The organism is Derxia lacustris (genome assembly GCF_002105195.1).
Classification (GTDB): domain Bacteria; phylum Pseudomonadota; class Gammaproteobacteria; order Burkholderiales; family Burkholderiaceae_E; genus Derxia; species Derxia lacustris.
The window spans coordinates 1-42,380 of the sequence record NZ_MUHU01000053.1 but is presented as its reverse complement, the minus strand read 5'-3'; the positions used below and the strand labels follow the sequence as shown (position 1 = coordinate 42,380).

Genomic DNA, 42,380 nt, shown 5'->3' with positions numbered 1-42,380 from the left:
GCTCTTCCATCCGCGCGCGCGGATCGGCAGCCTGGAGCAGCGGCCGGCCCTTGTCGCCCCGAGTGCGATGCCAGAGCACCGTGGGGCTGCTGTGCAGATAGACCAGCAGGCCGGTCGCGCGCAGATGCTCGCGATTGGTCTCGCGCAGCACGGCGCCGCCGCCCGTCGCCAGCACCATCGGCTCCTCGCTCGCGGCCAGATCGGCCAGCACCGACGACTCGCGATCCCGGAAGCCGGGCTCGCCTTCCAGCTCGAAGATCACCGGAATGCGCACGCCGCAGCGGATCTCGATTTCGTGATCGCTGTCGACGAACGGCCGGCCGAGGCGGCGTGCCACGAGCCGGCCGATGGTGGATTTGCCGGTGCCCGGCATGCCGATCAGTACGAGATGTCGCGCTTGCATAAGAACGAAAAGGGCGTGCATTGCACGCCCTTGCGATGTGTCGGCCGCCGCGCGGAGCGGCGGCCGGAATGGTCAGACCGGCGGCAAGACTAGGGCACGTAATTGAACTTCACCCGAATCTGGTAGTTGCCGGTATCGCGGGTGTAGCCCGAAGTGACGGTGCCGTCGAGCGAAGGCCGAAACAGGATACGCGCCGGAACGCTCGAACCCCTGGGCGACTTGACATTGATGGTCGCCCAGCCCTCGCCGGTACAGGCGTTGGCCACGCCACGCACCTTGAACACGCTGGAGGTGTTCACGATCGCCGGATCGACGACGCTCGCCGCCAGACCCGACGGGCCGGCAAGAATCGAGGTCTTGGGCGCATTCAGACCGTCGATCGCGACGCTGGGCGCGCGCAGCCCCAACGACGCCACCGTGCTGCCGAGCGTGACATCGGCCGCCACGTTCTTCGAGGTGCTGCTCACGCTGATCGTGGTGCCCGAGGCCATCGGATTGCCATAGCCGTCATCGAGCCAGCCGGTGACCAGGGTTTCGTCGATGGTGTTGCCGGTACAGGCGGCATCCTCGGCCAGCGACACGTAGAACGAGCCGTCGGAATCCTTGACGATGCGCTTGCCGTCCGGGATGAGGATGAAGGTCGGGTTCGAATAGCTGCTGAAGTAGACGATGCCCGAACGACGCAAATCCACACCGCCCTTGGTCCACACGCCGTCACCGGTCACATAGTTGCCGGTGCCCTGTGCCGCGATACCCACGTCGCTCGACGACTCGAAGGCGCCGCTCTTGTTGCTGTCGAGGAAGGCATCGGGCAGGTCGTTGGCATCGCTGCCGCTCGTCGTGAAGCCATCGCCCGAGTCGTAGATGTTGTTCTGGTTGTTGTCCTTGTAATCCTCGGAACCCTTGGCGTAGGCCAGCACCACCACGCGACCGTCGGAGGGCCGCCGTTCCTGCGTGACCAGCGTGCAGGAGCAGTTTCCGTTGACGGTGGTGCAGGAACCTGCACTGGATGTACAGATGGCACCGCCCGAGGCAATCATGCTGACGACCGTCCCATCCGGCACCGGATTGCTGAACCAGTCCGACAGGTGCGCCGTGACGACTGCGGTCTCGCCCGAGTATTCGCGGCCATCGATGTTTGCCTTGTCGATCGCGAGGTCGAAGTGGCTCTGGAACGGACGACCCGACGAGATCGTGAGCTTGCTCGATTCGGTCGCCAGCAACGTGGTGGTGCCCACCGGGTAGTAGGCCGTCGCCAGCACCTTCACTGACGTGGATGTGGTGCCCGAATTCACCTGAATCTGCACGGTGCCGTCGGTGCCGGTGCTCTTGAGATAGCGCACCTTGTTGGCCGACTGGCAGGGCGAGCTACTGTCGCCCTGCACCGCCGGGAGATGCTTGTTGCTGTCGTCGACGAAGTAGTAGCTGTCGATGTTGAGGCCGCCGGTATAGGCCGCCACATCGAAGCAGACCGGAACATTCGGCACCGGCTTGCCAGCCAGATCGACCAGCTTGAAGGTGAGCGTCGCGTACTGCTGGCGGCCGAAGGCACCGTTGTCCTGAATGATGATCGCAGCATCGGTCGGCGATACCGCCGTGAACATCAGGCTGCCGCTCGACGGACTCTTCACCGCCAGCGTGCCGCTCACGGTGGAGCTGCCGAGCGTCGCGGTGATGGTCGTGTTCTTGTCGCCACTCACCGCACAGCCCGCATCGGTGAAGGTGGCACTTGCCGTGCCGTCATTCTGCGAGACCACCGATGTCGTGATGCTGGCCGACGTGCCGCATCCCTGGGCAAAGGTGACTGTCGCGCCGCCCCGATAGACGCTGCCGCTCTGCAACACCTTGACCGTGGCCGTGGCAGTGCCATACGCACTCAACGTGGTCGGCGACAGAGTCATGGTCGGATCGAGCGTGAGTGACGTCGCCTCCACGCCATTGACCTGCACGCCAGCCGACGCGGTGTAGGTGCCAGCGGTCGTAGTGCTGTTGCCGGCCGTGACAGCCGAGGCAGTGATGAGCATCGCGCCCGAGGCATCGCCCGCCGCCGTGATCGCAATCTTGGCCTGGCCGTTGCTGTCGGTCAGTGTCGCGCCGGTCGACGGATCGAAGGTCACCAGCCCGGCGGTGCCGGCGGTGAAGGTGACCAGCTGATTGACCAGCGGCGTCTTGCCGGACAGGAAGGTCGCCACTGCATAGAGCGGCGTCGATCCGCTGACATTCGGCTGGGCTCCGCTCGCAAGCGCGGCGCCCGTGCTGTCGACAAAGCTGATGGACACGGTCGGCGCCACCGTCGTCGTGGTCGAACCCGACGTGGAACCGGAGCCGCTGCTCGTGGATGAGGTGGATGCACCCGCAGCGCCCCCGCCGCAGGCTGCCAACGAAAGCGAAGCCGCGATCACCAGACTTGCCGCAGCAAATCGCCTGATCGGAGCGGCAAGAAGAACTGTTTTATGAAGATTCATCGTGAATGACTCAGCGCGTCGCATTGGCCAACGAGTTGGAAATGATTCGGGGCGTCAGGAAGATCAGCAGCTCGCTCTTGGAGTTGACCTGCGACTTGTTCCGGAACAGCGCGCCGAGGAAGGGAATATCGCCGAGCAGCGGGATCTTGGTGATCGTGTTCTGCTCCTGCATGCGGTAGATGCCACCGATCACCACCGTGCCGCCGTTCTCGACCAGCACCTGGGTCTTGACGTTCTTGGTGTTGATCGCCGGCCCCGAACTGGTGTCGGTACCGCGGCTGTCCTTGTTGACGTTGACGCTGAGGATGACGCTGCCCTCGGGCGTGATCTGCGGCGTGACGCGCAGGCTGAGCACCGCCTTGCGGAACGACACGCTGGTCGCGCCGCTGCTGGTCGACTGCTGATAGGGGATTTCCTCGCCATCCTCGATCGTGGCTTCGACCTGGTTGGCGGTGATGACGCGCGGACTGGAGATGATCCGGCCCTTGCCATCGGATTCGAGCGCGCTGAGCTCGAGCGAGATGAACTTGGACAGCGCCGAATTGAACAGCGTGACGCCAAGAGCACCGGCCGAATAGCCGTTCAGCGCAGCTGCCGGCAGGCTCACGAAGTCGCTGCTGGCGATCGTGAAGTCGCCTGCGGTCACGCTCGTCGTGCTGTTGCTGCTCGACGACGAGTTGCCGCCGTTGATGTTGACGCTGCCGCCGGTCACGCTGCCGTAGAGGCCGGTGCCGTTGACCTTGGTCGGCACGCCCGACGTGCCGCTGAGCCGCGCGCCCAGGTTCTGCGAGAAGCCGTCGGTGGCTTCCACGATGCGCGCCTCGATCAGCACCTGACGGGTCGGGATGTCGATCTGGCGGATCAGCCGGCGCACCTCTTCAAGCCGCGACGGAATGTCCTGCACGAAGATCTGGTTGCTCAGCGCATCGGCCGCCGCGCTGCCGCGCTTGGACAGCAGCCGGGTCTGGGTGGCCGCCGCGGCACCGGTCAAGGGCGGCGCGATGATCTTCACCACATCGGCAGCCTTGTGATAGTTGAGCTGGAAGGTCTCGGTCCGCACCGCTTCCAGATCCGCCACCGCCTGCTTGGCTTCGAGTTCGAGCTTTTCCTTCGCGGCGAGCTCCTCGCGCGGCGCAACCCAGATCACGTTGCCGCTGCGCCGCAGGTCGAGCCCCTTGGCCTGCATCACGATGTCGAGCGCCTGATCCCAGGGCACGTCGCGCAGGCGCAGCGTCAGGTTCCCGTTGACGCTCTCGCTCGTGATGATGTTGATGTTGGTGAAATCGGCGATCACCTGGAGCACCGAGCGCACCTCGATGTTCTGGAAATTGAGCGACAGCTTGTCGCCCTGGTACTGCGGCCGCGACGTGGCCAGCGTGCCGCGCCGCGCATCCTCCAGCACCGGCTTCACCTCGATCACGAACTGCGTGTCGCTCTGGTAGGCGTTGTGCTCCCAGTTGCCCTTGGGCTCGATCACCATCCGCACGCTGTTGCCCTGCACCGTGGTGTTGACGAACTGCACCGGCGTGCCGAAGTCGGTCACGTCGAGGCGGCGGCGCAGTTCGGCCGGCATGGCGGTCTGCAGGAAGTCGACGATGATCTGCTGGCCCTGCTGGCGGATGTCGACCCCGGTCGACGTGTCGGCCAGATCGACCACCACCCTGCCCTCGCCGTCCCGACCACGCCGGAAATCGATGTTGCGGATCGAGTGGCGGCTGGCGGCCGTCGCCGGCTCGGCAAAGCGCACGGCGGCGGAGTTGCTCGCGCCACCGCCATCGAGCGTGACGACGATGGCATTGCCGTCGAGCGCGGTCGAATAGGGCACGCTGGCCTTGAGATTGAGCACGACGCGCGTGCGATCGCCCACCGTGACCAGGCTCACCGAGCGCAGATCGCCCTGGCTCACCTCGATGCTGTTCTTGCCGGTGCCGTTCACGACGCCCGGCAGGTCGAAGGCGATGCGTGCCGGATTGGCTACCGCGAAAGTGGCCGGCGGATTGCGCACCGGCGCACTCAGCTGCACCCGCAGCACGATCGACGATCCGCGCTGATTGGCGGCCACCGACTCGATCGCCGCCTCCTGCGCCCGCGCCGCGCCGCAGGCCATGACCAGCCCGATCAGGGCCATGAGCAGGGCGAATACCCGGCCCATGCGCCGCCCTGCCGACAGGGACGGATTGAACAAAGCTGCTGCCAAACTCATCGCTGGTTCTCCTGCAATTGCAGAGTGCTTATTCTTTCGACCCACTCGCCCGAGGCGTCCTGGACGATCTCCTTGATCGTCACTTCGGTCTCGGTGATGCGGGTGATGACCCCGAAATTCTGTCCGACGTAATTGCCCGTGTGCGCCTGGAAAATGCCGCCATCGGCGCGCAGCAGGGCCACGCGCACGGCGTCCTTCTGCAAGGTGCCGACCATCTTCAGCGTATCGAGCGGGAAGGCTTCGAGCGCCTCGCGCCGCCGGTCGAGATCGGGCTTGATGCCGGTGCTGGAGCGCGCTGCAAGCTTTTGCAACGCCGCCTCGATCTTCACCGGATTGAAGGGATCGTCGTCGTCGGCCTTGGCATAGACGAAGGGCTCGAACTTCTTCGGCGCCGGGATCGGCTGGACCTGCGGCCGCATGTCGCGACGAACCTCGGACATCCACGCCTTCAGCTCGTCCTGATCGGCGCCGACGCAACCGCCCAGTCCGAGCGCGAGCAGGCAGATCGATGCGAGTGCGCGCCTCATGACCGCGCCCCCTTCTTCTTGGTGGCGAGCGCCTCGCGGCGTGCCTGCTCGATCTCGTCGGCGTCGAGATAGCGGAAGGTCCGCGCCACGCCGTCGAAGGTGAGCTTGCCGGTCTGGTCGGTCTTCACCTCGATGTTCCCGAGCGTGACGATGCGCGGCAGGTTGGCGATGTCGGACACGAAGGCACCCATGTCGTGGAAACGGCCGCTGACGCGCACATTGATCGGCAGTTCGGCATAGAAGGCCTGACGCACCGAAGCGCCCGGCTTGAACAGCTCAAACTGCAAGCCGCGGCCAAGCCCGGCCTGGTTGATGTCGGACAGCAGCGCATCCATCTCGGCCTTGCTCGGCAGCTGCTTTTCAAGCGCGGTCACGTACTGCGCAACCTGCTCCTTCTGCTTGCGCAGCGCGTCGAGATTGATGGCCTGCTGAAGCTTGCCGCGATAGTCCTGCTTGAGCTTCTCCTCGTTGGCGCGCCCTGCGTCGAGGTCGGCGATGAGATCGCTCCAGTACAGGAAATAGCCGCCCACGAGCATCAGCACGAGGATGAGGAACAGCGCGGCGAGGCGCGGCGCGACCGGCCAGGTGCCGACATCGCGCATGTTCAGACCGACGAACTGGTCGCCGATACGCTTGAGATCTGGACTCTTCACCTGGGCCTCTTCAATTCGCGGCCGGTACGGCGGCCGGGCGCTTGCCCGGTGCCGGAGCGGGCTGATCCGCGGTCGGGCGCTTCAGCATCATGTCGAGCGAGAAGTCGAACAGCCGGGCGCCGCGCTTGGACTGCTGCTGCGACACCTTGATCTCGATGAGATTGGGCTTCTCGATGTAGGGCGAGTTGTTGGCCAGATTGCGCAGCAGCTCGGACACGCGCTCGTTCGACTGGGCCAGCCCGGTGAGCGTCACGCGCATGCCGTCCTGCTTGAAGGCACGCAGATAAATGCCTTCCGGCACCTGATTGACCAGCTCGGTGAACAGATAGACCGGGATGTTGCGATCGGTCTGGAGATTCTCGACCGCCTGCTGACGTTCGCGCAGCGCATCGATCTCCTGCTTGAGCGTGGCGACCTCGCCGATCTGCTTGTCGAGCGCCGCGTTCTCCTGCTTGATGAAGTCGTTGCGCGACTCCTGCGCCGCCACATAGCCGGAGATGATCGCGCCGACCAGCAGCACGATCGCCGCGCCGGCCCCGGCGAAAAGCCCGGCCAGCACATAGAAATCTCGCCGCCGCTGCGCGCGCTTGAGCTCGCGATGCGGCAGCAGGTTGATGGTGATGGCAGTCATCCCGTGAATCTCCGCATGGCGAGGCCGGCGCAAGTGAGCAGCGAGGGCGCGTCGGTGCGCAGCTCGCGGTCCTTGATGGTGTCGCCGAACTCCATGCCCTTGAAGGGATTGACGATGCTGGTGGGCGTCTGCGAGCGGTTGGCCACCACATCGGCCAGACCTTCGATGACCGCGCAGCCGCCGCCCAGCATGATGTGGTCGACCCGACCGTAAGGCGTGGACGTGAAGAAGAACTGGAGCGCGCGCGTCACCTCGATCGCCACGCTCTCGATGAAGGGCTGGAGGATGTCGCGCGCATAGTTTTCGGCGAGATCGAGCGTGCGCTTCTTGGCCTCGGCCTCGTCGAAGGTAAGGCCGTAGGCACGCGCGATGTCCTGCGTGAGCTGATTGCCGCCAAAGGCCTGCTCGCGCTCATAGATGCTCATGCCGTTGAGCAGCACGGTGATCGTCGTGGTGTTGGCACCCAGGTTGAACACCGCGACGATCAGGTTCTCGCCGCCGTTGGGCATCAGCTTGCGCACCCGCTCGACCACGCTGCGCGACGCATACGACTCGATGTCCATCACCACCGGCTTGAGGCCGGCGGCCTCGGCCGCCGCGACGCGGTCCTCGACCTTTTCCTTGCGCGACGCGGCGATCAGCACCTCGACATCGTCGGGCGAGCTGGCAGCCGGACCGAGCACCTGGAAATCGAGACTGACCTCGTCGAGCGCGAACGGGATGTACTGGCTCGCCTCGGACTCGACCTGCAATTCGAGCGCCTCGTCCGACTGGCCGGCCGGCAGAAAGATGCGCTTGGTGATGACCGCCGCGCTCGGCAGTGCCATGGCGACGTTCTTGATGCGGGTACCGCTCTTCTTCCACGCGCGGCGCACCGCCTCGGTGACGGCGTCCATGTTGTCGATGTTGCCGTCGACCACCGCGCCCTTGGGCAGCGGTTCGATCGCGTAACGGTCGAGGCGGACGGCGTTCTTGCCGGCTTCGGAAAGTTCGACCAGCTTGACGCTGGTGGTGCTGATATCGAGACCGATCAGCGGCGGATTCTTGGGCGACAAAAGCGACCCGAGGTCAAAGGCCACGAGCCCCCCTCCACGTCAGAAAACCAGTTGGAGCCCATTGCTGGCGCGCTCGACCCGGAGTCACAACCCCCGCCCTGGCGCCGGGGCCGCGTATGCAGTTCCGGGAAAAGTCATTGCGAATGACGCACTTAGAACGCATTGCGCATAAATTTCGTTCGATGCTAGCAACAAGGGAAAACAAAAGTAAAGGCATTAAGCAGGGCCTTCTGACCTCAGCCCGAGCTTTCGTCAGCCCGTTCCGGACCGCCCCATATAATCCCAGCTCGCATTGACGCTGCAATTGCGCAATGCCGATTCCAACGGCCTTCGCGGCCCCTCCCGGCAGCAGATCCTCACGTGACCCCAACCCCTTCTCCCGATGGCAGCGGCACGCCGAAACCCGGCCGCCGGCCATGGTGGGCGCGCGCACTCGCGTGGACCCTGGGCCTGACAGCCGCCGGCGCGCTCGTCGGTGCGCTCTGCCTGGCCCTGTCGCTTGCGCTTGCCTATCCGAAGATCCCATCGATCGAATCCCTGAGTGACTACCGGCCCAAGATGCCCCTGCGCATCTACACCGCCGACAACGTGCTCATCGGCGAATTCGGCGAGGAACGCCGCAGCGTGCTGCGCATCCAGGACTTCCCGCCGCAGATGAAGCAGGCCCTGCTCGCGGCCGAGGACGACCGCTTCTACGACCATCCCGGCATCGACATCACCGGCATTGCCCGCGCCTTCCTCAGCAACATCACCTCGGGTGGCACGCGCTTGCAAGGCGCTTCCACCATCACCCAACAGGTCGCGCGCAACTTCTTCCTCACGAACGAACGGCAATACACGCGCAAGGTTTACGAGGTGCTGCTGGCCTTCAAGATCGAGGCGTCGCTGTCGAAGGATCAGATCCTCGAGCTGTACATGAACCAGATCTATCTGGGACAGCGCTCGTTCGGCTTTGCCCAGGCGTCGCAGGCCTACTTCGGAAAGAACATAAGGGACATCACGGTGGCTGAAGCCGCGATGTTGGCGGGTATTCCGAAGGCTCCTTCGGCCTACAACCCGGTGGTCAATCTGCGACGTGCCACGGCGCGGCAAAAATATGTGCTCGATCGCATGCGGTCGCTGGGCTACATCAACGACCAGCAGCATGAGCAGGCACTGGCGCAGCGGCTCGACATCCATCCGAGCGCGGCGACTTACGCGGTGCATGGCGAGTACGTGGCCGAGATGGCACGTCAGGCCGCCTACGATCTGTGGAAGGACGATGCCTATGTGCGCGGCATCAATGTCTACACGACGATCACCTCCGCCGACCAGAACGCCGCCTATGCGGCAGTGCGCTCGGGCGTGCTCGACTACGACCGCCGCCACGGCTATCGCGGGCCCGAGGCCTTCGTCGATCTGCCCGACAAGATCACCGACGAATTCATCGACGACGTGATCGAGAAGCATCCCGATGCGGACGACCTGCTCACCGCCGTCGTGCTCGATGCCGCGCCCAAGCGGGTGCGCGTGGCCCGGCCCGGGCTGGAGCCGATCGACATCGGCGAGACCGGGCTCAAGTTCGTCGCCGCGTCGCTGTCCGACAAGGCCCAGCCCAATCGCCGTATTCGGCGCGGCGCGGTGGTGCGCGTGACGCGCGGCTCGAACGGCTGGGAAATCGTGCAGCAGCCCGAGATCGAATCGGCCTTCGTCGCGATGAACCCAATGGATGGCTCGGTGAAGGCGCTGGTGGGCGGCTTCGATTTCTGGCGCAACAAGTTCAATCACGTCACGCAGGCCTGGCGCCAGCCGGGGTCGGGCTTCAAGCCCTTCATCTACTCGGCGGCGCTGGAACGCGGCTTCAGTCCGGCCACGGTCATCAACGATGCGCCACTGGTGTTCGACGCCGGCCAGACCGGCAGCCAGCCCTGGGAGCCCAAGAATTACGACGGCACCTACGAAGGCCCGATGTCGATGCGCCGCGCGCTGACCAAATCCAAGAATCTGGTCTCAATCCGCATCCTCAAGACCATCGGACCGCGCTATGCGCAGGACTTCATCTCGCGCTTCGGCTTCGAGGCCGACAAGCACCCGCCCTATCTGACGATGGCGCTCGGTGCCGGCTCGGTCACGCCGTGGCAGATGGCCGGCGGCTACAGCGTGTTCGCCAACGGCGGCTTCCGCACCCGGCCGTTCGTGGTGGCGAAGATGACCGACGTGAACGGTCGCGTGCTGGCCGAGGCCAAGCCGCTGCTGGCCGGCGACGAGGCCAATCGCGTGCTCGACGAGCGCAACGCTTTCATCATGGACAGCATGCTGCGCGACGTGGTGCGCTACGGCACCGCCGCCAGCGCGATGAAGCTCAAGCGCACCGACCTGGCCGGCAAGACCGGCACCACCAACGACTCGGTCGATGCGTGGTTCAACGGCTATCAGCCGACGCTGGTGGGCATTACCTGGATCGGCTACGACCAGCCGCGCAGTCTGGGCGACCGCGAAACCGGCGGTGGCGCGGCGCTGCCGATCTGGATCGGCTTCATGGGCAAGGCGCTGGCCGGCGTGCCCAACATCGACCGGCCGGTGCCGGCCGGCGTGGTGAGCGCGAACGGCGAGTACTACTACGCCGAACGCCAGCCCGGCGAAGCCATCGGCACGCTGAGCGACGACGAGAACAAGGACGCCAACGCGGTCAAGAGCGAGCTGTTCTGACCGGGCTGCCGGTGCGGCGTCAGGCCTTGACGATCACCGGCGCGCCGGCCTGCTCGCTCGCGTACTTGGACAGCGCGGCGAAGAATTCGCCAGCACCCTTGGTGTCCATCCACGCGTTGCCGTCCCACTTGAAGTGAAAGCCGCCCGACTTGGCGGCGAGCCAGATTTCCTGCATCGGCTCCTGACTGTTGACGATGATCTTCGAGCCGTTGGCGAAGTCGATGGTCACGACATTGCCGGAGCGGGTGGCCTCGATGTCGAGATCGGTGGTGTCGCCCACCGTCGAAATCGCGTCCTCGATGGTGTTCAGGGTCTCGTCGGCGAGGGCCAGGAATTCGGAAGGGCTCATGCTAGATTCGTCGCTTTTGTTCGGGGGAGGACGGCCGTGCAGCGTGTTTCAGCCGCGTTCGGGCGGGAGTTGCACAGGCTGTGCCTGCAAGCCGGCCAGGTGTCCGGTGCCCGGTTGCGCATGCCGCTGGGCGCAGCGATTGTAGCCATCGCCCTCGGCGGCTGCGGCCTCAAGGGGCCGCTCACCCTGCCCGTCGAACCCAAGCCCCCCGCCTTCCCGCGCCCCGACGCCAGCGCCGCCGCGCGCACGCCGGCCGCCACGCCGGCCGCCACGCCGGCCGCCACGCCTGCCGATGGCAGCGCCGCCCCTTCTTCCGCACCCGCGCCCGCCGCCGACGCGCCGCGCACCGACAGCAAACGCCCATGAGCTTCTTCGAACAACGCAACGGCGTGCTGCACGCCGAAGGCGTCGCATTGCCCGCGATCGCCGAACGCTTCGGCACGCCCGCCTATGTGTACTCGCGCGCCGCCATCGTCGGCGCCTTCCGCGGCTATGTGGATGCGCTGGCCGGGCGCAAGTCGCTGGTCTGCTATGCGATGAAGGCGAACAGCAATCTCGCCGTGCTCGACCTGCTGGCGCGCGAGGGCGCCGGCTTCGACATCGTTTCGGGCGGCGAGCTGGCGCGCGTGATCGCGGCCGGCGGCGATCCGCGCAAGGTGGTGTTCTCGGGCGTGGGCAAGAGCGAAGCCGAGATCGAGGCGGCGCTGACCGCCGGCATCCTTTGCTTCAACCTGGAGTCGGTGCCCGAGCTGGAGCGCATCGACGCGGTCGCCGCGCGGCTCGGCAAGCGCGCGCCCATCTCGATCCGCGTGAATCCCGACGTCGACGCGAAGACCCATCCCTACATTTCCACCGGGCTCAAGGACAACAAGTTCGGCGTGGCCTACGAGCACACGCTCGACCTGTACCGCGACGCCGCGCGCCGGCCGCACATCGAGGTGGTCGGCATCGACTGCCACATCGGCTCGCAGATCACCGAAGTGGCGCCCTATGTGGACGCGGCCGAACGCATCCTGGCGCTGGTCGACACGCTGGAGCGCGAGGGCATCGTGCTGCACCACATCGACTTCGGCGGCGGCCTCGGCATCACCTATGACGACGAGACCCCGCCCGCGACCGGCGAGCTGATCCGCGCGCTGGTCGAGCGGGTCGAGGCGCACGGCCACGGCGGCAAGACGCTGATGTTCGAGCCGGGCCGCAGCATCGTCGGCAACGCGGGCCTGCTGCTCACCAGGGTCGAGTTCATCAAGCGTGGCGAGACGCGCAACTTCGCCATCGTCGACGCGGCGATGAACGACCTCGCGCGGCCGGCCATGTACGAGGCCTGGCATGGCGTGGAGCCGGTCGAGCCGCGCGCGGAGCAGCCCGAGCTGGTCGACATCGTCGGGCCGGTCTGCGAGTCGGGCGACTGGCTGGCACGCGAACGCAAGCTGGCGCTCGCGCCCGGCGATCTGCTGGCAATCCGCAGCGCCGGCGCCTACGGCATGAGCATGGCCAGCAACTACAACTCGCGCGGCCGCGCCGCCGAGCTGCTGGTGGATGGCGACGCGGTGCATCTGGTGCGCCGTCGCGAAACGCCGGCCGACCTGTTCGCGCTCGAAGCGCGGCTGCCGGATTGAGATCGCTCCGGTCGCCGGCCGCGCGCGGTGCGGCGGCCAGGGCGCGGCGATGAGCGCTGCGCCCGCCTACGCAGCGCAGGCCCGGCGCGGCATCGCCGCAGCCTTCGCGGCCACGTTTCTGGAGCTGGACGCCTGGTTCATGCTCCTGCCGCTGCTCACGCTGACGCTGGCCGCGCGCGGCGTCGGCGCCGGCGTCATCGGGCTGTTCAATGCGTCGATGTGGGCCGGCATCCTGGTGTCGTCGGTATTCGCTGGGCGGCTGTCGCAGCGCATCGGTGCGCGCGGCAGCTTCTGGCTGTCGGGCCTGCTGCCGCTGGTGGCGCTGGCGGGCTTCTTCGGCAGCGATTCGCTCTGGGTCTGGTTTCCGCTCTATCTGCTCGCGGGCTTCGGCAGCGGATTGCGCTGGATCGTGTCGGAAGCGCTGGTCGCCGAACTGGCGCCGCCCGAGCGGCGCGGCCGCATCGTCGGGCTGTATCAGACGATGGTCGGGACCACGTTCATCATCGGGCCGGCGTTGCTGGGCGTGTTCGGCACCGAGGGACGGCTGCCGCTCGCGGTGATCGGCGGCCTGCTGGTCGCGGCGCTGATCTGCGCCTGCGCGCTGCCGGCGCGGCTTGGCGCCAGCGCTGCCAGCTCACCGGCCGCGCGCGCCGATGCCGATGCCGACCGCGCCGGCCGGCCCGACCGCAGCAGCTTGTTCACCCGGCTGCGTGCCGCACCGGCGCTCGCGCTGGCCGGCTTCGTGGCCGGCGTGTTCGAGGCCGGCACGCCGGGCCTGATGCCGCTGGTCGGCCTGCAATGGCACTGGACGCCAGCCGCCGCCGCGCTGCTGGTGTCGATCAACGGCCTCGGCGGCACGCTGATGATGTGGCCGATCGGCGAGCTGGCCGACCGCATCGACCATCGCAAGGTGAGCCGCATTGCGGTCGCGGCGCTGCTGGCCGGCGCGCTCGCCCTGCCCTTTGCCGGCGATTGCGCGCCGCTGGCCTGGACGATGGTGTTCTGCTGGGGCGCGGCCGGCGGCACGCTCTACACGCTCAATCTGCTGCGCGCGGCCAGTTCGCTCGGCGGCAGCGCGCTGGTGGATGGTGCGGCGCTGCTGGTGGGCGCCTACACGGTCGGCGGCATGACGGCGCCGGCGCTCGGCGGTGCGGTGTTCGGGCAGTTCGGCGTCAACGGATTGGCGGCGCTGCTGGCGCTCATCGCGCTGGGCGCCGGGCTGCCGGTGCTGCGCGCCGTCGCTCAGGCGCCCGGCCGGCGCACCTGAATCCAGTCGGCTGGCGCGGTCGGCCGCACCGGGCGCCGCCGCTTCCACACGATGCGCGCCGCCGCCAGCGCCAGCATCACCAGCACGAAGACGACCGGCTGCGCGAGGTCGTGCTTGCCGGCCTTCATCCACCAGAAGTGCGTGACGGCAAGCGCCGCCGCCACATAAACCAGCCGATGCAGCCACTGCCAGCGCTTGCCGCCCAGCCAGCGCACCGCCGCGTTGAAGCTGGTCAGCGCCAGCGGAACCAGCAGCACGAAGGCCGCAAAGCCCAGCGTGATGAACGGCCGCTTGAACACATCGCGCGCCATCGCTCGCGGGTCGAAGAAATGGTCGAACCAGACCCAGCACAGCGCATGCAGCACCGCATAGAAAAACACGAACAGCCCGAGCGGCCGGCGCAGCCGGATCAGCCAGGGCTGGCCCAGCCATTGCCGCAGCGGCGTGACCGCAAGCGTGAGTGCCAGCAGCACCAGCGCGCTGAAACCGGTGCTGCGCGTGAGGGTTTCGAGCGGATTGGCGCCGAGGTCGCGGCCCACGGCCAGCAGCAGCGCGCCGCCCGGCAGCTCGGCCAGCGCATAGCCGAACAGCCCGATCACCAGCCGCGCCGCCGGCAGCAGCGCCAGCAGCCAGACCGCCGTCTTGATGAGCGTCAGATGGCGCAGCGCAAAGCCGGCCCCGGCCGGGCGCGGCGGAAACGGATGGACGCTCATCAGTAGAACTTGCGCAGGTCCATGCCCGCGTAAAGCCCGGCGACCTGGTCGTAGCCGTTGAACATCAGCGTCTTGCGCTTGGGCGCGAAGAAGCCGTCCTCGGGCAACCGGCGCTCGGTGGCCTGACTCCAGCGCGGATGGTCGACCGTCGGATTCACGTTGGAATAGAAGCCGTACTCGTTGGGCGCGATGCGGTTCCAGCTGGTCTTGGGCTCGGTCTCGGTGAAGCGGATGCGCACCACCGACTTGGCGCTCTTGAAGCCGTATTTCCACGGCACGGCGATGCGCAGCGGCGCGCCGTTCTGGTTGGGCAGCACCTCGCCGTACATGCCCAGCACCGCCATCGCCAGCGGATGCATCGCCTCGTCGAGGCGCAGGCCCTCGGTATAGGGCCAGTCGATCACGCGCGAGCCGAGATAGGGCTGGGTGTCGCGCTGCTCGACGCTGGTGAATTCCACGTACTTGGCATTGCCGGTCGGCTCGGCGCGCTTGAGCAACTCGCTCAGCGAATAGCCGACCCAGGGGATGACCATGCTCCAGCCTTCCACGCAGCGCAGCCGGTAGATGCGCTCTTCGAGCGGCGCGAGCGTGCGCAACGCGTCGAGATCGAGCTTGAACGGCTTGCGGCATTCGCCCTCGATGCTGAGCGTCCACGGCGATGCGCGGAACTTGCCGGCGTTGCGCGCCGGGTCGGCCTTGTCGGTGCCGAACTCGTAGAAGTTGTTGTAGCTGCTCGCGTCCTTGTACGGCGTTGGCTTGTCGAGCACCGACAGCGGCGACGGCTGGCCGACCAGCTTGGCAAGGCCGCCGCCGGCGGGCGTGGCAGCGACCGCCTCGCCGAGCATGCTGCGGCCGGCCCAGGCCGCGAGCCCGGTGCCGGCCAGACCGCGCAGCAGCGTGCGCCGGCCTTCATAGACCTCGCGCGGGGTGATGCCCGACGCGGGCAGATCCTCGCCCCGCAGGGCGCGCTTGATGCTGGACATGGCGATGACTCCTCGAAGACCTGCGAGCCTGGATGCTCGATGCGGCTTCGTCGTTCGGCGCCGGCGAAACCTTACGTTTCGCGCGTCGGCTCAGAGCTGGCCGTAGGAATGCAGCCCGCTCAGGAACATGTTCACGCCGAGGAAGGCAAAGCCGGTGATGAGCAGCCCGATCAGCGCCCACCAGGCTGCGACCGTGCCGCGCAGCCCCTTCATCAGCCGCAGATGCAACCAAGCCGCGTAGTTGAGCCAGACGATCAGCGCCCAGGTTTCCTTCGGGTCCCACTGCCAGTAGGCGCCCCAGGCATCGGCGGCCCACAGCGCGCCCAGGATGGTGGCGATGGTGAAGAAGGCAAAGCCGACCGCGATGGCCTTGTACATGATGTCGTCGAGCACCTCGAAGCTCGGCAGCGCCGCCGCGATCCGCTTGCGGAAGCCCACCAGCGCCGCCGACGCCGCCACGCCGACCACCACATAGCCGACCCAGCCGCCGCCCTGCACCGCGTTCTTGATGCGGAACACCAGCGGCTCCATGCCGAGCAGCACGCCGAACAGGAACAGCGGCACCAGCCGCGCCGGCGCCGACGTGGTCGCGCTCTGCTTGATGAGATAGGCATAGGCCACCATCGCCGCAAGCGAGAAGGTGCCGTAGCCGATGAAGTTGGCCGGCACATGAATCTTCATCCACCAGCTTTGCAGCGCCGGCACCAGCGGCTGGATTTCATGCGCGCCACGGTCGAACGAGTACCAGAGCAGAAAGCCGACCGCCGAGCTGATGACCAGCAGCACAAAGCCACCGAGCGCCCGTCCGCCGCTGTTGTCGACCAGATAGCGGCGCTCGTAGTGCAGGTAGAACAGCGCCGTGATGAGCGAGAACAGCACGAAGACTTCGTACAGGTTGGACACCGGGATGTGGCCGATGCCCTCGCCCATCTGGTGGCTCTCGTACCAGCGCAGCATCAGGCCGGTGAAGCCGAGCAGCGTCGCCGCCCAGGTGAACCAGCTGCCCATGCGCTGCACGAAGTCGCTGCGTGCGGCGATGCCGATCCAGTAGGTGACGGTGGCCAGAAAGAACAGCGCGCACATCCACAAAATGGCGCTCTGGCTGGCGAGGAAGAACTTGAGCACGAAGGCCGTGTCGGCGCGCGACAGGTCGCCGCCGCCAAAGCCGCCGTAGGCCGCGATGCCGGCGTAACTCAGCAGCGCCAGCCCGGCGACAAACAGCCGCAGCGGCCGGAAGCCCCAGCCGGTCACCGTCACCGCAATGGCGGCGCCGACCAGGATGACCTTCTCGTAGTAGTCCATCGCCGCGCCAAAGCGCACGAAGGCGAACACCGTCGCCGCGACGATGGCGGCGGCGAACAGCCAGTCGGTGAGGTCGCGGCGCGCGAGGTAGGACGGCTCGGAAAAGTCGTCGATGCGCACCGGCGTGGCCGGCGGATGCGGGGAAATGCTGCTCATGTCGTCTCCAAGCCCGCCGGCGCAGTGCGCCGCGGAAAAAACATTTGCCGCGTCAGGCAGGACGCTGCCCGTCGGCGGCGGAATCTGCACTCGCGCGCGGCTCGACCGCGACGCCGGTGGCACTGGCGAGCTGGCCGCTCAGCGTGGCGAACTCGCGCTCGAAATCGAGCGTGCGGCGCTGCGCCGACATCGCCATCAGCAGCCGGCCGCCACCCGCCGCGCCGGGCGAAATCCAGCACCAGACGCGGCGCTCGCGAATGTAGAACATCGAGAAGATGCCCAAAACGAGGAGCAGGCAGCCGGCGTAGACGATGTTCTTGCCGGGCGCCCGCGTGACCTGAAACACGCTGGCCTGGCGCTGCTCGAAGCTGTTGAGCATCAGCAGCACCGGCGCGTTGTAGAAGGCCGCGTCGCTCACCGCGCGCACCGCCGCCGACAGCCATTCGCCGTGCTCGCGGTCGGTGGCGACCGGCGCCAGCTTGTCGCGCTCGCGCGCCAGCTGCCACAGGTCCCACATGCCGCCATCGAGGATCTTGATGAACACGCCGGCCGCCTTCTCGCGCTCGGCCTCCGGCACGTTACGTTGAATGAAGTCTGCAACCGACTGAAAGCCCTGCTTCGAGAAGGCCTCCAGCGCGCGCTCGGCCGAGGCTTGCAGCGGCGCGCGCAGCTGCTCGTCGCCGGCGCCGGCCTGACTGAAGGAGCGCGTGGCAAAGCGGCGCGCGGCCTCGCGGCGCAGATCGGCGTCTTGAATTGCCGCGCGCAGGCGCATGAATTCGGCCACGCTCATGTCGTCGTCGGCCGGGATGCGCAGATAGCGGAACGGGTCGCTCGGGTTCTCGCGCATGCCGGCCAGAAACCAGCGCCGGCCTTCCAGCTCGATCGGCAGCATGTAGTTGCTGAACTCGCGCGCCTGGCCGCTCTTGTCGCGCAGCTTGTACTGCACGCTCGGGCCGACGTTGTGCAGATCCTTGTTCTTGCTGCCGCGCGTGGTCGACGACACGACCGATGCCACGTGATCCTGAAAGCGCTGCTCGGTCGCGGCGGCGTCGTCCTCGCCGCCATTGGCCAGGTTTTCCACGTTGATGGCGCGGAAGCCGCTGAACTCGACCTGATAGGCATCGCCGCCGGCCGCGTCGCCCCGGCCGAGCCGCGCGCTCTGGCCGATCTCGCCGGCAAAGTCGAAGGTGTAGGCGCGCGCGCCGCGCATCGGCCAGCCGGTGAGCTTGAGCCGCGAGCCGCCGTCCTCGAAGCTGCTCTGGTAGATCGCGATGCCGCGATGGATCAGCGGCTCGTTGACCTTGATCTCGGCTTCCTGCTGCTTGCCGCTGTCCTTGTCGGTGACGACGACCTCGCTCTTGAATTCGCGCGGCATGCCCGTCGGGTAGTAGGCGACGCTGAACTTCTTGAGCGCGATCGAGAACGGCAGGTCCTGCAGAAACAGCGCATCGCGATAAGGCACGACGGCCACATCGCTCGCCTCGCCTTCGGGGATGAGCACATCGCCGCGAAAGCTCGGATTGGCCGGGCCGAAGCGCGCGCTGGCCGGCACCGAATCGACCGTGGTCGCGGCCTGGATCGGCGCCTTGCCGGCAAACAGCATCTGCATGCGGATCGGCAGATTGGTGTCGAGCAGATAGCCGACCGCCATCACCACGATGGCCGAATGCGCGGCGATGTAGCCGAGCCGGTTGGCGCTGCCGGCCTTGGCCGCAATGAGGAAGGTCTGGGCCTCGGCGGCGCCGGCAGCGCTGTCCGGCCCGACCGGCGGCTGGCCTTCGCGCACCACGGCCTTGAAGCCGCGCGCGCGCAGCAGCGCCACGGCGCGGCGCGTGATCTCGGCTGGCGCCTCGGCGCCCGCGCCCTCGATGTGATGGTGGATGGCGCGCAGCGAGCCTTCGCGCACCCGGTCGCGCATGTCGCGCATCTCGCGCACGAAGCGCGGCGCATTGCGCACGATGCACAGCGTGGTCGACGTGACCAGAAAGGTCAGCAGCACATAGAACCAGCCGGTCGTGTAGAGCGCGGTCAGCCCCACGGCCTTGAACAGCTCGGCCCAGAACGGCCCGAACTGGTTGAGGTAGTTGATCGGCGGCTGGTTCTGCTGGATGACGGTGCCGATCACCGACGCGATCGCGATGATGCTCAGCACCGAGATGGCAAAGCGCATCGAGCTGATGAGCTCGACGCTGTCGCGCACAAAGGCGCTGCGGCTGCGTACTTGCAGGCCCGTGGTGCCCGGGCTCGCCGGTTCGACGCTGCCGTTCATTTCACTCATCCATCAAATGCAAAGGCAGGCAGCGGAGAAGTCCGGCTGCCTGCCCGATATTGCTCGCCCCGCACTATCGCCGAGGCTTCGACCCTGACGGGCGCAGCGCGTTCAGCGCAGGCCGGCAGCGAAGTCGGCGACCGCCTTGATCTCCACATCCGACAGGCGGCTGGCGACGTTGGTCATGATCGCGTTGTTGTTGCGCAGACCCTGGCGGAAGTTGACCAGTTGCAGCTCGGTGTACTCGGCCCACTGGCCGCCCAGACGCGGATATTGCGCCGGGATGCCATCGCCCTTGGGGCCGTGGCAGGCCGCGCAGGCCGGCACGTTCTTGGCCGGAATGCCGGCGCGCCAGATCTTCTTGCCAAGCGCGGCCGAATCCTTGTTCGCGGCGACCGACGGCACCAGCTTCTGGCTGGAGAAATAGGCCGCCACGTCCAGCATCTGCTGCTCGCTCAGCGTCGAGGCGAAGCCCAGCATCTGCGCGTTCTCGCGCTCGGGCTTGGCGCCGTCCTTGGGGCGGAAGTTGTGCAGCTGCTTCACGATGTAATCGGGATGCTGGCTGGCGAGCTTGGGGAAGGTCGGGCCATTGGCATTGCCATCCAGGCCGTGGCAGGCGGAGCAGACGGCGGCGGTGGCAGCGCCACGGGTGGCATCGGGCTTTTCGAGCGGGGCGGCCTGCTGGGCCTGGGCGCCGACCGCAAACAGGATCGACGCGGCGACAAGTGACTTTTGCAAGAACGCGAGCTTTTGCAAGGTCGGCTTCGACGACTTCATGGGTTCCTCGATGGAAGAAGGTGCTGTGCGGTCCGCGAGAGCGGTTCTTTTGGTGAAGACTGCGCAGCCGCCCCGGCCTCGGGCCGATGCGGCGGGCAAGGCGCAGGCTGCGCCGCAAGCCCTGCCCGATGGCGTGACGCGCACCACATCGCACGTCGAAGCACATGGTTTCAGGAAGCGACACCTGCATGCAAACGAGAGCTTGACATGCCGCCGGCCGAGCCAAAAAAACTCCTTATTATAGCGTCCGCCCGAAGGCAAGCGCCTTCGAAGCACGGGTGTTGCGCCCGTCCCCTCGCGCAGCCTTCAGTACCGCGCGCAGGTCAACTCTGTGCGCCCGCCTCATGAGTCTGCTTCACCGCGCCCGCTTCATCGACACCGTCGCCCGGCTGGATCACCTCGCGCGCCCCGGTCTCGACGACGGTCTGCCCGAAGTGGCCTTCGTCGGCCGGTCCAATGCCGGCAAGTCCACCGCCATCAACCTGCTGTGCAACCAGAAGCGCCTGGCCTTCGCGAGCAAGACGCCGGGCCGCACCCAGCATCTCAACTTCTTCGAGATCGCCGATCGCGAGCAGCGCCACGGCCTGCTCGTCGACCTGCCCGGCTATGGCTATGCCGAGGCCGGCCATCAGCGCCAGGCCGAGTGGGACCAGTTCCTCGGCCGCTATCTGTCCGAGCGCCCCGAGCTGCGCGGCCTGATCCTGATGATGGATGCGCGCCGTCCGCTCACCGACCTCGACATCGCGCTGCTCGACTTCGTGCGCCCGCGCCTGCTGCCGGTGCATGTGCTGCTGACCAAGGCCGACAAGCTCACGCGCAACGACCAGAACCAGGTGCTGATGCGCACCCGCAACGCGATGCCCGGTCACACGGTGCAGCTGTTTTCCGCGCTCAAGCGCATGGGCATCGAGGAAGCCGACGCCAAGGTGCTGAGCTGGTTCCCGCCCGAAGACGCGCGTCCGCTGCGTCCGCCGGCGCCGGAATACTGATCCGCGACGCCGGCAGCGCCCGCCACGGCGCGGGTGCGATGCCGCATCCGGCGCCCCCAATCCACCGACCCGCGCCGTCCGGCCTCGGCCCGACGGCTCTCACGGAAGATTCCGCATGACCCGCCCCGCCTTCCCCGCCACCCGCCTGCGCCGCATGCGCGCCGATGATTTTTCGCGCCGCATGATGCGCGAGCATGTGCTGACGGCCGACGACCTCATCTACCCGGTGTTCGTGCTCGACGGCCAGGGCCGCAGCGAAGCCGTGGCCAGCATGCCCGGCGTCGAGCGGCTGTCGCTCGACCGGCTGCTGCCGGTGGCCGAGGACACGCTCAAGCTCGGCATCCCCTGTCTCGCGCTGTTCCCGGTGATTGACGCGTCGCTCAAGACGCCCGACGGCATCGAGGCCGCCAATCCCGACGGCCTGGTGCCGCGCGTGGTCGCCGCGCTCAAGCGCGAATTCCCGGAGCTGGGCGTGCTGACCGACGTGGCGCTCGACCCCTACACCTCGCACGGCCAGGACGGCGTGATCGACGAGCACGGCTATGTCATCAACGACATCACCGTCGAGCTGCTGGTGAAGCAGGCGCGCGTGCAGGCCGGCGCCGGCGTCGACATCGTCGCGCCGAGCGACATGCAGGACGGCCGCATCGGCGCCATCCGTGCCGCGCTGGAGGCCGACGGCCATCAGCTCACCAAGATCATGGCCTACAGCGCCAAGTACGCGAGCGCCTTCTACGGCCCGTTCCGCGACGCCGTCGGCTCGGCCGCCAACCTGGGCAAGAGCAACAAGAGCACCTACCAGATGGACCCGGCCAACTCGGACGAGGCACTGCACGAAGTCGCGCTCGACATCGCCGAGGGCGCCGACATGGTCATGGTGAAGCCCGGCATGCCCTATCTCGACATCGTCCGGCGCGTGAAGGGCGAGTTCGCCGTGCCGACCTACGCCTATCAGGTCAGCGGCGAGTACGCGATGCTCAAGGCCGCCGCCGCCAACGGCTGGCTCGACGAGAAGAAGACCGCGCTCGAAGCGCTGCTCGCCTTCAAGCGCGCCGGCGCCGATGGCGTGCTCACCTATTTCGCGCGCGACGTGGCGCGCTGGCTGCGCGGCTGACGCGACGGGCGCCGCCGATGGACGCGTTCCACTTCCATCCCGATCAGGTCATCCGGCTGGCGACGCCGCCGGTTGCGCCGCCGCACACCGGCTGGCTCTGGCTCGACATCACGCATGAAGAACTGATCGGCGACCAGTCCGAGCCCGGCAGCGCCGAGGCCCAGGCCTGTCTGGCCGCCGGCCGCGAGCGGCTGCGCGACGCGGTGTTTGCCGTGACCGCCAAGCGGCTGCACGACCTGCACCTGATCGACGCCACCAATCTCCAGCATCCGTCGTACTTCGAGGCCACGCTCGACTACGACATGGTCATCTTCCGCAAGCTCACGCATGCGGGCGCGCCGCCGCTGGCCGAACGGCAGTCGCTGCGCGAACTCACCGCCGAGGAGCGCCGCGAACGCCGCGTGCTCCAGCCCATCGTCACGCGGCCGGCGGTGTTCTTCGTGTTCGACCGGGTGCTGGTGACGGTGCGCGGCACCGACAGCCGCACCTTCGACGTGGCGCGCCAGCGCATCGAAAGCCATCAGCCGCGCCAGGCCTGCGAGCCGTCGGTCAACGGCAATGGCAATGGCGGCGGCGAGAAATACCGCCTGCCGCCGCGCCCCGAGGAGCTGATGCTGCGGCTGCTCAACCTGATGGTCGACCGCTATCTGGAGCTGCGCCAGCCGCTCACCGACCAGCTCGACCGCTGGCAGCGCGAGCTGCTCGATCCGCGCCGCAGCTTCACCAACTGGATGGCGCTGCTCGATGCGCGCAACGAGATCCGCAAGCTTGAAAACCTTTGCGAGGAACAGGTCGACGCCTTGCAGGAGCTGCGCGACAGCTATCTGGAGAACACGCCCGACCCGCAGCGCAGCGACGGCTATCTGGTGCGCATGGGCGACATTGCCGAGCATGTGGGCCGGGTGCTGGCGCATACGCGGCGGCTCGAGGCCTCGCTCGAAACCGCGGTGCAGCTGCACTTCGCGGCGATGAGCCATCGCACCAACCAGATCGTGCAGACGCTGACGATCATCACGGCGATCTTTGCGCCGCTGACGCTCATCACCGGCGTGTTCGGCATGAATTTCGAGACCATGCCGCTGCTCAAGGACAGCTGGGGCTTCGACGCGACCATCGGCGCCATGGCGGTGATTGCGGTGCTGCTGCTGGCCTATTTCCAGACCCGGCGGCTGATTGCGCTGCGGCTGTCGCGCAGCCGGCGGCGCTAGCGGATCGCGGCCGGCGGCCCGGCCCGGACGGGCGACCGCCCGGTTTTCAGCCCAGCAGCCGCGCGCGGGCCGCAGCGTATTCGTGCGCAAGGCGCGCCACCAGCTCGGCGGTCGGCGGCACGTCGTCGATGCTGGCCAGGCCCTGGCCCGCGCCCCAGATGTCGCGCCAGGCCTTGGCGCCGTCGTCGGCCTTGTCGAAGGCCATCGCCTTGCTGTCGGCCGGCAGCGCATCCGGATCGAGTCCGGCCGCGACGATGCTGGCGCGCAGATAGTTGCCGTGCACGCCGGTGAAATAGGGCGTGTAGACCACGTCGGCCGCCCGCCCCTCGACCAGCGCGGCCTGATAGGCCGCCGACGCATTGGCCTCGCGCGTGGCGATGAAGCGCGTGCCCATGTACGCGAAGTCGGCGCCCATCGCCTCGGCCGCGAGGATGGCGGCGCCATTGGCGATGGCGCCCGACAGCGCGATCGGCCCGTCCCAGATGCGCCGCACCTCGGCCACCAGCGCAAACGGGCTCAGCGTGCCGGCATGGCCGCCAGCGCCGGCGCAGACCAGCACCAGCCCGTCGACGCCGGCCTCGATGGCCTTTTCGGCATGGCGCAGGCTGATGACGTCGTGGAACACATGGCCGCCGTAGCCGTGCACCTGCTTCACCACCTCGCCCGGCGCGCGCAGGCTGGTGATGACCAGCGGCACGCGATGCCGCACGCACACCTCCATGTCCTGCGCCAGCCGGGCGTTGCTCTGGTGAACGATCTGGTTGACCGCATAGGGCCCGATCTTCGCGGCGGGATCGGCGGCGCGCGCTGCGGCCAGCTCGGTCTCGATGCGCGTGAGCCAGTCGTCGAGCGCCGCTGCCGGCCGCGCATTGAGCGCCGGAAACGAGCCCACCAGCCCGGCCCTGCATTGCGCGATCACTAGATCGGGGTTGGACACGATGAACATCGGTGCGCAGATGACGGACAGCGTCAGTTGCGCGCGCAGCTCGGCGGCAAGGCTCATGGGCAGGGGCTCCGGCGTCAGAAGGTGCGCGTCACGCCGAGGTAGACGATGACCGGATTGATGTCGAGCTTGCCTTCGCTGCGGATGACGCTGCCGGTCGGCATGGTGGTGACGAGCTTGGCGGTGGCATCGAGCGGCAGATAGGACACCGAGCCGATCACGCCCCATTGCGCATCGATGGCATAGGTGGCGCCGAGGTTGAACACCGGCTTGAACCGGCTGTCGACCGAGGCGGTGGTCACGCCGGCCGCCGTGGCGCCGCGCGACAGCTTGAGCGACAGCGCGCGCTGGAATTGCGACGTGATCTCGATGTCGTTGAACCAGACGTAGTCGACGCCCAGCCCGACATAGGGCCGGAAGCGGTCGGTCGGCTCGTTGAAGTGCCAGCGCAGCAGCACCGGCAGGCTCCAGTTGCGCACCGTGGCGAGCGGATTGATGGCATCGGCGCCGAGCGTGCCGGTGCCGCGCAGCGTGTGCCGGGGCGGCAGGCCGCCGAGCACCTCCAGGCCGATGTGGTCGGTCAGGTAGTACTCGTAGGTGAAGGCGACGGTGTTCTCGGCGCTGATGGTGAAGCCGCTGCCGGGCTGCGAGGCGCCGCCGAGCGACGCCGGCACGTTGGTGATGTTGAGCGGCTGGCTGCTGTCGTTGGGCTTGTAGCGCAGCGCGCCAAGCGAAACCACTTGCGAGCCTGCCGATTGCGCCTGGGCGGCGCCAAGCGTGCCGAGTGCCGTGGCGACGGCGATGACCAGACGGGCCAGACGGCCGGTGATGTTGGGCATGTGCTCCTCCTCGTTCGACCGGCGCGGCCGGACGCCGCAGGCCGGTTCTTGTTGGCTGGGGCGCCCGCAGGCGTCGGCCACCGACGAGAGCCGGAAAACCGCATCTGCCACCGCCGCCCCCGTTGGCAGCGGTGGCAGATGCCGGACCCGACCGGTCATCGACCGACACCGAGCGTGCCGACCGATCATCGCTGGCCGGGCGGCTGCGCCATCGCCCGAAATCCCGGCGAGGAATGACGCAATCCGGACGCTCGACGGCCTTGCCCCGCAGCCACCTTAACCGCGCCCGGTGCCGGCGGACATTGAGGCTCTTCCCTCGTAAGCGCCGGCCGACACTGCGGTCAGCGCGGCGCGAGCAGTCCCTGGGCCACGGTGGAGACGCGCGCGGCGGCATCGGCGCGGTCGAGCGAGGCGGCGAACGCCGACGCATCCTCGAAGCCGATCACGCGCGGCTTGTCGAGCGTGCGGCCGTCCGGCGCGAAGAACACGATGCCCGGCGGCCCGAACAGGCCGAAGCGCTTGAGCAGCGCGCGATGCGCATCGGCATTGGCGGTCACGTCGGCGCGCAGCAGCAGCAGGCGGTCGAGCCGCGCGCTCACCGCCGGATCGGCGAAGGTGAAGCGCTCCATCTCCTTGCAGCTCACGCACCAGTCGGCATAGAAGTCGAGCAGCACGATGCGGCCGTTGGCGCCGGCCAGCGCGGCGTCGAGCGCGGCCAGGCTGTCGACCGACTGCCAGCGCGCATCGGCCGGCGCGGCGGCCTTGTCGGCCACTGCGGTGCGTTCGCCGGCGTGCGCGGCTGCCAGCGCTTCGAGCGGCTTGAGCAGATCGCGCCCGCCGCTGGCCACGCCCACCACCTGCACCGCACCGAGCGCAAACAGCAGATAGCCGATGCCCTTGCCCAGATGCAGCGCCACGCTGGCGCCGGCCGGCAGGGTCTCGAACACGCGCAGCAGCGCCGCGCCCACGAAGGCCAGCGTGGCCCACACCAGCATCGCTGCCGCCGGCGGCAGCACCGGCGCCAGCATCCAGGCGGCGGTGGCCAGCAGCAGCAACCCGAAGAAGCGCTTGACCGCCTCCATCCAGGCGCCGGCGCGCGGCAGCAGCGTGCCGGCCGACAGCCCGAGCAGCAGCAGCGGCACGCTCATGCCGGTGGCCAGCGCAAACAGCGCCAGCCCGCCGAGGAAGACATCGCGCGTCTGCGAGATGTAGAGCAGCGCGCCCGCGAGCGGCGCCGCCACGCAGGGGCCGACGATGAGCGCGCTGATCGCGCCCATCACGAACACGCCGCGATGACGCCCACCCTGCTGCCGCCCCGAGGCCGACGCCAGCCGCGATTGCAGCCCGGCCGGCAGTTGCAGCTCGTAAAAGCCGAACATCGACAGCGCCATGAATGCGAGCAGCGCGGCAAACAGCGCCAGCACCCAGGGCTTCTGCAAGGCCGCCGCCAGCCCCTCGCCGGCCAGCCCGGCCGCCACGCCGATGGCGGTGTAGACCAGCGCCATCCCGAGCGAATAGGCCAGCGCGAGCGAAAAGCCGCGCGCCCGGCTCGGCTTGTGCGGCGTGCCTTCACCGCCCGCGCGATGGCTCTGGCCGACGATGATCGAGGCCAGGATCGGCAGCATCGGCAGCACGCAGGGCGTGAAGCTGAGCAGCAGCCCGAGCAGCAGAAACACCGGCACGATGGTCAGCACCGAGCCTGATGCGAGCGCGCCGGCGATGCGGTCGCCGGCACTGGCGTCGTTGGCAGCGGCGGGCGCGGCCGCCAGCGCCGCCGGATCGAGCCGCGCAACCCGCGTCTCGGGCGGATAGCACAGGCCCTTGTCGGCGCAGCCCTGCAGCCGCGCGCTGAAGTCGAAGGCGCCGTCGGCACGCTGCACCGGAATCCGCACCACCAGCTCGCCGCGATGGGTTTCCACGTCCTTGCCGAAGTTCTCGTCGAACTTGACCTTGCCGGGCGGGATCGCCGCCGGGCCCAGCGTCGCGCCCTCGGCGCTGAACGCGAACCGGTCGTGATAGACGTAATAGCCCTCGGCCACGACGAAGCGCGCCTCGATCGCCGGCCCCTGCTCAGTCGCCACCAGCTGGGCGCTCATGCGGAAGGCCTCGGCCGGATCGAGGAAGTCGTCGGCCGCCCAGGCCGGACCGGCGAGCAGCGCTGCGGCGATCAGTCCGACTGCCTGCTGCCGCTGGAACAGCCACGCGACAAGCGCGGCCACGATCAGGAACGCTATTTCCATAACTGCTGCCCAAAAAGATTTCACACCGTCAACCGGCCTTGAGCGGCTTGCGACGGGCAAGAAAAAAGCCGGGCAAGCCCGGCTTCTTCTTGGTCGGCGTGAAGCCCGAAAGCTTACGCTTCGGCGCTTTCTTCCTCGACGCCGGCGGTCTCTTCGACGTCCGGACGGTCAACCAGTTCGACGAAGGCCATCGGCGCATTGTCGCCAACGCGGAAGCCGAACTTCAGCACGCGCAGATAGCCGCCCGGACGGGTGGCGTAGCGCGGGCCGAGCACGTTGAAGATCTTCACGACGGAGTCGCGGTCGCGCAGGCGGTCGAAGGCCAGGCGGCGATTGGCCAGCGACGGCGTCTTGCCCAGGTTGATCAGCGGCTCGACGAACTTGCGCAGATCCTTGGCCTTGGGCAGCGTGGTCTTGATGGCTTCGTGCAGGATCAGCGAGTTGGCCATGTTGCGGAACATGGCTTGGCGGTGGGCGGAAGTCCGGTTGAACTTGCGCAGGCCATTGCGGTGACGCATGACTTTTCCTTTCTGTTGTCCCTGAATCGGGCACGTTTGTCGGCGGGCACCGGGTCGCCGTGCGACCTAGCAGTTCACCCGCCTCGGTTGAGGGCCCGCGAGTCTAGCCGAAACGCGAACCCGGAAAATCCGCGGCGACCGGCGGAATCGCTCCGGCGGTCGCCGCTGCCACGGCCAGCAGGCCGCAGTGCAATTACTTGTCGATGCCGACCGGCGGCCAGTTGTCGATCTTCATGCCGAGCGACAGGCCGCGCGAGGCGAGCACTTCCTTGATTTCGTTGAGCGACTTGCGACCCAGATTCGGCGTCTTGAGCAGCTCGTTCTCGGTGCGCTGGATCAGGTCGCCGATGTAGAAGATGTTCTCGGCCTTCAGGCAGTTGGCCGAACGCACCGTCAGTTCCAGATCGTCGACCGGGCGCAGCAGGATCGGATCGACCGTCGGGCGACCGGCTTCGGCGCGCACCGTGGTGTCGGCCATGCCTTCGAGCGCGGCAAACACCGACAGTTGGTCGACCAGGATGCGGGCCGACTGGCGGATCGCTTCTTCCGGCGTGATGACGCCGTTGGTGTCGATGTGCATCACCAGCTTGTCGAGGTCGGTGCGCTGTTCAACGCGGGCCGCTTCGACCGAGTAGCTGACCTTGCGCACCGGCGAGAACGACGCGTCGAGCACGATGCGGCCGATCTGCTTGTATTCCTCGCCCAGGTTGCGCATGGTGCCCGGCACATAGCCACGGCCGCGCTCGACCTTGATCTGCATGTCGAGCTTGCCGCCGGCGGTCAGGTGGGCGATGACGTGATCGGGATTGATGATCTCGACGTCATGCGAGACATCGATGTCGCCCGCCGTCACCACGCCCGGCGCGTCCTTCTTCAGCGTCACGATCGCTTCGTCGCGGTTGTGCAGCTTGAAGGTCACGCCCTTCAGGTTGAGCAGCAAGTCGACCACGTCTTCCTGCATGCCGTCGATCGTCGAGTACTCATGCACCACACCCGCGATCGAGACTTCGGTCGGCGCGAAACCCACCATCGACGACAGCAGCACGCGACGCAGCGCGTTGCCCAGCGTGTGGCCATAGCCGCGCTCGAACGGTTCCATCGTCACGCGGGCCACATTGGGCGCAATGGTTTCGACGTCGATCGCGCGGGGCTTGAGAATGCTTTGCATTGAGGTCTTTCCTGTCCAATACCCTCGGCTCGTTACGCCGATAAGGCTGAAGGGCGGCCCGCAGAATCAGGGCTGGGCGACGGGCCGCGAGTCGCACAACCGAAGGCGTCGGCAAAAAACCGGGCCAAAAAAGACAGAAAGCCGAGGTCGCGCAGGCGCGGTCCTCGACTCTTGAAAACGCCTGCCGGCACGCGGCGGGCGTTCCGCGCAGATCAGCGCGAATACAGTTCGACGATCAGCGATTCGTTCACGTCCTGGGCCACTTCCGAGCGGTCCGGCACGTTCTTGAACGTGGCTTCGAGCTTGGTCTTGTCGACCGCAACCCAGCCCGGCACGCCAACGGTTTCCGACAGCTGGATCGATTCGGCGATACGGGCCTGCTTCTTGGCCTTGTCGCGCACGGCGATCACGTCGCCCGGCTTCACTTGAATCGACGCCACATTGACGACAGTGCCGTTCAGCGTCAGCGCCTTGTGGCTGACCAGCTGACGCGCTTCGGCGCGGGTCGAGCCAAAACCGATGCGGTACACGACGTTGTCGAGACGCGATTCGAGCAGGGCGATCAGGTTTTCACCGGTGTTGCCCTTGCGACGATCGGCTTCAGCGAAATAACGGCGGAACTGACGTTCCAGCACGCCGTACATGCGCTTGACCTTCTGCTTTTCACGCAGCTGGTTGCCGAAGTCGGACGTGCGCGAACCCGAGGTGCGGCCGTGCTGGCCGGGCTTGCTGTCAAGCTTGCACTTCGAGTCCAGCGAGCGACGCGCCGACTTCAAAAACAGGTCAGTGCCTTCGCGGCGGGAGAGCTTGGCCTTGGGGCCGATATAACGAGCCATCTTCTATCCTTGGGTGTTGTCTTCGCGGCAGGGCCTTGCCCCCGCGTCAGCCCGCGCCAGATGCGCGGGCAATGGGCTTGTGCGACGAGCCGGCGCAATGCCAGCCCGAGCGCGGTGAATCAGATGCGACGACGCTTCGGCGGACGGCAGCCGTTGTGCGGAATCGGCGTGACATCGGCGATCTGGGTGATCTTGATGCCAAGCGAATTCAGCGCACGAACCGCGGATTCGCGACCCGGGCCCGGGCCCTTGATGCGAACTTCGAGGTTCTTGATGCCGCATTCGAGTGCGACACGACCAGCCGATTCGGCAGCAACCTGAGCAGCGAAGGGCGTCGACTTGCGCGAACCCTTGAAGCCCTGGCCACCCGAAGTTGCCCACGACAGGGCATTGCCCTGACGGTCGGTGATCGTGATGATCGTGTTGTTGAACGATGCGTGAACGTGCGCGATGCCTTCCGCGACGTTCTTGCGGATCTTCTTGCGAGCGCGCTGCGACGACGCTGCGTTGGATGCTTTCGCCATTGCGAGTTTCCTTCGAGATGCTGTGCGAGCTGATCAGGCCGGACGGCCGATCACTTCTTCAGCGATTGCGGCGCCTTGCGCGGGCCCTTGCGGGTGCGGGCGTTCGTGCGGGTGCGTTGACCGCGGCAGGGCAGGCCCTTGCGGTGACGCAGGCCGCGATAGCAGCCGAGGTCCATCAGGCGCTTGATCGACATCGTGACTTCACGACGCAGATCGCCTTCCACCGTCAGCTTGCCGATCTCGTCGCGCAGCTTCTCGAGGTCGCCGTCGGACAGATCCTTGACCTTCTTGTTCATCGGCACGCCGGCAGCGTCGCAAATCTTGCGTGCGGTCGAACGGCCAATACCGTAAATCGCGGTCAGACCGATCTCAGTGTGCTGATGATTCGGAATGTTGACGCCAGCAATACGTGCCATTTCAAGTTTCCTTCGTTACTCGCCGGCACTCAGCCCTGGCGTTGCTTGTGACGCGGATCCGTGCAGATGACACGCACCACGCCGTTGCGCTTGATGATCTTGCAGTTCCTGCAGATCCGTTTTACCGAAGCGTTTACCTTCATCTCGGACTCCCAAAACTCTGTTCTTGACTACTTGGCACGGAAAACAATCCGTGCCCGGCTCAGGTCATACGGCGTCAATTCCACCGTGACTTTGTCTCCCGGGAGGATACGGATGTAATTCATCCGCATCTTTCCCGAGATATGCCCGAGCACGACATGACCGTTTTCGAGCTTGACGCGGAACGTGGCGTTCGGGAGGTTCTCGACCACCTCGCCCTGCATCTGGATTACATCGTCTTTCGCCATACCCGTCCTGGAGGTTGCCTTCGCATCAACGCGAAGGCGAACCGGCTCCCTTGAAGTTGGCCTTCTTGAGCAGATTCTCGTATTGGTGCGACATGACGTAGGCCTGAACCTGCGCCATGAAATCCATGGTCACCACCACGATGATCAGCAGCGACGTTCCGCCAAAGTAGAAAGGAACGTTCTTCCAGAGAATCAGAAACTCCGGCAGCAGGCACACCAGGGTGATGTAAATCGCGCCGACCAAGGTCAGTCGCATCAAAATCTTGTCGATATAGCGGGCCGTCTGTTCACCAGGTCTGATACCCGGGACAACCGCCCCACTCTTCTTCAGGTTGTCTGCCGTTTCCTTGCTGTTGAAAACCAGCGCGGTATAGAAAAAGCAGAAGAAAACAATTGCAGCGGCATACAGGATCACGTAGGGCGGCTGCCCCGGCGAAAGCGTCGCGGAAATATCGCGCAGCCACCGCATGGACTCGCTGCTGCTGAACCAGTTGGTCAACGTGGCCGGAAACAGAATGATCGACGACGCAAAGATCGGCGGAATCACCCCGGCCATGTTCAACTTCAGCGGCAAGTGCGAGCTCTGCCCACCGTAAATCCGATTGCCAACCTGACGCTTCGCGTAATTGACCACGATCTTCCGCTGGCCCCGCTCCACGAACACCACAAACATGGTCACCAGAACCACGAGAGCGAGAATCACGATCGCCGCAAAAGGACCGACAGAGCCATTGCGTACCAGATCGAAGGAACTCACCAGCGCATTCGGCAACCCGGCTGCGATACCGCCGAAAATGATGATCGAAATACCGTTGCCCAAACCACGTTCCGTGATCTGTTCACCCAGCCACATCAGGAACATCGTCCCGGTCACGAGCGAAACGACAGCTGTGAACTTGAAAATCACGCCGGGCTCAATCACCAGCCCCGCTTGCGATTCCAGCGCGACAGCAATACCAAACGCCTGGAAAGTCGCCAGAAACACCGTGCCATAACGCGTGTATTGCGTCATTTTCCGGCGACCAGCCTCTCCCTCTTTCTTCAGCGCTTCGAGCTGGGGTGAAACGATTCCCAGCAACTGCATGATGATCGACGCAGAGATATACGGCGTGATCCCGAGCGCAAACACGGTGAAACGAGAAAGCGCGCCGCCCGAGAACATGTTGAACATGTCCAGAATGCCGCCCTTGCCAAAGAGCTTGGCTATCTGGGTCGGGTCAACTCCGGGAACCGGAATATGCGCACCAATCCGATAAACCAGCAAAGCCATCAGAAGGAAAACGATACGGCGCTTCAAATCACCGAATCGCCCTTTCTGGGCAGCAGTCGCTGTCGCCAACGCGCTTCTCCTGACCGTCTTATTCGAGCGAGCCGCCGGCGGCTTCGATGGCTGCCTTGGCACCCGCCGTCGCACCGATGCCGCGCAACGTGACCTTCTTGGTCACAGCACCCGAAAGCACAACCTTCGCAACCAGCGTCAGATGCGGAACGATACCGGCCGCCTTCAGCGTCAGCAGATCGATCACACCTTCTGCGGAAGCCAGCGCATCGAGATCCGACAGACGGACTTCGGCGTTGAATTCCTTGGTCCGCGACTTGAAGCCGCGCTTGGGCAGACGCCGCTGCAAAGGCATTTGACCGCCTTCGAAGCCGACCTTGTGGAAGCCGCCAGCGCGGGACTTCTGACCCTTGTGGCCGCGACCGGCCGTCTTGCCCAAACCAGAACCGATGCCGCGACCGACACGACGCTTCGCGTGCGTGGCGCCCTCGGCGGGCTTGATGTCATTCAGTTTCATGCTGATCACCCCCTGCCGGGCCTTACTCGACCTTGAGCAGGTAAGACACCTTATTGATCATCCCGCGAACCGCGGGCGTATCCACCAGTTCGCTGGTGCTGTTCAAACGCTTGAGGCCCAGGCCGCGCACGGTGGCGCGATGCGATTCGCGCGTACCGATGACGCTGCGAACCAGCGTGACCTTGATTTTCTTGTCGGCCATGGCTTACCCCAGAATCTCTTCGACCGACTTGCCGCGCTTGGCAGCAATCTCGGCCGGCGTGCTCATGGTCTGAAGACCGTTCAACGTGGCGCGAACCATGTTGTACGGATTCGTCGACCCCAGGCTCTTCGCCACGACGTTGGTCACGCCGAGCACATCGAAGATGGCGCGCATCGGGCCGCCGGCGATCACGCCGGTACCTTCCTTGGCGGGCGACATCAGCACCGTCGACGCACCATGCTTGCCAACCACCGCGTGTTGCAGCGTGCCGCCCTTGAGCGACACCTTGAACATCTTGCGGCGGGCTTCGTCCATGGCCTTCTGCACGGCAACCGGCACTTCACGCGCCTTGCCCTTGCCCATGCCCACGCGGCCGTCGCCATCGCCAACCACGGTCAGTGCGGCAAAACCGAGAATCCGGCCGCCCTTCACCACCTTGGTGACGCGGTTCACCGCGATCATCTTTTCCTTGAGGCCGTCGTCGCGTTCTTCGCCGCCACCGACCTTCGCTTGCACTTTCGCCATCGTCGTGTCCTCAGAACTTCAAGCCGGCTTCACGCGCAGCATCGGCGAGCGCCTTGATGCGGCCGTGATAACGGAAGCCGGAACGGTCGAAGGCGACGGACTCGATACCCGCGGCCTTGGCCTTTTCGGCAACGCGCTTACCCACCAGGGCAGCTGCGGCGACGTTGCCGCCACGACCCGTCTGACCGGCAAGCTGATCGCGCACTTCCTTCTCGACCGTCGAAGCCGAGGCCAGGACGGTACCGCCGTCGGCCGCGATGACGTTCGCGTAGATATGCGTGTTGGTGCGATGCACCGCCAGACGCACGACGCGAAGTTCGGCGATCTTGGCTCGCGTCTGAGTCGCGCGGCGCAGGCGAGATTCCTTCTTGTTCATAGCCTGGCTCCGTTACTTCTTCTTCGTTTCCTTGATCACCACTCGTTCATCCGAGTAGCGAACACCCTTGCCCTTGTAGGGCTCGGGCGGACGATAGGCGCGAATCTCAGCCGCGACCTGGCCAACCGACTGCTTGTCCGAGCCCTTGATGACGATTTCCGTCGGGGTCGGCATTTCAGCCTTCACGCCAGCAGGCAGCGTGTGGACGACCGGGTGCGAGAAACCGAGCGACAGATTCAGCTTGTCGCCTTGCACTTGGGCCTTGTAGCCAACGCCGATCAGCGTCAGCTTGCGTTCGAAACCCTTGGTGACGCCGGTCACGAGGTTCGCGACGATGGCGCGCAGCGTGCCAGACATGGCATTCGCTTCACGGCTGTCGTCGAGGACGGAAAACTGAATCTTTCCATCCACGATTTCGACGCCAACCTTCGGGTGGCGAGCCTGGCTGAGCGTGCCCAACGGGCCTTTGACGGTGATCGTCTGCTCATCGAGCGCAACTTCGGCGCCCTTCGGTAGTTCGATCGGTGCCTTACCAACACGAGACATTTTTCATTCCTCCCGGATCAGGCGACGTAGCAAAGGACTTCGCCACCGACACCCGCAGCGCGTGCACGACGATCCGTCATCACACCCTTGGACGTCGAGACGATCGCCACGCCGAGGCCATTCATGACCTGAGGAATGCCGTCACGCCCCTTGTAAATGCGAAGACCCGGCTTGGACACGCGCTCGATACGGTCGATGACCGGACGACCCGCGTAGTACTTCAGCTCGACGCGCAGCGTGGGCTTGCCGTCTTCCGTCTTCACTTCGAAACCTTCGATATAGCCTTCGTCCTTCAGCACGTTCGCGATCGCGATCTTGAGCTTCGACGAGGGCATATCGACAAACTTGCGCTCAACCTGCTGGCCGTTGCGAATCCGGGTCAGCATGTCGGCGATGGGATCACTCATACTCATAGCGTTCTCCGTCCGTCGGCTTACCAGCTGGCCTTGACCATGCCCGGCACTTCGCCACGCATGGCCGCTTCACGCAGCTTGATGCGGCCGAGACCGAACTTGCGGTAGGTTCCGCGCGGCCGACCGGTCACTGCACAGCGATTGCGCTGGCGCGTCGGGTTGGCATTGCGGGGCAGTTGCTGCAGCTTCAGACGAGCTTCGTAGCGCTCCTCGTCCGACTTCGACTGGTCGCCGATGATCGCCTTCAGGCTTTCGCGCTTCTTGGCAAACTTGTCCGCCAGGGCTGCGCGTTTGATCTCGCGATTGATCAGGCTAAGCTTCGCCATGCCGACCTCAATTCTTGAACGGGAACTTGAAGGCGGCCAGAAGCGCCTTGGCTTCTTCATCCGTCTTCGCGGTGGTGGTGATGCTGATGTTCAGCCCACGAAGCGCATCGACCTTCTCGTACTCGATTTCCGGGAAGATGATCTGCTCCTTGACACCCATGTTGTAGTTGCCACGGCCATCGAAAGCGCGCCCCGAGATGCCTCGGAAGTCACGCACGCGGGGCAGTGCAACCGTCACCAGGCGATCGAGGAATTCATACATGCGCACGCCACGCAGCGTCACCATGCAACCGATCGGATAGCCCTGACGAATCTTGAAACCGGCGATAGCCTTGCGCGCCTTGGTGACCACCGGCTTCTGGCCGGCGATCTTCGTCATGTCACCAACGGCATGCTCGATCACCTTCTTGTCGGAGATCGCTTCGCCCACACCCATGTTCAGGGTGATCTTGGTGATACGCGGGACTTCCATGACCGACGAATAACCGAACTTGCCGGTCAGATCAGCCACGACCTTCTCGCGATAGAACTCTTGCAGTCTTGCCATCGTCGCCACCTCAAGCCTTGACGAGCTCGCCGCTCTTCTTGAAGAAGCGCAGCGTTTCGCCGTTTTCGACCTTCACGCCAACGCGCGAGGCCGAACCGGCCTTCGCGTCGAACAGCGCGACGTTCGAGATGTGGATCGGCATCGTGAGATCGACGATGCCGCCTTGAACACCCTTCATCGGGTTCGGGCGGACATGTTTCTTCGCGACATTGATGCCCTCGACCACCACGCGCTCGGAATCCAGGCGCTGCAGCACGACGCCGCGCTTGCCCTTGTCCTTGCCCGTGAGGACGATGACTTCGTCACCCTTGCGGATCTTGTTCATTGGTCGCGCTCCTTACAGAACTTCAGGCGCGAGCGAGACGATCTTCATGAATCGCTCGGTACGCAGCTCACGCGTCACCGGCCCGAAAATACGGGTACCGATCGGCTCGAGCTTGTTGTTCAGGAGAACGGCGGCATTGCCGTCGAAACGGACGAGGGAACCATCTTGGCGGCGAACGCCCTTGGCGGTCCGAACGACGACGGCGTTGTACACCTCGCCCTTCTTGACGCGACCACGGGGAGCGGCGTCTTTGACGCTCACCTTGATGATGTCCCCGATACTCGCGTACCGGCGCTTGGAGCCGCCGAGCACCTTGATGCACATAACCGTACGCGCACCGGTGTTGTCAGCGACGTCCAGAGTCGATTGCATCTGGATCATGGATTAGTCCCAACTTAAGCCGAGGCTTGACGCCTTGGTCAGTCTTGGTCCCGTCAGGCTGGGCCTGTTTGGGAGAGGCCTCGCGCAAATGCGCGAGAAGGAAAGCAAAAGACTATAGCTTGACGCCATTGCGGCGTCAAGCTTTCATGCATCAAACCACTTGAGCTTGTGCAATGCGACGGGTCACGACCCACGCCTTGGTCTTCGAGATCGGGCGCGATTCGCTGATCTCGACGGTATCGCCGGCATTGCATTCGCCAGCTTCGTCGTGCGCGTGATACTTCTTCGAGCGCTTGATGAACTTGCCGTAGAGCGGGTGCTTGACCCGAGTCTCAACCAGCACGACGACAGTCTTGTTCATCTTGTCGCTCACGACACGCCCTTGAAGGACGCGGCGCAGCGCGGTCTTGGTTTCGGTGTTCATTGCTTGCTCGCCTTCTCATGCAGAACGGTCTTCACGCGCGCAATGTCGCGGCGCACGCGCGACAGCTGCGTGGTGTTCGACAGTTGCTGCGTGGCGTGCTGCATGCGCAGACCGAAGTGGGCCTTCAGCAGGTCCTTGAGTTCGGCTTCGAGGGCCGGAACATCCTTGGTGCGGAGTTCACTCGACTTCATTGTTTGCTCCCTGCGTCAGGCGCCGACCTGGCGCGTGACAAAGATCGTCTGCAGCGGAAGCTTCGCCGCCGCGAGGCGGAAAGCTTCGCGAGCGAGCGTTTCATCAACGCCGTCCATTTCGTACAGAACCTTGCCGGGCTGAATCTCGGCAACGTAGTACTCCGGATTGCCCTTGCCGTTACCCATCCGGACTTCAGCCGGCTTTTGCGAAATCGGCTTGTCCGGGAAGATGCGGATCCAGATGCGACCACCACGCTTGATATGACGGGTCATCGCGCGACGGGCCGCCTCGATCTGGCGCGCGGTCAGACGGCCACGGCCGACGGCCTTGAGACCGTACTCACCAAACGACACCGAGGCGCCGCGAGTCGCCAGGCCCGTGTTGCGGCCCTTCTGTTCCTTGCGGTATTTCCGCCTAGCTGGCTGCAGCATCCTTCTCTCCTTCAACCTTGCGAGCGGGCTTCACGCCATCGCTGCGGGTGCCGCGGCCACGCGGCGGACGACCGTCCTTCGGACCCGGACGACCCGGGCGACGACCACGCTTGTCTTCTTCCGGCTCGGCCACGGTAGGCGCCTCGCCACGGGCGAGCATGTCGCCCTTGTAGACCCAAACCTTGATGCCGATGACGCCGTAGGTGGTACGGGCTTCGTCGAAACCGTAGTCGATGTCGGCACGCAGCGTATGAAGCGGCACGCGCCCTTCGCGATACCACTCGGTGCGAGCGATTTCGATGCCGTTCAGACGACCGGACGACATGATCTTGATGCCCTGAGCACCCAGACGCATGGCGTTCTGCATCGCGCGCTTCATCGCGCGGCGGAACATGATCCGCTTCTCGAGCTGCTGGGCGATGCTGTTCGCGATCAGCTGAGCATCGATTTCAGGCTTGCGGATTTCCTCGATGTTCACATGAACAGGGATACCCAGCAGGCGCTGCAGATCGGCCTTCAGCGTCTCGATGTCTTCGCCCTTCTTGCCGATGACGACGCCGGGACGCGAGCTGAAGATCGTGATGCGAGCATTCTTCGCCGGACGTTCGATCAGCACGCGGCCGACCGAAGCGTTCTTGAGCTTCTTCTTCAGATATTCGCGGACACGGATGTCATCGCCGAGCATCTGCGGGTAGTCGCGACCGTTGGCATACCAGCGCGAAGACCAGTTGCGCGTGACCGAGAGCCGGAACCCGGTAGGGTGGATTTTCTGTCCCATGTCTTTCCTCAGTCGCCGACGACCACGTAGACGTGGCAAGTGCGCTTCAGGATGCGATTGCCGCGGCCTTTTGCGCGCGCGGTAAACCGCTTCATCGGGGTGCCTTCTTCGACGTGAATGCGCTTGACGCGCAGTTCATCGATGTCGGCGCCATCGTTGTGCTCGGCATTGGCGATCGCCGATTCAACGACCTTCTTGATGATCGTCGCAGCACGCTTCGGGCTGAAGGCCAACACATTGAGTGCCTTGTCGATCTTCAGGCCGCGAATCTGATCGGCAACCAGACGACCTTTTTGGGCCGACAGGTGAACGCCGCGGAGGGTGGCGGTAGTTTCCATCTGCTTACCTCTTCGCCTTCTTGTCCGCAGCGTGGCCCTTGAATGTACGGGTCAGCGCGAACTCGCCGAGCTTGTGCCCGACCATGTTCTCCGACACGTACACCGGCACATGCTGGCGTCCGTTGTGCACGGCGATCGTCAGCCCGACGAAATCGGGCAGGATCGTCGAACGACGCGACCAGGTCTTGATCGGCCGCTTGTCATTCGAAGCACGCGCAGCGTCCACCTTGTGCACGAGGTGCGCGTCGACGAACGGACCCTTCTTGATTGAACGAGTCATTCAGTCCTCCGCTTATTTCTTACGGCGCTGGACGATCATGCTCGTCGTGCGCTTGTTGCTACGCGTACGGTAGCCCTTGGCCGGCGTACCCCACGGGCTGACCGGCTCACGACCCTCGCCAGTGCGGCCTTCGCCGCCACCGTGCGGGTGATCGATCGGGTTCATTGCAGTACCACGCACCGTCGGACGAATGCCGCGCCAGCGATTGGCGCCGGCCTTGCCGATCTGGCGCAGGCTGTGCTCTTCGTTGCCGACTTCACCGATGGTCGCGCGGCACTCGACATGCACCTTGCGGATTTCACCCGAGCGCAGACGCAGCTGGGCATAGACGCCTTCGCGTGCCAGCAGCTGAACGCCAGCACCGGCAGAACGCGCAATCTGCGCCCCCTTGCCAGGCAGCATTTCCACGCAATGAATCGTGGTGCCGACCGGAATGCTGCGGATGGGCAGCGCATTGCCGGTCTTGATCGGCGCTTGCGGACCGCTCTGGATCTGCGCACCAACCTCGATACCCTTCGGCGCGATGATGTAGCGACGCTCACCATCCGAATACAGCAGCAGCGCGATGTTGGCCGACCGGTTCGGGTCGTACTCAAGGCGCTCGACCTTCGCGACGATGCCGTCCTTGTTGCGACGGAAATCGACGACACGGTAGTGCTGACGATGACCACCGCCCTTGTGACGGACCGTGATATGACCGTTGTTGTTGCGGCCGGCAGTCTTGGATTGCGGCTCGACGAGCGAGGCGACCGGGCGACCCTTGTACAAACTGGGGTTCACCACCTTGACCACGCCGCGACGTCCCGGGGACGTCGGCTTTACTTTGACGAGGGCCATTACTTCGCCTCCAACGCCTGGAAGTTGATTTCCTGACCGGGCTTCAAGCAGACAAAGGCCTTCTTCTCGTGATCACGACGGCCGATCATCTTGCCGAAACGCTTCACCTTGCCCTTGCGGTTGCTTACCTGCACCGACTCCACCTGCACCTCGAAAAGCTTTTCGACGGCGGCGCGAATTTCCGGCTTGGTCGCATCGCGCAGCACGCGGAACACAACCTGTTCGTGCTTGTCGGCAACGAACGTCGACTTCTCGGAAATCACCGGCGCCAGCAGGACCTTGTACAAACGCTCTTCGCTGAAGTTGCTCATGCCAGGATCTCCTGAATCTTGTCGATCGCAGCCTTCGTGATCACGACGTTCTGGTAGCGAACGAGCGACAGCGGATCGGCCTGACCCGGCGCGACCACTTCGACGTGAGCCAGATTGCGCGACGCGAGGTACAGATTTTCGTCAACGCTGTCAGTGATCAGCAGCACCGATTCCAGACCCAGCGCCTTCAGCTTTTCAGCGAGCAGCTTGGTCTTGGGAGCATCGATCGAGAACGAATCCACCACCGACAGACGACCTTCGCGCACAAGCTGCGAATAGATCGACTGCATGCCGGCGCGGTACATCTTCTTGTTCACCTTCTGGGTGAAGTTCTCCTCGGGGGAGTTCGGGAAGATGCGACCGCCGCCACGCCACAGCGGGCTGGACGACATACCGGCACGAGCGCGGCCCGTACCCTTTTGGCGCCACGGCTTCTTCGTGGTGTGGTGGACTTGCTCGCGATCCTTCTGAGCGCGATTGCCCGAACGGGCGTTCGCCTGGTACGCGATGATGATCTGGTGAATCAGCGGCTCGTTGTATTCACGACCGAAGATCGTGTCGGGAGCGCTGACAGTGCCTTCATTGCCCAGGAGCTTGAGTTCCATTGCGTTCGCTCCTTATGCCTTGGCCTTGACGGCCGGCGTGATGACCACCGAGCCGCCCTTGGCGCCGGGCACTGCGCCCTTGACCAGCAGCAGTTGACGCTCGGCGTCGACACGCGCGATCTCGAGGTTCTGGACCGTGCAAGTCACATCGCCGAGATGGCCGGTCATCCGCTTGCCGGGGAAGACACGGCCCGGATCCTGGGCCATGCCGATCGAACCCGGAACGTTATGCGAACGCGAATTGCCGTGCGAAGCACGATTCGACGAGAAGTTGTGGCGCTTGATGACACCAGCGTAGCCCTTGCCGATCGACGTGCCTTGCACATCAACCTTCTGACCAGCGCTGAAGAGATCAACACCGACGACCGAGCCAGCCTTGAGCTCTGCAGCCTTGCTCTCGTCAACGCGGAACTCGCGCACGAGAGAGCCCGCCTCGACGCCGGCCTTGGCCAGATGACCAGCCTGCGCCTTGGTGACGCGCGAAGCGCGACGCACACCATAGACGACTTGAACGGCCGTGTAGCCGTCAACTTCGGGGGACTTGACTTGGGAAACGCGGTTGTTCGATACGTCGAGCACAGTCACGGGAATGGAATCACCATCGTCCGTGAAGATGCGCGTCATGCCGACCTTCCGCCCAATCAAACCCAATTGGGAGCGAAGACCCATTGTTATCTCCAAACCCGGCTGCGATTGGCCGGACCAAAAAATTCGCGCCCGCACGAGGCGAGCGAAGCCACAGATTATGGCACGCGGCACACGCCGCGATCAAGCATTACTGAAGCTTGATTTCGACGTCCACACCAGCCGGCAGATCGAGCTTCATCAGCGCATCGACCGTCTTCTCCGTCGGATCGACGATGTCCATCAGACGCTGGTGAGTGCGGATCTCGAACTGGTCGCGCGACGTCTTGTTCACATGAGGCGAACGCAGCACATCGAAGCGCTGGATGCGGGTCGGCAGGGGCACCGGGCCCTTGACGACTGCGCCAGTGCGCTTGGCGGTATCCACGATTTCGAGTGCCGACTGATCGATCAGACGGTAGTCGAAGGCCTTCAGGCGAATGCGGATCTTCTGGTTTGTCATTTAGTACTCCAAAGAACGGGGCGGCGATCGCGAAGCTCCGGCAAGCGCTGCCGGAGCTTTCGATCATTACTCGATGACCTTGGCGACGACGCCGGCGCCGACGGTACGACCGCCTTCACGGATGGCGAAGCGCAGGCCTTCTTCCATGGCGATCGGGGCGATCAGCTTGACGGTGATCGTCACGTTGTCACCCGGCATGACCATTTCCTTGTCCTTCGGCAACTCGATCGCGCCGGTCACGTCCGTGGTGCGGAAGTAGAACTGGGGGCGGTAGTTGTTGAAGAACGGGGTGTGGCGGCCGCCCTCTTCCTTGCTGAGGACGTAGACCTCGGCGGTGAAGTGGGTGTGCTGCTTGATCGCGGTGTGTTTTCACAGCAGTTGGCCGCGCGCGACGTCTTCGCGCTTGGGGCGGCGCA

Annotated in this window: 53 protein-coding genes and 1 pseudogene; 8 read left to right on the top strand and 46 right to left on the bottom strand. The window is 65.5% G+C overall.

Translation table 11 applies throughout. The annotated features are described in order from the left end of the window. Both B9P64_RS23030 and B9P64_RS23025 read right to left on the bottom strand, forming a co-directional pair. Positions 1–403: shikimate kinase (locus B9P64_RS23030; protein WP_085318409.1), on the bottom strand; the 403-nt coding region annotated here is incomplete at its 3' end. A gap of 89 nt (positions 404–492) precedes the next feature. Further along, on the bottom strand, positions 493–2,682 hold the full coding sequence (locus tag B9P64_RS23025) for a hypothetical protein (protein WP_139826491.1): 2,190 nt from the start codon (positions 2,680–2,682) through the stop codon (positions 493–495). Here B9P64_RS23025 and B9P64_RS24780 point away from each other — a divergent pair. Next, positions 2,675–2,860 (top strand): hypothetical protein, encoded by a 186-nt coding sequence (locus B9P64_RS24780; protein ID WP_139826490.1) that lies wholly within the window; start codon positions 2,675–2,677, stop codon positions 2,858–2,860. The genes B9P64_RS23025 and B9P64_RS24780 overlap by 8 nt on opposite strands. An 18-nt stretch (positions 2,861–2,878) precedes the next feature. Here B9P64_RS24780 and pilQ read toward each other — a convergent pair whose 3' ends face one another. The 5 genes from pilQ to B9P64_RS23000 all read right to left on the bottom strand — a co-directional run bounded on the left by pilQ (position 2,879) and on the right by B9P64_RS23000 (position 7,961). Further along, positions 2,879–5,020 (bottom strand): type IV pilus secretin PilQ, encoded by a 2,142-nt coding sequence (gene pilQ / locus B9P64_RS23020; RefSeq protein WP_085318407.1) that lies wholly within the window; start codon positions 5,018–5,020, stop codon positions 2,879–2,881. Positions 5,021–5,067: 47 nt separating this feature from the next. Further along, a complete protein-coding gene (locus B9P64_RS23015) occupies positions 5,068–5,598 on the bottom strand; it encodes a pilus assembly protein PilP (RefSeq protein ID WP_085318406.1) in 531 nt (176 codons plus the stop codon). After that, on the bottom strand, positions 5,595–6,200 hold the full coding sequence (locus B9P64_RS23010; protein WP_139826492.1) for a type IV pilus inner membrane component PilO: 606 nt from the start codon (positions 6,198–6,200) through the stop codon (positions 5,595–5,597). The genes B9P64_RS23015 and B9P64_RS23010 overlap by 4 nt, the downstream gene beginning before the upstream one ends. A gap of 61 nt (positions 6,201–6,261) precedes the next feature. Beyond that, the gene (locus tag B9P64_RS23005; protein ID WP_085318404.1) at positions 6,262–6,882 is read right to left on the bottom strand and encodes a PilN domain-containing protein; all 621 of its coding nucleotides are present in this window, start codon (positions 6,880–6,882) and stop codon (positions 6,262–6,264) included. Further along, on the bottom strand, positions 6,879–7,961 hold the full coding sequence (locus B9P64_RS23000) for a pilus assembly protein PilM (protein ID WP_085318403.1): 1,083 nt from the start codon (positions 7,959–7,961) through the stop codon (positions 6,879–6,881). Before B9P64_RS23000 ends, B9P64_RS23005 begins: the two co-directional genes overlap by 4 nt. A gap of 534 nt (positions 7,962–8,495) precedes the next feature. On the opposite strand from B9P64_RS23000, the gene B9P64_RS22995 reads away from it, so the two are divergent. Further along, positions 8,496–10,625: a penicillin-binding protein 1A gene (locus tag B9P64_RS22995; protein ID WP_139826489.1), complete on the top strand. Its 2,130-nt coding sequence runs from the start codon at positions 8,496–8,498 to the stop codon at positions 10,623–10,625. Positions 10,626–10,644: 19 nt separating this feature from the next. Here B9P64_RS22995 and cyaY read toward each other — a convergent pair whose 3' ends face one another. After that, a complete protein-coding gene (cyaY, locus tag B9P64_RS22990) occupies positions 10,645–10,974 on the bottom strand; it encodes an iron donor protein CyaY (RefSeq protein ID WP_085318401.1) in 330 nt (109 codons plus the stop codon). 120 nt (positions 10,975–11,094) lie between these two features. Here cyaY and B9P64_RS25920 point away from each other — a divergent pair, with 120 nt between their 5' ends. Genes B9P64_RS25920 through B9P64_RS22975 form a run of 3 tightly spaced genes read left to right on the top strand, consistent with a single transcriptional unit; the run spans position 11,095 to position 13,860 of the window. Beyond that, positions 11,095–11,340 carry a lipoprotein gene (locus tag B9P64_RS25920; protein ID WP_176256942.1) on the top strand — a complete coding sequence of 82 codons (246 nt, stop codon included), beginning with the start codon at positions 11,095–11,097 and terminating at the stop codon, positions 11,338–11,340. Then, positions 11,337–12,593 (top strand): diaminopimelate decarboxylase, encoded by a 1,257-nt coding sequence (gene lysA / locus B9P64_RS22980; RefSeq protein ID WP_085318400.1) that lies wholly within the window; start codon positions 11,337–11,339, stop codon positions 12,591–12,593. The genes B9P64_RS25920 and lysA overlap by 4 nt, the downstream gene beginning before the upstream one ends. A gap of 49 nt (positions 12,594–12,642) precedes the next feature. Then, positions 12,643–13,860, top strand: a complete 1,218-nt coding sequence (locus B9P64_RS22975) for an MFS transporter (RefSeq protein ID WP_176256941.1) — start codon at positions 12,643–12,645, stop codon at positions 13,858–13,860. Here the strand turns inward: B9P64_RS22975 and B9P64_RS22970 are convergent. From B9P64_RS22970 to B9P64_RS22950, 5 genes are all read right to left on the bottom strand, one after another. Beyond that, complete coding sequence (locus B9P64_RS22970) at positions 13,836–14,573, bottom strand: protein-methionine-sulfoxide reductase heme-binding subunit MsrQ (RefSeq protein WP_085318398.1); 738 nt, start codon at positions 14,571–14,573, stop codon at positions 13,836–13,838. The two genes, B9P64_RS22975 and B9P64_RS22970, sit on opposite strands and share 25 nt — an antisense overlap. Then, positions 14,573–15,556, bottom strand: coding sequence for a protein-methionine-sulfoxide reductase catalytic subunit MsrP (msrP, locus tag B9P64_RS22965; protein WP_085318397.1), 984 nt, complete (start codon positions 15,554–15,556; stop codon positions 14,573–14,575). Before msrP ends, B9P64_RS22970 begins: the two co-directional genes overlap by 1 nt. Positions 15,557–15,646: 90 nt before the next feature. Then, a complete protein-coding gene (gene ccsB / locus B9P64_RS22960; protein WP_085318396.1) occupies positions 15,647–17,014 on the bottom strand; it encodes a c-type cytochrome biogenesis protein CcsB in 1,368 nt (455 codons plus the stop codon). 52 nt (positions 17,015–17,066) lie between these two features. Next, positions 17,067–19,283: a cytochrome c biogenesis protein ResB gene (locus B9P64_RS22955; RefSeq protein ID WP_085318395.1), complete on the bottom strand. Its 2,217-nt coding sequence runs from the start codon at positions 19,281–19,283 to the stop codon at positions 17,067–17,069. 111 nt (positions 19,284–19,394) lie between these two features. Beyond that, a complete protein-coding gene (locus tag B9P64_RS22950) occupies positions 19,395–20,060 on the bottom strand; it encodes a c-type cytochrome (RefSeq protein ID WP_085318394.1) in 666 nt (221 codons plus the stop codon). A 344-nt stretch (positions 20,061–20,404) separates the two neighbouring features. Between B9P64_RS22950 and yihA the strand changes: the two genes are divergently transcribed. The 3 genes from yihA to B9P64_RS22935 all read left to right on the top strand — a co-directional run bounded on the left by yihA (position 20,405) and on the right by B9P64_RS22935 (position 23,371). After that, positions 20,405–21,049 carry a ribosome biogenesis GTP-binding protein YihA/YsxC gene (yihA, locus tag B9P64_RS22945; protein ID WP_085318393.1) on the top strand — a complete coding sequence of 215 codons (645 nt, stop codon included), beginning with the start codon at positions 20,405–20,407 and terminating at the stop codon, positions 21,047–21,049. Positions 21,050–21,164: 115 nt separating this feature from the next. Further along, positions 21,165–22,163: a porphobilinogen synthase gene (hemB, locus tag B9P64_RS22940; RefSeq protein ID WP_085318392.1), complete on the top strand. Its 999-nt coding sequence runs from the start codon at positions 21,165–21,167 to the stop codon at positions 22,161–22,163. Positions 22,164–22,180: 17 nt separating this feature from the next. After that, positions 22,181–23,371, top strand: a complete 1,191-nt coding sequence (locus B9P64_RS22935) for a magnesium transporter CorA family protein (RefSeq protein ID WP_085318391.1) — start codon at positions 22,181–22,183, stop codon at positions 23,369–23,371. A gap of 46 nt (positions 23,372–23,417) precedes the next feature. Here the strand turns inward: B9P64_RS22935 and B9P64_RS22930 are convergent, their stop codons facing one another. The 33 genes and pseudogenes from B9P64_RS22930 to B9P64_RS22770 form a co-directional block, all read right to left on the bottom strand. Next, positions 23,418–24,374, bottom strand: coding sequence for an NAD(P)H-dependent flavin oxidoreductase (locus B9P64_RS22930; protein ID WP_085318390.1), 957 nt, complete (start codon positions 24,372–24,374; stop codon positions 23,418–23,420). Between the two features lie 17 nt (positions 24,375–24,391). Then, positions 24,392–25,153: an OmpW/AlkL family protein gene (locus tag B9P64_RS22925; RefSeq protein WP_176256940.1), complete on the bottom strand. Its 762-nt coding sequence runs from the start codon at positions 25,151–25,153 to the stop codon at positions 24,392–24,394. Positions 25,154–25,494: 341 nt separating this feature from the next. Further along, entirely contained in the window at positions 25,495–27,393 is a 1,899-nt protein-coding gene (gene dsbD / locus B9P64_RS22920) for a protein-disulfide reductase DsbD (RefSeq protein WP_085318388.1), read from the bottom strand. Between the two features lie 113 nt (positions 27,394–27,506). Beyond that, on the bottom strand, positions 27,507–27,911 hold the full coding sequence (gene rplQ, locus B9P64_RS22915) for a 50S ribosomal protein L17 (protein WP_085318387.1): 405 nt from the start codon (positions 27,909–27,911) through the stop codon (positions 27,507–27,509). 193 nt (positions 27,912–28,104) lie between these two features. After that, positions 28,105–29,079 carry a DNA-directed RNA polymerase subunit alpha gene (locus tag B9P64_RS22910; protein ID WP_085318386.1) on the bottom strand — a complete coding sequence of 325 codons (975 nt, stop codon included), beginning with the start codon at positions 29,077–29,079 and terminating at the stop codon, positions 28,105–28,107. A gap of 212 nt (positions 29,080–29,291) precedes the next feature. Beyond that, positions 29,292–29,915 carry a 30S ribosomal protein S4 gene (rpsD, locus tag B9P64_RS22905; RefSeq protein WP_085318385.1) on the bottom strand — a complete coding sequence of 208 codons (624 nt, stop codon included), beginning with the start codon at positions 29,913–29,915 and terminating at the stop codon, positions 29,292–29,294. Positions 29,916–30,034: 119 nt separating this feature from the next. After that, positions 30,035–30,439: a 30S ribosomal protein S11 gene (gene rpsK / locus B9P64_RS22900; protein WP_085318384.1), complete on the bottom strand. Its 405-nt coding sequence runs from the start codon at positions 30,437–30,439 to the stop codon at positions 30,035–30,037. Between the two features lie 50 nt (positions 30,440–30,489). Continuing rightward, positions 30,490–30,855 (bottom strand): 30S ribosomal protein S13, encoded by a 366-nt coding sequence (gene rpsM, locus B9P64_RS22895; protein WP_028309899.1) that lies wholly within the window; start codon positions 30,853–30,855, stop codon positions 30,490–30,492. Positions 30,856–30,884: 29 nt separating this feature from the next. Beyond that, positions 30,885–30,998, bottom strand: coding sequence for a 50S ribosomal protein L36 (gene rpmJ, locus B9P64_RS22890; RefSeq protein ID WP_084544585.1), 114 nt, complete (start codon positions 30,996–30,998; stop codon positions 30,885–30,887). Positions 30,999–31,025: 27 nt separating this feature from the next. Continuing rightward, positions 31,026–31,244, bottom strand: coding sequence for a translation initiation factor IF-1 (gene infA, locus B9P64_RS22885; protein WP_085318383.1), 219 nt, complete (start codon positions 31,242–31,244; stop codon positions 31,026–31,028). A 25-nt stretch (positions 31,245–31,269) separates the two neighbouring features. Further along, the gene (gene secY, locus B9P64_RS22880) at positions 31,270–32,583 is read right to left on the bottom strand and encodes a preprotein translocase subunit SecY (RefSeq protein WP_085318382.1); all 1,314 of its coding nucleotides are present in this window, start codon (positions 32,581–32,583) and stop codon (positions 31,270–31,272) included. A 19-nt stretch (positions 32,584–32,602) separates the two neighbouring features. Then, complete coding sequence (gene rplO / locus B9P64_RS22875) at positions 32,603–33,040, bottom strand: 50S ribosomal protein L15 (protein WP_085318411.1); 438 nt, start codon at positions 33,038–33,040, stop codon at positions 32,603–32,605. 22 nt (positions 33,041–33,062) lie between these two features. Then, the gene (gene rpmD, locus B9P64_RS22870; protein ID WP_085318381.1) at positions 33,063–33,242 is read right to left on the bottom strand and encodes a 50S ribosomal protein L30; all 180 of its coding nucleotides are present in this window, start codon (positions 33,240–33,242) and stop codon (positions 33,063–33,065) included. 3 nt (positions 33,243–33,245) lie between these two features. Beyond that, positions 33,246–33,767 carry a 30S ribosomal protein S5 gene (gene rpsE, locus B9P64_RS22865; protein WP_085318380.1) on the bottom strand — a complete coding sequence of 174 codons (522 nt, stop codon included), beginning with the start codon at positions 33,765–33,767 and terminating at the stop codon, positions 33,246–33,248. A gap of 10 nt (positions 33,768–33,777) precedes the next feature. Beyond that, positions 33,778–34,143: a 50S ribosomal protein L18 gene (rplR, locus tag B9P64_RS22860; RefSeq protein ID WP_085318379.1), complete on the bottom strand. Its 366-nt coding sequence runs from the start codon at positions 34,141–34,143 to the stop codon at positions 33,778–33,780. Between the two features lie 12 nt (positions 34,144–34,155). Beyond that, positions 34,156–34,689, bottom strand: coding sequence for a 50S ribosomal protein L6 (gene rplF, locus B9P64_RS22855; protein WP_085318378.1), 534 nt, complete (start codon positions 34,687–34,689; stop codon positions 34,156–34,158). 17 nt (positions 34,690–34,706) lie between these two features. After that, complete coding sequence (gene rpsH / locus B9P64_RS22850; RefSeq protein ID WP_085318377.1) at positions 34,707–35,102, bottom strand: 30S ribosomal protein S8; 396 nt, start codon at positions 35,100–35,102, stop codon at positions 34,707–34,709. A gap of 20 nt (positions 35,103–35,122) precedes the next feature. Beyond that, positions 35,123–35,428 carry a 30S ribosomal protein S14 gene (gene rpsN / locus B9P64_RS22845; protein ID WP_085318376.1) on the bottom strand — a complete coding sequence of 102 codons (306 nt, stop codon included), beginning with the start codon at positions 35,426–35,428 and terminating at the stop codon, positions 35,123–35,125. A 7-nt stretch (positions 35,429–35,435) separates the two neighbouring features. Further along, entirely contained in the window at positions 35,436–35,975 is a 540-nt protein-coding gene (rplE, locus tag B9P64_RS22840; RefSeq protein WP_085318410.1) for a 50S ribosomal protein L5, read from the bottom strand. Between the two features lie 10 nt (positions 35,976–35,985). Beyond that, a complete protein-coding gene (gene rplX / locus B9P64_RS22835) occupies positions 35,986–36,300 on the bottom strand; it encodes a 50S ribosomal protein L24 (protein ID WP_085318375.1) in 315 nt (104 codons plus the stop codon). A 12-nt stretch (positions 36,301–36,312) separates the two neighbouring features. Then, positions 36,313–36,681 carry a 50S ribosomal protein L14 gene (gene rplN / locus B9P64_RS22830; protein WP_028309887.1) on the bottom strand — a complete coding sequence of 123 codons (369 nt, stop codon included), beginning with the start codon at positions 36,679–36,681 and terminating at the stop codon, positions 36,313–36,315. 151 nt (positions 36,682–36,832) lie between these two features. Continuing rightward, positions 36,833–37,105: a 30S ribosomal protein S17 gene (rpsQ, locus tag B9P64_RS22825; protein ID WP_085318374.1), complete on the bottom strand. Its 273-nt coding sequence runs from the start codon at positions 37,103–37,105 to the stop codon at positions 36,833–36,835. Then, a complete protein-coding gene (gene rpmC, locus B9P64_RS22820; protein ID WP_085318373.1) occupies positions 37,102–37,296 on the bottom strand; it encodes a 50S ribosomal protein L29 in 195 nt (64 codons plus the stop codon). Before rpmC ends, rpsQ begins: the two co-directional genes overlap by 4 nt. Positions 37,297–37,311: 15 nt before the next feature. Continuing rightward, on the bottom strand, positions 37,312–37,728 hold the full coding sequence (gene rplP / locus B9P64_RS22815; protein ID WP_085318372.1) for a 50S ribosomal protein L16: 417 nt from the start codon (positions 37,726–37,728) through the stop codon (positions 37,312–37,314). Next, positions 37,712–38,506 (bottom strand): 30S ribosomal protein S3, encoded by a 795-nt coding sequence (gene rpsC, locus B9P64_RS22810; RefSeq protein WP_085318371.1) that lies wholly within the window; start codon positions 38,504–38,506, stop codon positions 37,712–37,714. Before rpsC ends, rplP begins: the two co-directional genes overlap by 17 nt. 8 nt (positions 38,507–38,514) lie before the next feature. Then, the gene (gene rplV / locus B9P64_RS22805; RefSeq protein ID WP_085318370.1) at positions 38,515–38,844 is read right to left on the bottom strand and encodes a 50S ribosomal protein L22; all 330 of its coding nucleotides are present in this window, start codon (positions 38,842–38,844) and stop codon (positions 38,515–38,517) included. 4 nt (positions 38,845–38,848) lie between these two features. Then, a complete protein-coding gene (gene rpsS, locus B9P64_RS22800) occupies positions 38,849–39,124 on the bottom strand; it encodes a 30S ribosomal protein S19 (protein ID WP_085318369.1) in 276 nt (91 codons plus the stop codon). Positions 39,125–39,136: 12 nt separating this feature from the next. Then, positions 39,137–39,961, bottom strand: a complete 825-nt coding sequence (gene rplB / locus B9P64_RS22795; protein ID WP_085318368.1) for a 50S ribosomal protein L2 — start codon at positions 39,959–39,961, stop codon at positions 39,137–39,139. Then, complete coding sequence (rplW, locus tag B9P64_RS22790) at positions 39,961–40,272, bottom strand: 50S ribosomal protein L23 (protein WP_085318367.1); 312 nt, start codon at positions 40,270–40,272, stop codon at positions 39,961–39,963. The genes rplB and rplW overlap by 1 nt, the downstream gene beginning before the upstream one ends. Further along, positions 40,269–40,877 carry a 50S ribosomal protein L4 gene (gene rplD, locus B9P64_RS22785; RefSeq protein WP_085318366.1) on the bottom strand — a complete coding sequence of 203 codons (609 nt, stop codon included), beginning with the start codon at positions 40,875–40,877 and terminating at the stop codon, positions 40,269–40,271. The genes rplW and rplD overlap by 4 nt, the downstream gene beginning before the upstream one ends. 12 nt (positions 40,878–40,889) lie before the next feature. After that, complete coding sequence (gene rplC, locus B9P64_RS22780; protein WP_085318365.1) at positions 40,890–41,546, bottom strand: 50S ribosomal protein L3; 657 nt, start codon at positions 41,544–41,546, stop codon at positions 40,890–40,892. A 106-nt stretch (positions 41,547–41,652) separates the two neighbouring features. Then, positions 41,653–41,964, bottom strand: a complete 312-nt coding sequence (gene rpsJ, locus B9P64_RS22775) for a 30S ribosomal protein S10 (RefSeq protein WP_085318364.1) — start codon at positions 41,962–41,964, stop codon at positions 41,653–41,655. A 66-nt stretch (positions 41,965–42,030) separates the two neighbouring features. After that, positions 42,031–42,380, bottom strand: a pseudogene (locus B9P64_RS22770) (EF-Tu C-terminal domain-related protein); the annotation flags it as partial.

Bases quoted from the DNA above. Each gene is read 5' to 3' on its own strand.
- B9P64_RS24780 (WP_139826490.1), top strand. From the start codon at position 2,675: ATGGACACGGTCGGCGCCACCGTCGTCGTGGTCGAACCCGACGTGGAA.
- pilQ (WP_085318407.1), bottom strand. From the start codon at position 5,020: ATGGGCCGGGTATTCGCCCTGCTCATGGCCCTGATCGGGCTGGTCATG.
- B9P64_RS23015 (WP_085318406.1), bottom strand. From the start codon at position 5,598: ATGAGGCGCGCACTCGCATCGATCTGCCTGCTCGCGCTCGGACTGGGC.
- B9P64_RS23010 (WP_139826492.1), bottom strand. From the start codon at position 6,200: ATGCGCGATGTCGGCACCTGGCCGGTCGCGCCGCGCCTCGCCGCGCTG.
- B9P64_RS23005 (WP_085318404.1), bottom strand. From the start codon at position 6,882: ATGACTGCCATCACCATCAACCTGCTGCCGCATCGCGAGCTCAAGCGC.
- B9P64_RS22995 (WP_139826489.1), top strand. From the start codon at position 8,496: ATGCCCCTGCGCATCTACACCGCCGACAACGTGCTCATCGGCGAATTC.
- cyaY (WP_085318401.1), bottom strand. From the start codon at position 10,974: ATGAGCCCTTCCGAATTCCTGGCCCTCGCCGACGAGACCCTGAACACC.
- B9P64_RS25920 (WP_176256942.1), top strand. From the start codon at position 11,095: ATGCCGCTGGGCGCAGCGATTGTAGCCATCGCCCTCGGCGGCTGCGGC.
- lysA (WP_085318400.1), top strand. From the start codon at position 11,337: ATGAGCTTCTTCGAACAACGCAACGGCGTGCTGCACGCCGAAGGCGTC.
- B9P64_RS22975 (WP_176256941.1), top strand. From the start codon at position 12,643: ATGAGCGCTGCGCCCGCCTACGCAGCGCAGGCCCGGCGCGGCATCGCC.
- B9P64_RS22970 (WP_085318398.1), bottom strand. From the start codon at position 14,573: ATGAGCGTCCATCCGTTTCCGCCGCGCCCGGCCGGGGCCGGCTTTGCG.
- msrP (WP_085318397.1), bottom strand. From the start codon at position 15,556: ATGTCCAGCATCAAGCGCGCCCTGCGGGGCGAGGATCTGCCCGCGTCG.
- ccsB (WP_085318396.1), bottom strand. From the start codon at position 17,014: ATGAGCAGCATTTCCCCGCATCCGCCGGCCACGCCGGTGCGCATCGAC.
- B9P64_RS22955 (WP_085318395.1), bottom strand. From the start codon at position 19,283: ATGAACGGCAGCGTCGAACCGGCGAGCCCGGGCACCACGGGCCTGCAA.
- B9P64_RS22950 (WP_085318394.1), bottom strand. From the start codon at position 20,060: ATGAAGTCGTCGAAGCCGACCTTGCAAAAGCTCGCGTTCTTGCAAAAG.
- yihA (WP_085318393.1), top strand. From the start codon at position 20,405: ATGAGTCTGCTTCACCGCGCCCGCTTCATCGACACCGTCGCCCGGCTG.
- hemB (WP_085318392.1), top strand. From the start codon at position 21,165: ATGACCCGCCCCGCCTTCCCCGCCACCCGCCTGCGCCGCATGCGCGCC.
- B9P64_RS22935 (WP_085318391.1), top strand. From the start codon at position 22,181: ATGGACGCGTTCCACTTCCATCCCGATCAGGTCATCCGGCTGGCGACG.
- B9P64_RS22930 (WP_085318390.1), bottom strand. From the start codon at position 24,374: ATGAGCCTTGCCGCCGAGCTGCGCGCGCAACTGACGCTGTCCGTCATC.
- B9P64_RS22925 (WP_176256940.1), bottom strand. From the start codon at position 25,153: ATGCCCAACATCACCGGCCGTCTGGCCCGTCTGGTCATCGCCGTCGCC.
- dsbD (WP_085318388.1), bottom strand. From the start codon at position 27,393: ATGGAAATAGCGTTCCTGATCGTGGCCGCGCTTGTCGCGTGGCTGTTC.
- rplQ (WP_085318387.1), bottom strand. From the start codon at position 27,911: ATGCGTCACCGCAATGGCCTGCGCAAGTTCAACCGGACTTCCGCCCAC.
- B9P64_RS22910 (WP_085318386.1), bottom strand. From the start codon at position 29,079: ATGCAAAGCATTCTCAAGCCCCGCGCGATCGACGTCGAAACCATTGCG.
- rpsD (WP_085318385.1), bottom strand. From the start codon at position 29,915: ATGGCTCGTTATATCGGCCCCAAGGCCAAGCTCTCCCGCCGCGAAGGC.
- rpsK (WP_085318384.1), bottom strand. From the start codon at position 30,439: ATGGCGAAAGCATCCAACGCAGCGTCGTCGCAGCGCGCTCGCAAGAAG.
- rpsM (WP_028309899.1), bottom strand. From the start codon at position 30,855: ATGGCACGTATTGCTGGCGTCAACATTCCGAATCATCAGCACACTGAG.
- rpmJ (WP_084544585.1), bottom strand. From the start codon at position 30,998: ATGAAGGTAAACGCTTCGGTAAAACGGATCTGCAGGAACTGCAAGATC.
- infA (WP_085318383.1), bottom strand. From the start codon at position 31,244: ATGGCGAAAGACGATGTAATCCAGATGCAGGGCGAGGTGGTCGAGAAC.
- rplO (WP_085318411.1), bottom strand. From the start codon at position 33,040: ATGAAACTGAATGACATCAAGCCCGCCGAGGGCGCCACGCACGCGAAG.
- rpmD (WP_085318381.1), bottom strand. From the start codon at position 33,242: ATGGCCGACAAGAAAATCAAGGTCACGCTGGTTCGCAGCGTCATCGGT.
- rpsE (WP_085318380.1), bottom strand. From the start codon at position 33,767: ATGGCGAAAGTGCAAGCGAAGGTCGGTGGCGGCGAAGAACGCGACGAC.
- rplR (WP_085318379.1), bottom strand. From the start codon at position 34,143: ATGAACAAGAAGGAATCTCGCCTGCGCCGCGCGACTCAGACGCGAGCC.
- rplF (WP_085318378.1), bottom strand. From the start codon at position 34,689: ATGTCTCGTGTTGGTAAGGCACCGATCGAACTACCGAAGGGCGCCGAA.
- rpsH (WP_085318377.1), bottom strand. From the start codon at position 35,102: ATGAGTATGAGTGATCCCATCGCCGACATGCTGACCCGGATTCGCAAC.
- rpsN (WP_085318376.1), bottom strand. From the start codon at position 35,428: ATGGCGAAGCTTAGCCTGATCAATCGCGAGATCAAACGCGCAGCCCTG.
- rplE (WP_085318410.1), bottom strand. From the start codon at position 35,975: ATGGCAAGACTGCAAGAGTTCTATCGCGAGAAGGTCGTGGCTGATCTG.
- rplX (WP_085318375.1), bottom strand. From the start codon at position 36,300: ATGAACAAGATCCGCAAGGGTGACGAAGTCATCGTCCTCACGGGCAAG.
- rplN (WP_028309887.1), bottom strand. From the start codon at position 36,681: ATGATCCAGATGCAATCGACTCTGGACGTCGCTGACAACACCGGTGCG.
- rpsQ (WP_085318374.1), bottom strand. From the start codon at position 37,105: ATGAACACCGAAACCAAGACCGCGCTGCGCCGCGTCCTTCAAGGGCGT.
- rpmC (WP_085318373.1), bottom strand. From the start codon at position 37,296: ATGAAGTCGAGTGAACTCCGCACCAAGGATGTTCCGGCCCTCGAAGCC.
- rplP (WP_085318372.1), bottom strand. From the start codon at position 37,728: ATGCTGCAGCCAGCTAGGCGGAAATACCGCAAGGAACAGAAGGGCCGC.
- rpsC (WP_085318371.1), bottom strand. From the start codon at position 38,506: ATGGGACAGAAAATCCACCCTACCGGGTTCCGGCTCTCGGTCACGCGC.
- rplV (WP_085318370.1), bottom strand. From the start codon at position 38,844: ATGGAAACTACCGCCACCCTCCGCGGCGTTCACCTGTCGGCCCAAAAA.
- rpsS (WP_085318369.1), bottom strand. From the start codon at position 39,124: ATGACTCGTTCAATCAAGAAGGGTCCGTTCGTCGACGCGCACCTCGTG.
- rplB (WP_085318368.1), bottom strand. From the start codon at position 39,961: ATGGCCCTCGTCAAAGTAAAGCCGACGTCCCCGGGACGTCGCGGCGTG.
- rplW (WP_085318367.1), bottom strand. From the start codon at position 40,272: ATGAGCAACTTCAGCGAAGAGCGTTTGTACAAGGTCCTGCTGGCGCCG.
- rplD (WP_085318366.1), bottom strand. From the start codon at position 40,877: ATGGAACTCAAGCTCCTGGGCAATGAAGGCACTGTCAGCGCTCCCGAC.
- rplC (WP_085318365.1), bottom strand. From the start codon at position 41,546: ATGGGTCTTCGCTCCCAATTGGGTTTGATTGGGCGGAAGGTCGGCATG.
- rpsJ (WP_085318364.1), bottom strand. From the start codon at position 41,964: ATGACAAACCAGAAGATCCGCATTCGCCTGAAGGCCTTCGACTACCGT.